Raw genomic sequence first — 56,925 nt, 5'->3', positions numbered from 1 at the left:
CGGTTTCCCTAAGCCGCTTCAGGATCTCTGATTTTGCTTCGTTAGCTTGGCTGTCTTTATTTAGGGCGTACGCTAGATTAACTGTAGCCCTAGTTATCAATGACGTGGATTTGGCTTCATTTTTTGCGGATCGCCATATTTCAATTGCCTTCTTATGTTGCTTGCTATCGCTCAGGAAAAATGATAGCCACGTAAGTACGCTAAATCTAGACTCTTCTGTGCTTGCGGACTTGGCTAGCTTTTCAAGTTCTTCGATAGCGGTGTTATCTTTCCCTTTTTCGAACTTGAAATATAAATAAATGGCTTTGTTTTCTTCTAACTTAGACTGATCTTTTTCATCAAGCGCATATGCCTTAAACGCCGCATCAGCATCTTCAATGCGACCATCTGAGAAGGCTGTGTGCATTTCAAAGAACCAATTTTGATCTTTTTCCCTATCCTGGATTTTTTCTTCTGCACCTGAAGAACCTGGCTTCTCTATCGCTTCTTCTAATGGCGCGGTTTTCTTTTCATCGCGGTCCGTTGGCACTGTCTCTATGCCAACTTTCGAATCTCCGTTTTCGTAGAAAAACGACTTAATTCTTGAAATCAGACCAGATACGGCGTCTCTATATATGTACAGCAATAACATAACCGCGATAGTAGTTGCGTTATCAGAGAGAAAGCTCGTAATTATCGTCAATATCTCGACGGCCATGGCTGGTTACTCGTTCATTGTTTTTCTTGCCTAACAGTGCAATAAATGGAATTTTTTCTGCATATCACACCCCTATATATGGAAAATTTTCCGTCTACCCTGATATTGAAGGGCAAAACACGGAAAATCAGCAGGCTTATTTTTCCGGCTTGAAAGATGCCGCATTTTCCATTTATTCCGATATTACAGGCAAAAACACGGAAACCCGCGCCAGTTTCACTCATATTATTTACCTGCGTTTCCTGCTTGCAACGCAGCACTTATCGCATACTGCATACATTTTGTCATTACGTTTTTGGGTCAATTGATTGCAAGCGTGGTTGCGGTGTAATTGTCGTCACAACTATTTCGACAGAAGTCCCCCCCCTCCGCACGTCGTTCATCCGAAATGACCATAATTTCCACCTACAAGCACTCAAACTGACAACCAGCAGATTCAGCACATATGCCGCAACTTATCGTTCTGCATACTCTTATGACTACCCCCTAATCTTTTGCGTTTTGCGCGGCGAGGTAGTTTTCGAGGTTTACATCAAGCGGCAGTGGGCTGGGTGCGGCGGTTTGGGTTATATGCTCGATTCGATCAATGCGGAAGTCGCGGTAGCCCATCCGTAACGTACACCAGGCACCAAGTGTCCATTTGCCACCCCAGTAGAAAAGTCCAAGTGGGTACACTATTCTTTCGGTGTGTGTTTCTGCAAGTGATTGGTACATAAGGAAAATATGCTGCTTTTCCTTTATGGCTTGATAGAGGATGCCCCACATGTGCCGAATGTCGTGGTGTTCCGCCACTGGTACTTGCGCCGACGGTGCACCGGGCTGCGCGTGTGTTATGGCGTGGTCGGGAACGGCAGCTTCAATTTTACAGAGCAACGAACGGGCGGCTTTCGCAAATTCATCACCTGTGCGCGTCGCCACCATGTTGACGCCAAGGATAAGTGCCTCCAGTTCTAACGGGGTGAGTTGCAGCGGCGGCAGTTCGAACCCTTCGCTCAGGCGATACCCAACGCCGGGTTCACCGTAGATGGGGATGCCGGACACGGAAAGGTCATCGATGTAACGGTAAATGGTGCGTTCGGATACACCAAGCTTTTCCGACAACATTCGGGCACTGATGGGCTGATATGCTCGAAGAATGTTGGTGAGTTGAAAAAGACGATCGGACTTTCGCATGTTGCGACCCCTTTACTGAATACGCGGAATGCGCTTTGCAAGCTGCGCTTTCTCTATCGCGCTTATCATTTCTCTGGCGGCCATTTGCTGTCGGCAGGAATGCCTTCATGCTCTAACACGCTACATTGTGGCGTAGCACTTCCCCTTCGCGGCACCGATGTGCGCACCGCGAAGGGGCGCATGATTTACCCGATCCGCTCCCAGAAGCTCATTTCGACAGAATCCATGTCGATTACTTCTAGGTATTTCAGGGTTGTTTCGTTTTCCATCCACTCGTTACAGATTGCTTTTGCAATCTCCGGAGTGCTGGCAAGCGCGACGTCAGCATACACGCCGCCATCGCCTTTGAGAAGAAAGTGCCCGAGAAGCCCTTCTTTGGTAGCAAGAAATTTTTCTTCAACCTCCCGTGCCAACGTCAGCAATTGCGCTTCGCTCACCCCTTGACGCAATTTAAACAGAGCAAACTCCAGCCCACCAAAATGTTCAATGCCGTTCAAAATCATACGGTGCCTCCTTGTGTCGAATAGGCGCACGGTACTTCATGTTCCTGACAGCATTGTGTCAGGAGGGACAGAACTTTTTGCGGCAATTCCCGAAGAAATAACTCCCAATAGTTACGGGGAGGCAGAGAGATAACACGCCGCACCTATACGGCGGTGAACACCTGACACGCTGGGCAGATATGGGTGCCGCGTTGTGCGACGACGAGCCGCACGATGGTGGTGCCACAGCGCGGGCACGCCATTCCGGTGCGGCGGAATACGCGCAGGTCGTCTTCGTTACGTCCTTGGCGGTAGGCGACAGAGTAAAAGTTCCCCGCACCGCTGCCAAGGCTGGTGCCCATGTTGGCCAGTCCGCGGCGCAGCACTACCGGTATGGCGTGCGCCAAGCGTTCAAATGCGTCGATTTCCAGTGTGTTCCCCGGTGTTGCCGGATGAATGCGTGCTTCCCACAGTGCTTCATCGGCATAGATATTACCAATGCCCGCAATCAAATTTTGATCCAGCAGGAGTGCTTTGATTGCACGGCTACGCTTGCCGTAGAGTTTTTGCAGTACAGTGCTATCAAGCGTTTCTTGAAGCGGCTCACGTCCGAGATGTCCGAGGACGTTTTCCAGCGTTTCATATACGCAGAAACGGGCGAATTTGCGCGTGTCGTGCAGTCGGAGGGTTTGACCATCGCTGAAGGTGCAGATCACGTGTTCATGTTTTTCGCGCGGAATGTGTTGTGGCACAAGATGCAAACGTCCGGTCATGCGGAGGTGGATGACGATGTGTCCTGTGGGGGCAAGGTCGGCGATCAGATATTTGGCGCGTCGCCAAAACCGCACAATCGTGCGGCCGACAAGGGCATTTTGGAGTTCATTTTCGCTGAGTGGTTCACAGGTACGCGGCCAATAGCAATTCGCAACGGTAATGGTAAGCCCGGTGAGATTGGCGCGATTGAGGTCGTCGGCGACGGTTTGTACTTCGGGGAGTTCAGGCATCGGCTACGCAATCGGAAATTCGAGGCAGCAACGGGTGCCTTCTGCCTTTATAATCGAAAACCGTCCACCAATTTGCTGGCTGAGGATATCTACCAGTACTAAACCAAATCCTTTATTGCGTGTGGCGTCAAATGCTTCCGGGAGCCCAACGCCGTTGTCACTGAGTGTGAGTGTAACTCTGTTTTCGGTTTGTGTTACGACAACCTCAACTTTGCCGGTGCGGTGTCCAACAAAAGCATATTTCATGGCGTTGGTAAGGAGTTCATTGACAATGATGCCAAGCGGAAGTAGCTGTTTTGAGTTGAGCATAAAGTTGCCAAATTGCGTGTTAACATCAAGCATTCTTTCGCCAGCAAAGAGTGCGATCACGGATTTGACTATGTTTTCCAAATAATCGCCAACATAAAGGTTGTTATAGTCATCGGCAATGAGCATTTTTTCGTACAGATTGCTCATGCTTTTAATCCGGCTGATGGCCTCGTTCAGCGCTAGGGCGACTTCGGGATTAGGAGTTGCTTCGGCTTGTAGCGAGAGGAGGGCGGCAATCGAAGCGATATTGTTTTTTATCCGGTGGTGCGTTTCGCGCAGCAGAATTTCTTTTTCCTTAACTTGTTGGCGGAGGGTTTCTTCTGATTGTTTGCGGTGTGTGATGTCGGAAAAGGTGCAGACAAATTGTCCCTGTTTGGGGCTGAATGCCGCAACTTCAAAATGTTTGCCAAGCTCACCAAAGAAATTTTCAAACCGCGTTGGTTCGCCCGTTAATGCAACTCTGCCATAGGTTTCAATCCAAAACGGTTCCGTTTCTGGGAAAATTTCCAGTACGGTGCGTCCCACAACGTGACTGACGGGCAAGCCAACCATCTTTTCGAATGCTGGGTTGACGTCCAGAAAACGAAAGTCGATGGGCGTTCCTGTCTTATCGCAAATGATTTCATGGAAAGCATATCCGTCAATCATTTCCTGGAAAAGCATGCGGTAGTTATGTTCCGCTTTGCGCTGCTCGGTGATGTCGTCAAAGGTGGCATGGACTTGATACGGGGCAGTTTCGCCAGCGTGAAAGAGGGGCGTGGCCGTAATTTGTAGCCAGATATAGTCATTCCTTTCGGGATGAAACACGCCACGAATCACCGGCCCACATTTTTTCCCTGTTTGGAGCGAAACCATTGCTGGGTGATCTTCGCCGGCCACGGGTGAGCCATCTTCGCAAATCATCTTCCATCGCGGATCGAGCGAGGATAGCCCTGCCATTTGTTCAAACGTCAATCCCAGAATCCGCTCTGCAGCAAGGTTGGCCGAAATAATCTCTCCATGTGCAGATTGATAAATAACCCCTTGCGACATCGTTTCGAAAAGACGGCGATGTTGTTCTTCACTCGCCTGCAATTTTTCTTCATGAAGTCGGCTTTCGAGTTTGGCGTTGAATAGTTTGAGCGCCATTTTGATTGATACGAGCAGAACGGTATCGCCAGAACCTTTGACAATATATCCGTAAGAGGTGATTTTTTCGGTTTTTTCAACGATGGCCTGAGCCGTGTGTGAGGAAAGAAAAACGAGTGGCAAATCGTGCTTGGCAAGAATTATCGCGGCAGCTTCGGTGCCGTCAATCCCGGAACCAAGATCAATGTCCATCAAAATAAGGTTTATGGAGGGTTCGGAATCCGCCATTTCAATGGCCTTGGCTCCGGACGTCGCGAGGAGAACCGTGTAGCCATGTTTTTCTAGAACCCTTTTCTGCACTAAGGCGATAAGCGCTTCGTCTTCCACCAACAGAATCGTGGTTGTTTGAGGTGTCACCGAATATGTCCCTTTCGCAGTCAGTTGTCGGCAGCGATCCGCCATAGCCTAAGCACAATCATGGATAGCATATACTGAAAAATCACGATAAAGTCTATCCCCGTCGCCACGCATGCCAGCGTTCTACCGCACGCAAAATCCCTTGTGGTGCATGGGATTTTTTCCAGTTACCCGCTGCAAAACGATTCGCTTCGGCGTAGGTTGGGTAGATATGAATCGTGCCGAGCACTGTATTGAGGCCGAGTTTGTGCTTCATTGCCAATACCCATTCCGCAATAATGTCCCCCGCACGTGGGCCGATTATGGTCACACCGAGGATGGTATCTTTGCCCGGCACCGTTAGCACTTTGACAAACCCTTCGGCGCAGTTGTCGGCAATGGCACGATCCAGGTCGTCAATTCCATAACGGGTCACTTCAAAGGCGATCCCCTGCGCGGTGGCCTCGGCTTCCGAAAGTCCAACCCGCGCTACTTCAGGGTCGGTAAACGTACACCACGGAATCACGCGGTAATCGGCAGCAAACTGGTGCAGCGGGCGGATCAGTGCATTGACAGCGGCGTACCACGCCTGATGCGACGCGGTATGAGTGAATTGATACGGCCCGGCAACGTCACCACAGGCCAAAATATTGGGATATTTTGTTCGCAAATAGGCATCAACCGCAAGAGTGCCGGCCGGAGTGGTTGTAATTCCCAACTCCTCCAGCCCAAATCCCTGCGTGCGCGGCTGACGTCCAAGGGCGATTAAAACGGCATCGCAAGGGATGGTGATGGCTTCGCCGTCAGCTGATTGAATAAGGAAGTGATGGATGCCATCGCCACCAGCGTGAGGGCGCACTTCCAGCGCGGTGTGGGCGGTCAACACACGAATCCCTTCACGTTCAAATATCTGCTGTATCAACGTGGCCACGTCATCGTCTTCGCGTGGTAAAAGCTGACGATTACGCTGTATAATCGTCACTTCGCTTCCCAGACGGGCAAAAGCCTGTGCCAGTTCGCAGCCAATAGGGCCGCCGCCGAGCACAATCAGCTTGGGCGGAAGCGCCGTGATACCCCAAATAGTGTCGCTGGTGTAGTGTGGCACATCGCGCAGACCGGGAATATTGGGGAGAACAGGAGCTGCGCCGCTGGCGATGATGATGTTGCGCGTCGTCACTTTTTTCCCCGCCACATCGACCGTAAACGGCGAATCAATATGGGCTTTTCCAGCAATACACTCCACCCCAAGGGCGCTATAACGTGCGACAGAATCGTGCGGTTCAATGTGCGCAATGGCCTGTTTGACGGAACGCATTACCGCCGGAAAATCGACCGCCATTTCCGGTGAAGCAATCCCGATGTCAGCGCTGTGGCGTAGCGTATGGCGCACTTTGGCGGCATGCAGCAGCGATTTGCTCGGCACGCATCCGGTGTTCAGGCAATCGCCCCCCATTTTTTCGCGCTCGACTAAAAGCACTTTGGCTTTCAGTGCCGCACCGATGTAGGCGCTCACCAATCCAGCGGCACCCGCACCGATCACCACAAGATCATAGTCAAACGTTTTGGGGTGCGGGTAAGCAGCATAGGCGCGTTTGGCCTGTACCAGAGCCGCGATACGCCGTGCGAAGAGTGGCAGAACGCCGATGAGCGCAAATGAAAGAAGCAGCGTTGGCGAAAGAATCCCCTGCAAGGAATCAAGCTGTCCAAGCTGCGTTCCCGCATTGACATACACCGCCGTCCCCGCCAGCATTCCGATTTGGCTGACCCAATAGAACGTTATTGTGCGCATCGGCGTCAGCCCCATCAGCAGGTTGATGACAAAGAAGGGAAAGATTGGCACAAGGCGCAAGGTAAACAGATACAAGGCGCCGTCGCGTTTTACCCCATCATTCAAGCGTTGTAATTGTTGACCAAACTGTTTTTGTACGGTGTCGCGAAAAAGGGTGCGCGCCAGTAAAAAAGCACAAGTTGCACCGATGGTGCTAGCGAAGGAGACCAGCAGCAGCCCAGTCGTAAAGCCAAAAAGTGCGCCCCCTGCTAACGTCAAGATTACCGCCCCCGGCAGAGAAATAGCCGTGGCAATGACATAAACAATAAAGTAAAGCGCAAGGGTTGCCACGGTATTGTCATGGTGAATTTCCGCCCATGCCTGTTGCTTGGCTTTCAGGGCTTCAAATGTCAGCAGATCGCCGAAAAAATGATACAGCCCGAACCAAAGGGTGATGAGCACCAGTGCGATGAGTAGATTGCGGTAGCGTGGTTTCATCGGGTGTCCTTATGGCCACAAAACGTCGCTGGATCGCTCTCTTTTGGCGCGGTGAGGAGTTGAATGTCGGCGTAGTATCCTGTTGCAGTCCCTCCGGTATTGTCGGCATCCGTCATAATCGCGATGGCTCCGGCGCGCGGCGGCGCTTCGCCAAAAATCGCCTGATAGTCGCGGTAGATGTTGCGGCACTCGGTGTGCCATATTCCCGCATCGCCATTGCCGCTGCGCACCGCTACCATGCGGGCGTTGTCAAAAAATGGGTTGGGAATTACCTCGCCCTGTGGAAGCCGGTTTGCCCAAATGTAGTTGATGCTTTGGGTTGCTGGTTTAAACCATTTAGGGAAGACCACATAGACACGCGCGGGATAGTCGTCGCCCGCTTTGGTGCGGGCATCGCCCAGCGGAAGCACCTGATCTATCTTCCAACGCCATTTCAGGATGGGGTACACGGCAGGGTCAAAATCAATTTCGTAGACGAGGCCGGAAGCGGCACCATTTGCTTGCGCTCGCATGATCGGTTTCCCGGCTTCGTTCAACTGCTGATAGGTTGTCGGTGCCGTCTTGCGGAAGGTTTGTTCCTGCCATTGATCGCCAAAGTCGAGTGTTTTCGCTGGCGGCGCGGACGCTACGGGGGGAGCAAGTAAGAGCAGCAGAGCAATCAAGAAAACGGCTTTGATAAATATGTGGCGCACATTCACATGAATAGCGAAACGCAATGTCACGCCAGCGCTCCCCCGCAAGAGCTTCCCGCTCCTGCTGTACAGCCAAAGCAGTGTTCGGCGGTGGCAATGTTGTGCGTTATTTCGTTCAGTGACGCGATATCAAATATCGTCGCCAGTTGATTTCCGGCGGGTAACTCCAATGCTTGGTTAAAATCGCAGTCATAGAGTGTGCCATCGTAGCCAATGGATATCTGGCTGGTGCACATCAGGTGGTGCGCAGCGGCGAGGTTAAAATTATCGCGCAATAGCTGTAAATATCCATCGAGCGCCCCTTCATGCTGGAGTAGATCGCGGTAGCGGGTGATGGGCATATTGGCAATGGTATAGAGATTATTGAACACGATGCCGTAGTGCTCGCCAAGGTGCGCTTTGTAGGCGTCTTCGAGTTTATTTTGCGCGGGTGGCAAAAATCCACCGCTGGGGTTGTAGACGAGATTCAGCCGTAGCAGCGAATCAACCGTACCGTATCCTAGGCTGTTGAGGAGTTGCAGCGCGGCGATGCTTTTGGCAAACACGCCGTCGCCACGTTGCTGGCAGACGTTCTCTTCGAGATAGCAGGGGAGGGAGGCGATGACCTCCACGTGTTGTTCCGCGAGAAACGACGCCGTATCCTCTTGCCCCGCTTCAAAAAGAACGGTGAGATTGCAGCGATTTAGCACATGTTTGCCCAGCTTTCGCGCTTCGCTTACTAAAAAGCGAAAGTTGGGGTTGATCTCAGGCGCGCCGCCGGTAATATCAAGCGTGGTAACGGTGGGGCTGGCCGCAAGCAAGGTGAGAATCCGTTCGGCAGTTTCGCGGTTCATGCTTTCGGTACGGTGTGGCCCCGCCGCGACGTGGCAGTGTCGACACGTCTGATTGCAGGTCTTGCCAAGGTTGATCTGCATGGTGGTGATGGTGGCTCGGCGCAACGCAATGATCTGTTCCGCAAGAGTTTGGTTGAATGTAAGTGGGGTAGTGGCCGTCAAGTTCGTCATATTGGTTCTCCGGAGTAATGTTCTCTTCTCAAACGTGATTCGCGGGACACACGCAAAGGTTACGCGATATTTTTACGGTAACGGATTAAAAATATGCGCGACCCTGATTTAAGGAATTTTATGGTTCTTTTTTTTCCACACTGCCGCAAACAAAGAGCGTCCGAATGCTCCGCCGAGGAGGGTAAGAAGAATCACCGGGAAAAAGTGCCAAACGATCAGTTGTGTTGGATCGTCGCTGGCTTCGGTAATGCGTAGCAGGATATAGCCACCGGAAGTAGCGGCGAGGCCGATCATTGCTCCGGCCCAGCGTGGTTTTGTGGGTGCGCCCCGACGAATTGCCACGGTCATCCAAAGTGCTGGGAGGATGGCGTACAAGAGAACGCGCGCCAGACAATCGAAATGGTGATTGCGTAGGCACTCGCTCAGGCTCAGAGCATCGGGCGCGGTGGTGGCGTAGAGAAGCGTTCCCGCAAGTAAGATAAGTGGTAACAGTGGTAGCAACCGTTTCCAACGGCTATCCACGCCATCGGGGAGCGCGAGCCATCCGGCAACCCACAGAGCGCTGGTGGTGATGGCAAGCATAATCGTCAGCTCGCCCCAGAAGAGCGTTTGTTGGAGTTTTTCGGCCAAATCAGGTCGTGCGCCATGCCAAAAAATGAGCACCAAGAAATAGAGCCCCAGCCCGCCTACCCAGTAAGTGATGGTTTTTGCGGGAGATGGAAGTGGCGGACGAGCGCCAGCAGCAGCTAATTGTGCGATCAGGTCATCGGTGCGCATGGTATTTCTCCTCTTTTATCGCCGTGTGGGCCAGTTCTTGTAAGGCTCGGTGTGCGGCGGTTTTCACTGCTGTTTCGCTCATTCCGAGTGCGCGCGCGACTTCGCGCGTGGAATGCCCTTCGAGTTTTAGCATCTGTAGAATGGTTCGTTGTTTTTCGGGTAAAGTTGCAAGAATTTTTATGAGTTGTTCGCGGTCATCAAAAAGCATTTCGTCGGAAGGGATTGCCACTGCTGCGGCTTCGTCGAGATTAACCTGTCGTCGCTCGTGCCGGTAATGGTCGCGCAGGAAGTCGGCCAACTTGTAGCTGGCGATGGCGAACATCCAGTTTTTAAACGACCGTTCAGTATTGAACGTGTGGCTGGAGCGGTGGATAGCCAGCAGGGTTTCCTGCACCAAATCTTCCCCTTCACCCTCTGGCACGCGCGTGGCAAAATAGCTGCGCAGATAAGGTGCTATTTCTGTGAGGAGTTGGTGATAGTGCGTTTGACAGCCCTGTTGTGCATGGTGCATCAGCAATGCGAAATGGTGATCGGGAAAAGGAGATGTAAACACTGTTTTTACTTTTCGATTTCGCGGATGCGTTTGTTGATGAACATGCTTGCCTTCTATTTTAGCTTTTTTTCGCCCAGATATTTTTACTGCTGCCATTCCGTAGTGGGGAATGGCTAAAATTGCAAGGAATTGCTTGCGAAGGAGAATTATTCATGCAAAATCAGGCACAAAACAGTTTGGTGTCGCGAAGCTATTTTAAAAATTCTTTTCCTGTCATCCAAATGTAAAACCAATAACGTAGCCACCACAAGGATATAAAGGAGCAAGGAATGAAAATCGAATCCATCCGCTTGAAAAATTTCAAGGCATTCCGCGACGTACACTTAAAAGATATTCCAGCTTTTCTTGTGGTTGTGGGTGCGAACGGTACAGGTAAGTCGACTCTGTTTGACATTTTCGGCTTTTTACATGACTGTCTGAAAGGAAATGTTCGCCAGGCACTCGATAAGCGTGGACGTTTTGTCGAAGTATTAAGTCGTGGCTGCAATCCGCAATCAGATACTATCCTTATCGAAATTCAGTATCGCATGGTAATAGCCAAAAAGAAACGACTCGTGACGTACTCGCTGGAAATCGGTGAGCAGAGCGGTTCCCCTGTAGTGCTGAAAGAAATATTGCGTTACAAACGCGGTCAATATGGGAGTCCTTTTCATTTCCTTAACTTTGAAAATGGTGAAGGATTTGCGATTACGAATGAAGAAGACTTCAGTAAAGCCGATGAGGAGCTTGAGCGCGAAACGCAAAAAGTTGCGCCTGAAACACTCGCAATCAAAGGGCTGGGACAATTCGAGCGCTTTAAGGCAGCGAATGCCTTTCGCCGCCTCATTGAAAATTGGCATGTGTCAGACTTTCATATTAGCGCGGCACGCGGCCGTAAAGATGCCGCAGGCGAAACGGAGCACCTCTCGCAAACTGGTGACAATTTGCCATTGGTGGCGCGCTATCTGCACGAGGAACACTCAGCTATTTTCGATCGTATTCTCGCTATCATGGCGAAACGTGTTCCCGGCATCGCGTCGGTTGAGCCGAAGCTCATGGATGATGGGTATCTCACGCTAAAGTTTCAGGATGGTTCATTTAAAACCCCTTTTCTTGATCGCTATGTGTCGGATGGTACCATCAAGATGTTTGCCTATCTTGTGCTGCTTTACGATCCCAAGCCTCACCCTCTGCTCTGTGTAGAGGAGCCGGAAAACCAGCTCTACCCACAGTTAATGTCAGAACTTGCTGAAGAGTTTCGGAGTTATGCCAACCGTGGAGGTCAGGTCTTTGTCACCACCCACTCCCCTGATTTCCTCAATGCACTAGAAATAGAAGAAGTGTGCTGGCTCGTAAAGGTGGACGGTTGCACACATATCCACCGAGCCAAAGATAACAATCAGATCGCCGCGTATATTGCCGAAGGTGATCAACTCGGGTATTTATGGAAACAAGGTTTCTTTGATGGGGTCGACCCTCTATGAAAGAGTTAGTGTTCCTGCTCGAAGAGCCCTCTGCTAAAGCCCTGCTAGAATCGCTGTTGCCGCGCTTACTGAATGCTGATGCCGGCATTAAGTTCCGTTGCATCCCCTTTGAAGGTAAGCAAGATTTGGAAAAGCAGTTGGTACGCAAAATTCGGGCGTACCAGAATAGTCAGGCTCGATTTGTCGTTCTACGCGACTTAGATAGTCACCCCGACTGCACTGCGGTCAAAGGAAGATTACTTGAACTCTGTCGTGAGACGGGTAAGGCCGATAAATGCCTTGTTCGTATTGCGTGTCGGGAATTGGAATCATTTTACCTTGCAGATTTGCACGCTGTCGAGCAGGCACTCCAGCTTCGCGGGCTGGCAAAGTGGCAGCAGACCCAAAAGTATCGCGAGCCGGATCAGCTCGGGAGTCCAAGTAGAGAGCTGAAAGCGTTGACAAAACAGCGCTATGAAAAAGTTGCCGGTTCGAGAGCTATTGGCCAGCACCTGAGAGTAGAGAACGAACGTTCACCCAGTTTTCGTAATTTGGTCGCCGCAATCCGGCGTCTGGAAGATGAACTCACTCAGGACGCTCTAAAGTGAGCCGAAAAGAGAGGTTTATTTTTCCAGCTCACGGGCGTACTGGATGCAAGTATTCGTGTCTGGCATCCAGAGTAATCGTTTCATGTCAAGGGTGTCCGCGCAGATGTGGCATTCGCCAAAGGATGGCGAGTCGATTTTGGTGTTCGTCGCGAGCACGTCAATGTCGTGCTGAAGCTGGGTGACCATGGTTGCAATACTGGCTTTGATTTGGGATCGTTCGGCATCGGTCATGTTCTTACCACCCCAATAGGCCGCTAAAAAAGTGCCATCCGAAGACAAGCACGACAACGATAACAATCCACCCTTTAATGCCGATGGCTTGGAACCACTCTTGCCACGACGTTGTTATTGCCACCCCAGTGGTTTGCTGGGGTGGCTGTTTTTGTTTTTTCTTGCGAACACTATCAAGTTGGACAATTTTTTTCATGCGAGCGACAACCTCCACAGATCATGTGGATGATTGTAGCGCAGCTTTCTCACAGACACCATCGGCTAAAGGACTTTTCCGACAACCGCACCAATTTTTTCCATTTCGCGCATCAGTTGAGCGAATTGTTCAATGTTGAGGCTTTGCGGCCCATCACACAAAGCTTTTTCGGGATTGTTGTGGACTTCAATGATCAGGCCATCGGCTCCGGCGGCAATGGCCGCACGCGACATGCTCGGCACGAGTGATGCGTAGCCGGTCGCATGGCTGGGGTCGATAATGATCGGGAGGTGTGTCCGTTGTTGCAAGACAGGGATGGCGCTCAGGTCAAGGGTGTTGCGCGTAGCCGTTTCAAATGTGCGGATGCCACGTTCGCAGAGAATGACTTGCTGATTGCCTTCCGAAAGGATGTATTCGGCGCTCATGAGGAACTCTTCGATGCTGGTCGCCATGCCGCGTTTGAGGAGTGCTGGCTTGCGTGTTTGTCCGATGAGTTTCAGCAGGGAAAAGTTTTGGACATTGCGTGCGCCGATCTGAATGATGTCGGCATACCGTTCGACAAGGTCGAGATCGCGTGGGTTCATCACTTCCGTAACGATGGGAAGTCCGGTTTCTTGAGACGCCACTTTCAGGAGTTTCAACCCTTCTTCGCCAAGGCCTTGGAAGGCGTAGGGGCTGGTGCGTGGCTTAAAGGCTCCGCCGCGCAGCGCTTTGGCTCCAGCTAGCTTTACCCCTTTGGCAGTTTCCACCATTTGTTCTTCGTTTTCCACGCTGCATGGCCCAGCAATAATGGACGCGAATCCATTGCCAAAACGGGCTTCACCGACTTGGATGACAGATGGCGTGGTGCGAGTTTCCATGCTGGCGAGTTTATAGGGTTTTTGAATGGGGACGACGTTGTCGACAGCAGGATGCTTGATCAGATCGAAAATCTGGTCACGGTTACCACTGATGCCGACGGCACCAATGATGGTGCGCTCTTCACCGATAATCAGGTGGGGGGTGAATCCAAGGGCGGTCACTTTTTCGGCTAATGCTTCGCGGTCTTGGACGGTAGCGGTGGACTTGAGGACAATAACCATGGTGTAGACTCCTTAAATGCAAAAATAAAAAACGCCGTGAAGGGTGGCTTCACGGCGTGTGGGTCGATAAACGCAAAACGCCGCGAACAAGCACGTGGCCTGTTCGCGGCGAGGGGTGGCTCGTCAGGGTGCGACAGGCAGATTACCTAAAGTAATACTGCCAAAAAAACGCGAGAGAGTGAGGTTGTTTCGTAGTTATTTTTGTACTCATCAGTTTGGTACTCCCGAAATTTCGTGTATAGTAGGCGCACCAAAAATGGCTGTCAAGCCAAAATTTAGGAGAGATCATGACACCTTCTTTGAGAAAGCCCCGCCGCATGCGCCAAGGAAATTTGATACGCGATATGGTTCGCGAAACGATAGTGACAACCGATGATCTGATTATGCCGCTTTTTGTTTGCCCAGGGACGGGTGTTCGTCAAGCGGTGGGTTCGATGCCCGGTGTGGATCGCATCAGCGTGGATGTTGCGGTGCAAGAGTGTGCCGAATTACGCGCGCTTGGCATAAAAGCGGTTATTCTTTTTGGGATCCCGGCGGAAAAAGACCCACTGGGGAAAGAGGGATACTGCGACCATGGCATTGTACAGACGGCAGTACGGGCGATCCGTGCGGCGGTCAGCGATTTAATGATTATCACCGATGTCTGCCTCTGCGAATATACGGATCACGGCCACTGTGGAGTATTGATTGATGGCGATGTCGACAACGACGCTACCGTCGATTTGCTGGTGCGCGAAGCGGTGTCGCATGCTAAAGCGGGTGCTTCGATGATTGCCCCTTCCGACATGATGGATGGGCGCATTGGCGCGATTCGTCAAGGCTTAGATCAGGCGGGTTTTTCGCATATTCCCATTATGAGTTATGCGGTGAAGTATTGCTCGGCATTTTATGGCCCGTTCCGCGATGCGGCGGATTCGGCACCACAGTCTGGTGACCGTAAAAGCTATCAAATGGATCCGGCGAATAGTCGTGAAGCGATGATCGAAGCTTCACTGGATTATGAAGAAGGCGCCGATATTCTGATGGTAAAACCAGCACTCCCTTACCTGGATATTATTGCCAAATTGCGCGCTAACTTCAGCACGCCGATTGCGGCGTACCATGTGAGCGGTGAATACGCGATGGTAAAAGCGGGCGAAAAACTTGGCTGGATCGATGGGACGCGCGTGATGATGGAATCCCTGCTGTCCATTAAGCGGGCAGGCGCCGATATCATCATCACCTATTATGCCAAAGAGTTTGCCCGTCTACAGCGGGAGGCACAAGAGGGATGAGCGAGATTTACGTTATTGGCCATAAAAATCCCGACACTGACTCACTGTGTTCCGCGTACGCGTATGCCGCGCTAAAAAATCGCCTTGATAGTGCCAATGACTATCAGGCCAAGCGGTGCGGCAATGTCGGGAAGCAAAGCCGCTTTGTCTTTGATCGTGCAGGACTTACCCCACCAGAATTTATTGCAGATGTTTTCCCACGTGTGCGCGACATTATGGCGAAAGATGTGGTGACGGTGCATGAAGATACGCCCATCTGGCAGGTGATGAAGAATATTGATGAACGCAAAATTCGCATGACACCGGTCGTCGACGATTCAGGGCGCTATCGTGGGGTCGTAAGTATTTTAGAAATGGCGAATTTCTTTATGACGAAAGAAGTTGCCCAAAAGCCTGACTATTTACTGCGCCCCGCAAACTTTCCGCAGGTCGTACAAGGGCACTTTCATCAGGAAGGCGATACGGCTGAGTTCCGGGCGAAGTTTCTGGTTGCGGCGATGCCGTTTGAACGCGTCGTAAAGCATATTGAACTGTTGTCGGATAAGCCGGTGATGATTGTCGGTAAGCGCCGCGATATCATCGAACATGCTATCAAAATCGGGATTCCCGCGATTATCCTGACGGGTATTGAAGGGGAAGACGATCTTGATATTGACTTTTCTGCGTATCGTGGTTGGGTATATGTTTCTGCGCGTGATACGGCGGAAACACTGCGTTTACTTGCGTTAAGCGTTCCGGCGAAGGCCGTAATGAACACGAGTATTCCAACGGTCAATCCCGATCAATATATGGAAGAAACGCGTGACGTGCTGTTAAAGGTTGACCATAAAGGGGTGCCGGTGGTGCGCGATGGCCATCTGGTTGGTTTGGTCACGCGTTCGAATATTATTGAACGGGCGCCGCGAAAATTGATTTTGGTCGATCATAACGAAATGACGCAGGCGGTCGATGGTGCTGAGAATAGCGAAATCTGCGAAATCGTCGACCATCACCGCCTTGGCACGATTCGGACGAAGAATCCGGTCACGTTTTATGCCAAGCCAGTCGGGAGTACGTGCACTTTGGTGTATCAGCTGTATCGCCAACATGGCGTGGCGCTTGATCAGGCGATGGCACTGTTACTTCTTTCCGGCGTATTAGCCGATACGGTTATTATGAAGTCGCCAACGACGACAACAGAGGATGTAGCTGCCATTCAAGAGCTAAGCGTGTTAGCGGGTGTTGACGCGCAGGTATATGGTCGTGAACTGTTTGCTGCAACCGACGGGCTAAAGCAGCGTGAGCCGCGCCAGGCGGTGACGGCTGATTTCAAAATGTTTACCGAGTTTGGTGTCAAATTCGGTGCTGGACAGATTGAAGTTGTTACTGTGGTCGACCTGCCAGAAGTGGCACCGGCATTGTTCGAAGCATTAGAAGCGGAACGGCTGGCGAATGGTTTGGATTGGGCTATGTTGCTCATTACTGATATTATCAGTGAGGAAAGTGTGCTGCTTACGACAGGGTACACGGCGGCGGAGAAATTACTCCGTTACCCGAGTAGAGGTGATCGACAATTCAGCCTTCCGGGTGTATTGTCGCGCAAGAAACAACTGTTGCCGGAAATTCTCCGGACGTTAGAGGAACTGAACGGGAGGTAATCCAATGCGATATGCAGTCGTGATGTTCTGTGTCTTGGTGTTTGGAGTGACGGGAGCGCTGGCTGACGGAGCGGCGCTCTATAGAAAGTGTATTGCTTGTCACGGTGCTGATGGCGGAACGCCCCCGCACGGTGGGACTCTGGCGAATATTATCCGTGGCAAGGGGGCTGCTGAAATCGCAGAAACGTTGAAGGGATATCGTGATGATCCGACGTTCGGCGGACGCCTCAAAGGGATGATGCGCCCCAATGTTCGCGGGTTAAGCGATGAGCAGATCAACACCATCGCCAACTACGTTGCAACGCTTCCGTAGTTGTTATTTTGCCATACGTGTGCGTAACTGCTGAACAACCTGATCGACTGATTGTCCGCAGGGCGCCACGGGGCTGACGGTGTCGAATACGGGCATTCCATCGGCGCCAAGCAAAAGAATCTGCCCATCCTGAAAGAGTCTATCAAACGCCGCAATGCATTGTTCTAACACCTCACGAGAGCTAAAGGCCTGTTGTTGGGTTATGTCTGCGGCGATTTTTCCCCGGCTTTGTAAAAAGGCAAATACTTCTGGCAGTACTTGAGCAGCCGTTTGGGTTGAACCTACCACCAGCACATCTTCTGACGATTCTGTTGTGGGGGTGCTGCTGGTTGCTTGTTGGTTGATCAGGGTGCCGATTCGCAGCAAAAGTTCGGTGTGATCAACGGGTTTGATGATATACGCGTCGATCCCCATATCAAGTACGCGGGAAAACATATCTTCTTCGCTATAAGCAGTCGTCAGAATAACGGGAACCTGTGCGTTTTGCTGGCGAATCTTTACGACCATATCAAGGCCGTTCATCCGTGGCATACGAGCATCGGTGATGATGATGTCTGGCGAATGGCGCGTAAAAAGATCGCACCCTTCTATCCCGTCGTTCGCGCAATAGAGCTTCCCGACATGCTTGCGCAAGAAGCGTTCCAAGCTTTCGCGGATGAGTGGTTCGTCTTCTACGTATAAAACGCGAAGTGATTTTAAACTCTGTTCAGACATGATGGTATCCCTCCGAAAGTTGGTGTATTCTAGCATGGAAACGAGGCCGTATGGCGCGTTATTTTCTTGTATCAGAGGAAAATAATACGCCCTTTTTTCCTGCCACTCAATGTAGAAATGAATAGGTGAACCGTTTGTATATTCCTGAATTGCTGGCTCCGGCGGGGAGTCTCGATAAGCTTTATTCTGCCTTTACGTATGGAGCCGATGCTGTCTATATCGGCGGCCCACAGTTTGGCCTACGTCATCGTGCGGGTAATTTCACACTTGAAGATATTGCCATTGGTTGTTCTTTTGCGCATTCTAGGCAGAAAAAAGTCTATGTCGTAATGAATATATTCCCGTGGAATGATGATTTCAATGGATTGGATGAATACCTGCGCCATCTTTGTGAGGTTGGTGCAGATGCGGTTATTGTGTCGGATCCTGTTTTGCAACGAAAGGCACACGAAGTCGGCCTTGTCACGCATATTTCGACGCAGGCCAGTTGCGTTAACAGTGCCGAAGCACAGTTTTGGGGTGCGCGCGGCGCAAGCCGTATTGTGCCAGGGCGTGAACTTTCGATAGAGGCGGCCGCTGAACTTGCCACACGCAGCGGAGTAGAAATTGAAATGTTTGTGCATGGATCGTTGTGTATGTCATTCAGTGGAAAGTGTTTAATCAGTAATTTCACGACCGGACGCGACGCCAATCGCGGCGGATGCGTGCAGAGTTGCCGCTGGGGCTATCAGGTTGTGCAGCGCGATGGTTCGCTCTCTGAATCGCTTTGTCATCCATTAAATTCGTTAGATTTAATGGGACTTCGCTTGCTTCCCATGTTTTGCAAAGCGGGCATCCATTCGCTCAAAATTGAAGGTCGAATGAAATCAAATCTCTATTTGGCGGCGGTTATTTCGAGCTACCGCCAAGCACTTGATGCGTTGGCGTGTGGTGCTCCTGTTGCGTGGGAAAAATTAGAAAAGCGTATTGCTATGGTTTCGAATCGTGGCTTTACACAAGGCTCTCTGGTAGCTCCCGCCGCGCGCGAGAGTGTCGCGTTAGAGCGTTCGGGATATCATGTTGCGGTGGAATATATCGGCGATATTGTCAGTGTGCATGATGGTCGAGGATTGCTGGTAGTGCGTAAATCAGCACGTAGTCAGCACTGCTTGTCTGCGCTGTTGCCGGATGGAACGGTGTTTCCGGTCGGCATCTTGACAACGCTTGATGGCGAACCTGTCGATCACGCTTCGCCCGGGAGCGGTGTCGTTGTAAGCGGGATGAGTCAACCGCATGTGGTGGTGTACCGTGAGCTGTGACCTAGTAGCAAAGGATATCGCACCGATTGCCGCGCGCCTATCCGTTTGTATTGAAACGCCTCATGACCTTGCGGTGGCGCTCCGTTTTGGTGTTAGATCGGTGATCGTTGCGCCGCAAGAGGTCAGCCTGTCGGGCACGCTTGCGCTCGAAACGGCGTGCCAGTTGATTGACAATGCGTGTGCCGCGCCGTTGGAGTGTCAGCTCCTGCTCGACTTTCTCCCGTTTGATAACGATTTTCCCCGTACGCTGGAAGTGGTTCAACGGTGTGTTGAGGCGGGCGTAACGTTCGTTCGGGTGCAGAATATTGGGCTTGCTCTAGAATTACGCCGACGATTTCCGCAGCTTCGTGTGCTACATGAAATAAAAAGTGGCGGTAACCACCGTGGTTATTATCGTGAAATGGAGCAAGTGGGTTTCTGCGGTGCGCTGGTATCTCGCGAATTACACTGGGAAGCCATTGGTGCACTAGCATCCTGTGTGTCAGAAGCATTTCTATTGCAGATACAACTCTTTGGCCGTGTGCAGATTTTCCATTCGGCGCGCGATCTTGTCAGTACGGTGAGCGATGATGCCAGTGTGATGTTGCAGGAAACAACCCGCCCGGACGAGCGTTTTGCATTGCATAAGGCTGGGGCAGGCACGGTTTTATATCATTCGCATATCATGGATCTTGTGCCGCATGTTCCCGCGTTATTACGCGATGAGGTGCCATTCTCTTTTTTGGTCGATCACCGTGGGGTTGCGCCATTGGAAGCGGTGCTTGGATACGTGACGGGGGCGGCGGAATGTCCGGCGATGTTATCTTGGAAACGGAGTGATTTTCAGTTTATGGTGCAGGCCTACTCTGCTACAGAAGAGGATGTTTCGGGCGACGTGATGATGGCGAATGCATCTGTCGTCGCGATTTCGCGCAACGAATATGTGATTGCCGAAGTGGCAACTGTGTTGCGCCGAGGCGAGTGTTATACGGTGAAGACGCCAGAGCAAAAGGTCTTTCGCGCCACACTTTCGGAAATACGCACGTGGTGGGGTGAGACGTTGGATCAGGCGGAGCGTGGTGAGTTTGTCCGTCTGCATTGGTTCAAAGGAGCAACGGTTGGCGCGCGACTCACAGCGACTGAAGGAGCAAGCGGATGAAATGGAGCGAACGAAAATATATTCCCGCACTGGGTGGATTATTGGCCTTAATTGTGGCGATGGGGGCGGGGCGTTTTGCGTACACGCCGCTGTTGCCGTTTATGCAAGACGGTGTTGGCTTTGACGATAGTATTGCGGGGTTGATTGCTTCGTCCAATTATGCGGGCTATCTGGCGGGTGCTCTGGTTTTTGGATATTTGCCACGTGGTTGGCGTGTTGCCGGATTTCGCTTGAGCTTAGTGCTGATGGTGTTGGTGACGGCGGCGATGGGCGTGCTGGAAAGCCTTGCGGTGTGGTATCTGCTCCGTTTTGTGGCGGGGGTGCTCAGCGCGGCTATCTTTGTGCTCGGGTCACTGCTTGTGATGGAAGCGTTGGCGCAGCGCAGTGCGATCCATCTTTCCGGCCTTATGTACAGCGGTGTTGGGGTTGGCATTGCGCTTTCGGCGGTGGGGGTTGCGCCACTGTGTGAATATTGGAGTTGGCAGGGAGCATGGATCGGGCTTGGATTGCTTTCGATCCCGCCGGTTGTGCTCGCGTGGATGTGGGTAAAAAGCGAACCAGCCCCAGTGGCACCCGCTGCTGCGCCGGTAAATACGGCGGTGGTTCAGCATACGGCGGCGACGCCCTCGTTACGTGGTGTCTTTATTCGCCTTGGTTCAGCCTACTTTCTGGAGGGGATGGGGTATGTTGTTTCAGCGACATTTCTTGTTTTAATCATACGCACGTTGCTCGACTCGCCATTAGCAGGGACGATTTCATGGCTGCTTGTTGGAGTTTCAGCGGCAATTTCGACGTCGGTTTGGCCACTGGTAGCCGCTAGGGTCGGTGAGGCGCGAGCTTTGATGCTGGCACATGGCATTCAAGCGGTTGGTATCGTCTGCCCGGTATTCTGGCCGACACTTGCGGGAGCATATGTCGGTTCGATCCTTTTTGGTGGCACGATTATGGGTATTGTGACACTGACCATGATGTACGGTCGCAAGTTGGCACCAGAAAAAGCTGGAGCGGCAGTTGGCCTTTTAACTGCACTTTTTGGCGCTGGGCAAATTATTGCGCCGGCGCTCGCGGGGTATGTGGCAAAAGTTGAAGGGAGCTTTACGCTTCCACTGGTTGCGGCGGCTATCGCTGTGGCGGTTGGAGGGCTTATACTGCTGCCGGATGCACGGAAACGGAAGGGAGCGTGAGGTGTGAAGGCTGTGCGTAGCGTTTTGCGCACATCAAGTAGGGGAAATTACACTTGAACTCTGCTTATGATACCCGCTATAAATGCCTCAAAAATACATGGAGGGATATTATGTTTACGAAGCGCGCTTTTTTTCTCATTTTTATGATCGTATTTTCAGGTGCCAGTTTTGCCAGTGACGTTCTGTACACAAAGGTGAATATTCATACGCAATTTGCTGTTGACCGAAGCGGCGAAAGAGCTTTTAAGGCGAGCTACGCTAATTATACTGACCCTGGAAGTGGCCATCATGTTTTCCCTGCCGGTACTGCTATTACAGTAAAAAGTCATTCGCGCAAGCATATTGATATCTACACTCAAGAGGAAAACTCCTATATTCAGTTTGAATATCACGAACCCCGTATGGGTATGAAAGCGCAAGAGTATCTAGCACTTATTACCAGCACTACTCCTGTCAACTACAACCATCTTTCCGCAATTGACCAGCAAGGGATTCGCGAAGGAAAAGCCTTCATTGGTATGAGTAAGGAGGGTGTCATGGCCGCATTGGGGTACCCTGCTGCACATAAAACTCCTCGATTGGAATCCAAAGCTTGGATTTACTGGACGAATCGCTTCAAAACACTCGTCTTGACATTCGATGATAATGATATCTTGATGAATATTCGCCGATAAGACAGGACTATATGAGCCCCAAAATTGCATTCGTGACTGGAGCCAGTAAAGGAATAGGGAAAGCGATTGCCCTACAACTTGCCAAAGATGGCTACGACATCTGGTTGAATTATCGTTCAGATTTACTTGCTGCGCAAGAGGTTGCGCGACACATAGAGGCGGAAGGCCGGAGTTGCACGCTACTGGCATTTGATGTTGCTGACCCCCACGCTGTGGAGGCAACTCTTGCACCTCTGATAGATCAGACCGTTCCCTTTATCCTTATAAACAACGCTGGTTTTGCCGCTGACTCTCTCATGGTGTGGATGAAACATGCCGAGTGGAATGCTGTGCTTGACGTCCATCTGGGTGGATTTTTCTCGGTCACAAAAGCTGTTTTGACCGGAATGCTCAAACAAAGAGCGGGGAGAATCATCAATATCGTTTCTACTTCCGGCGAAACCGGCGTAGCAGGGCAAGTCAATTACTCTGCCGCCAAAGCAGGTATTATTGGCGCATCGCGGTCGCTCGCTGTCGAAGTTGCCAAGCGGAACGTATTAGTGAATTGTGTCTCTCCTGGTTTTATTGAGACTGAAATGATTCAAAATCTTCCCAAGGAACGGATTTTGCCGATGATCCCTATGGGGCGAGTAGGTACACCGGAAGAAGTCGCCTACGCGGTGAGTTTCCTCTGCTCCGATCGTGCTTCGTATATAACAGGACAAGTCTTGGCGGTGAATGGCGGTACGCATGTGTGATGTAATCTATGTATAGAGTCGCCATCACGGGTGTCGGTCTTGTTTCAACGCTAGGAAGATCGTGGTCTGACGTTAGTCATGCCTTGCGCACGGGTATTTCAGGAGTGCATGTCGATGAAGAGCGTCGTCAGCGTGGCTTTCGCAGCCCACTGACGGGGATTATTCCCAGCGATATTTCTCAGGGGTTCCTGAATCGTAAGCAAAAGAAAACTATGCCTGACTTTGCCGAATGGGCATATGTAGCTGTTTATGATGCCTTAACTCAATCAGGATTATCCATGGCAGATATCGCAAATGAGCAGACGGGTCTTATTTTCGGGTGTGATTCCAGCTGTATTGCCGCTGTGGAGCAAGTGGAGCGCCTCAACGATGCACGTGATACACAGTCGATCGGTAGCGGATATGTGTTCCGTTCGATGACGTCGACTATCACAATGAATTTAAACACATTATTGGGGACAAAAGGGGCATGTTGGACACTCTCTTCGGCCTGTTCGAGCGGTGGGCATGCGGTGGGTCAAGCGGCAGATTTGATCCGGCTTGGCCGTCAGGATCGCGTTATTTGCGGTGGTGCACAGGAAGTGAATTGGCAATCGATGTGCAGTTTTGATGGATTGGGTGCCTTTTCTACGCGAGTCACCGAACCTGATAAAGCGTCTCGTCCATTTGATGCCGACCGCGATGGGCTTGTGCCAAGCGGCGGTGCGGCGGCTCTTATTCTGGAACGCTATGAAAGTGCCCTTGCTCGCGGAGCCGTCATCCTTGGTGAAGTGATTGGCTATGGTTTCAGCTCTGATGGGCTTCACATTTCTGTTCCCAGTGGTGATGGATTGAAGCGCGCGATGCACGCTGCACTTGCCGATGGCAACATGTCTGCCCAAGAGGTCGATTATGTGTGCGCCCACGCCACTTCGACACCGGCGGGTGATGAGGCGGAAGCCAATACGATTCATGAAGTGTTTGGCGAACATAAACCCTATATTTCTTCAACGAAATCATTAACGGGGCACGAGCTTTGGATGTCGGGCGCTTCCCAGGTGGTCTATTCCACCATCATGGCTAACGATCAGTTTCTGGCAGCAAATGCCAATTTTCAGACGCCGGATCATGCCAGCAAAGGTCTCAACATCCTCACCGAATCGATTGCATGTGCTCCAAAAATTATTCTCTGCAATTCAGCGGGATTTGGTGGCACCAACTCATGTCTTCTCTTGCGATACCACCATGCACTATGATGCGGTTGTTATTGGAGCAGGCATCTCCGGAATCACCGTAGCGCTCATGCTTGCAAAATATGGGCAACGGGTGGCATTGGTAGAAAAACATCATCAAATTGCCCCTATCGTCCGTGGTTTTACGCGCAAGCACCACCATTTCGACACTGGTTTTCACTATGCCGGACGGTGCCCGAATAATGATCCACTTGGCGCCCTATTGCGCTATTTTTCCATCGCGGGGAAGCTCCAGATTGAGCCCTACCATGCGGATTGTTTTGATCACGTAAAAATTCAAAACACCCCGTTCACTTTTGATTTCCCTCTGGGTATTCCCGCGATTGTCCAACGTTTGGGTGAAAGATTTCCCCATGAAACAGAGGGGATTCGCCACTATCTTGCCCAAATCCAGCGTGTCTGCGAGCAATTCAGCCTTGTTGACTATTCTATACCGCTCAACCAAAGACCGTCTCTGCAGGAGATTCTCAAGGAACATTTCAGCGACCCTTTGCTGATCAAGTTGCTCTCTGCCCATTCATTACTCTATGGCACTGAGCCTGATGAGACGAGTTTTCTCTTTCATGCCATGGTGGTGGGGCCGTATTATCAGGAAGCCTACACCTTTAAGGGAGGCGGCAAGGCACTCGTCGATCTTCTTCAGGAGAAATTAGAACAGTTGCAGGTTGATCAGTATCTGGGAAGTGAAGTCAGTACGATCGAGATAGATTCCAGCCGCCGTGTCACCGCTGTAACATTGGCAAATCAGACCACTTTGCGGACTTCTTGCGCCGTCTATTGTGGTCATCCAAAGGCGTTACTTCAGATGGTTCCACCTTCCACCTTTCGGCCAGCCTATGGTGAGCGAGTCGCTAATCTTGAGGAAACACCATCCGCCTACGCCCTCTATGGGGTAACACGCACGCCATTGGAGTGTCTGCATGCCTCTAATGTCATTGTGTTACCGGAGGAGAGAGCAGAAGTCACTGCCAGCAATAGCACCATCACCTCGGGCGTAATGTATGTAACCAAAGGGCGTGCCGCAGATACCACTGCGCCCAATGGGTTCTCTTTCTTTACACTTTTTCCTGCTTCCAAAATTGAGGAAAGTGGCAGCAAAGCAGAGATTACAGAACGGATGAAATTGCGCATGGCGCAAACGTTTCCCCAGTTTGAACAAAACCTCGTGTGGGCCGAATCAGCTTCGCCAAAAACCTTTGCGCGATATAGTTACGCCTCGCCCGGTTCGCTGTATGGCGCAAAGCATTGCATTGGGCAAACCAACCCTCATCCGCTCACGCGAGTACCGGGCTTACTACTTGCAGGGCAAAGTGTAGGTGCGCCGGGTCTGATTGGCGCAATGGCCTCGGCGGTGCATACCGCAGCACTTATAATTGGACAAAAAACCGTCTATTCGGAGTTATCATCATGCCTTTAAAGCGTGTCGTTATTACTGGCTATGGTGCCATTTCGCCCTTTGGTAATTCGGTAAAAGAGCTTATGACAGGCTTTTTCGAAGGGCGAAGCGCGATTGAAGTCGATCACAGCCTTACCCAGCTTGGCGGGTTGCGCTCTTTTGTTGTGGGAAAAGTAAAGGGAATAGATGAAAAGCAGATTCCCCGTAAAGACCGCCGTTCCATGTCCCCTATGTCTGTCTACGCACTCCTCGCCAGTCAAGAAGCGCTGCGGCATGCGAAGTTGGATATCAGCGAATGCCACGATGGACTGACCGGTGTTTCTATCGGCTCAACGGTCGGGAGCACGCAGGCCACACAAGATTTTTTTCAGGATTTTTTTACTGACCATAGTTTAGAACGGATGAAGTCGAGCCTCTTTTTTCAAATCGCTAACCATTCGTGTGCCGCGAACGTTTCACAGGCGCTCGGGCTTTCCGGTCGCCTGCTGGCTCCTTCCGCGGCCTGCGCTACCGGATGCCTTGCTATCGGTCATGGATATGAACTGATTACACTTGGCAAACAAAAGCGGATGCTCTGTGGTGGAGCGGACGAATTCCACCCACTCACTGCCGGAACATTTGATATGATCAATGCCGCTTCAACGCGATTTAACCATTCCTCGACTATGACACCACGCCCTTTCGATACTGATCGTGATGGCGTGGTTTGTTCTGAAGGCGCCGGTATTCTTTTGCTCGAAGAGCTGGAAAGTGCCCTTGGGCGGGGTGCAGATATTCTTGCAGAAGTAGTGGGGTTCGCAAATGTCTGCGACCCTGGCAGCATTGCGAATCCAGATCCTGCTTCGATTGAGTCGTGCATGCGCCTTGCATTAGAAGAAGCGCAATTACTCCCAGCGGATATCGACTACGTGAATGCACACGCGACCGCAACCGAGTGGGGGGATATTGCGGAGAGTCAGGCTATTTATTCTGTTTTCGGTAGCCAAGTATTGGTCAGTAGTTTAAAAGGTCATATAGGTCATTCTATGGCAGCAAGCGGGTCGCTTGAAAGTATTGTTTCGCTTGAAATGATGCGCAGCGGTTCTATTATCCCTACGCGTAATTTGAGTTTTCCAGATCCTCGCTGCGGAAAGCTTGCCTATGTGCAAAGGATAGAAACAAAAAGCATAAATACCATCGTCAAGAATGGCTTTGCCCTCGGCGGTGTGAATTCAACACTTATTTTTAGGAGATATGTATGACCGAGATCGAGATCATTGAAATCGTCAATGCAGCCTTAGCCAAAGAATTTGAACTCGACATGGCGCAGATGACACCAGAGCAAAGCATTTTTGATGACCTCGGGTTGGATAGTTTAGATATGGTCGATATGGTTATCGTGCTGGAGCAGGCTTTTTCGTTTAAAATACGCGATGAAGAAGAAGTCCGCCAAATACGTACTCTTGGAGATATTCACCGGTTTATTATTCAAAAAAAATCGTCTCTGAGTTAATTCTCCATGGAAACACAAGATAGTGCGCCGTATGAACAAGCACTCCCTGCGTCTCAATACCCTACGCTCTCCATGATTCTCATGACGTGTACTGTCTACCCACTTTTAGTGATGTGGACACTCTTGAGTATTGTCTGTTTCCCTGCCGCTTTTGCACTGCTGAAAGGGTGCACGCTCTGGAGTAATGCCAAAGTAATGCGACTCTGTGTATGGTTGTATGGTAAGGGGTGGATGGCAGTTGTTTCGCCGTTTGTCAGTTTTAAACGAATTTTTCCTGAGAAAAATGTTTTTGATACCCCCTCGATTATTGTGGTGAATCATCTGTCATTTTTTGACACCTACTGCATGGCAATGTTGCCGTGCAGCGACATCACCTTTGCTGTGAGATCGTGGCCCTTTAAAATGCCTTGGTATGCGTTTTTTATGCGTCTCGCCGGATACATGGATGTCGAAAGAATGTCATTTGACGAGTGTTTAACGCACGCCCGCACCGTCATTGCACATGGTGGTCATGTGCTGTTTTTCCCTGAAGGGCATCGCAGTCGCACTGGTGAGTTACAACGCTTTTATTCTGGCGCCTTTCAGCTTGCCAAAGCGGTAGATTGCCCAATTATCCCCCTGTGTCTGACCGGAACGGATACGTTATTGCCTCCCAAGCGTCACTGGTTGGCTCCGTCAACAGTGCGAATGGCGACGTTACCACCTCTACATCCAGAAGATTTTGCGAATCATCGTGACATGAAGCGTGCCGCAAAGTCTGCCATGCAGGAGATGATTATGGAGATGCGACTAGGTGAGAGCTATGTTTAACCTTCAGGAAGCCAGTGAAAGGGAATTCGCTACGCCCGCCGAAATTATGGCAACACAGCAACAACTGGTGTGCGAACACGTGCGTTATCTGCGCGAGATTTCTCCATATTACCGATCGGTACTGAGTGTGCTTTCGGATACGGCTCTCTCTCACCTTACGCTCGCGCAGTTGAGTGCATTACCACTGACGAGCAAGCAGGATATCGAAGCTAATCCCTCGGCGTTCTGGTGTTGTCCAGAGAGTGATATCATCGATATTTGTCAGACCTCAGGAACAACCGGCACACCGGTTACAATACCGTTGACGGCACACGATCTTGAGCGGCTCGCCTTTAACGAAGCCCTTACCTTTCAGCGTTTGAATATCAGCGCGAATGATCGTGTTTTAGTCGCTGTTGCTATTGAACGCTGCTTTATGGCTGGACTCGCTTACTATCTTGGCGCACAAAAAATTGGTGCCACCGCTCTCCGTGGCGGCTCGAGCAACACTGGCCACCTTGTACAGCTGGTTAAGCAGTATCGACCGGACTATATCATCGGCGTACCCTCGCTGATCGCCGAACTTGGCAAACGGTTGCTGGCAGAAAATATCAATCCAGCAAGTCTTAATATAAAAGGGTTTATCTGCATTGGCGAGCCGGTTCGCGCCAGTGACCTGTCGCTCCTCCCTTTGGCTTCGCGCCTAAGCGAACTCTGGAACGCCCCCGTCTTCGGCACCTACGCCAGCACCGAAATGGCAACCGCGTTCACCGACTGCCTTCATGGCTGTGGAGGACACATCAATACCGAGCTCATCGCCGTGGAAATTCTCAATGAACAGGGCGAGCCGCTTCCTTCTGGCGTGCCAGGAGAAGTCGTCGTGACGCCATTACAGGTTCGCGGCATGCCGCTTTTGCGCTACCAAACTGGCGACATTGCGTACATCATTGATGAACCCTGCCCCTGCGGGCGCACCTCGCCGCGCCTCAGTCCCGTGCTTGGCCGCAAATCGCAGCGGATGAAAGTCAAAGGAACCTCCGTGTACCCCTCAGCGGTTCTGGCTCTGCTGCAATCGCTCGCCGGTATCGAAAACTTCTGCCTTGAAGTGTACGAAGAGAGTCAACTCTCGGATCGACTTTGCGTCTTGTATTCCACGATGCGCGACGATCTCACCCCGCAACAGGTGGCGCAGCACCTTTCGGCAGCACTCCGCTTTACTCCGGAAGTTTGCCGCGTACCATGTGCCGAGCTAGAGCAAAAGATGCATCCACCCGGAAAAAGGAAAAAAATCACGTTTTTTGATTATCGCACTACGAAAGAGAAGGAACACCAACCATGATCACTGCACCAACCGCACTGCTGAATGGCAACACGCTGAGTATTGCCGACATTGTCGCTATTGGCATTGGCGACAAAAAAGTTACACTCTGCGAAACCGCCTTGCAAGCTTGCGTCGCCAGCCGAACCTTCCTGGAAGAAGAAATTACCGCCCGCAAAATTATCTACGGGGTGAATACCTCATTCGGCCCGATGTGCAACCAGATCATCGAAGATAACCAGATTGAAGCGCTCCAGGCCAATCTCATCCGTAGTCACGCCGCCGGACTGGGCGATCCCCTGAAGCCGTATATCGCGTTAGCGGTCGTTGCCATCCGCCTCAATACCCTTGCCAAAGGGTACAGCGGTGTGCGTCTGGAACTCCTCACCTTTATGCGCGACATGATTAACCACGGCATTGCGCCATATATTCCGGAGTGCGGCAGCGTGGGGGCATCGGGCGATCTGATCCACCTTTCACACATGGCACTCCCGATTATTGGCGAAGGGAACGTCTACTATAAGAACCAACTGCGCACGACGGCGGATGTTTTTCATGAACTCGGCATCACTCCACTTAAACTCTCGTATAAAGAGGGAATCGCGCTGATCAACGGTACCAGTGCGATGACCGCTCTGGCAGCGTTTGCCCTTTTCGGTGCCAGAAAGCTTTTCAATTTGGCCTGCGTCACCGGTGCCTTTTCGCTGGAAATATTTGGCGGCATTGACGATGCCTTTGACGCTGATCTCCACTTCGTCAAACCACACGATGGCCAGCAAGCCGTGGCCGCTGTGATCCGGAGTCTGTATACTGGTTCAGGGAACATTACGCTGCGTGAAGATGTTCACAGCCGGGTACGGGAACAGCAAAAAGACGGAGTCGTTTACGAAACCAGCATCAACGTGCAGGACGTGTATTCGGTTCGCTGCACGCCGCAGGTGCTTTCGCCCGTGGCCGAAGCGTTGGATTACGCCGAGAGAGTGATCACCATCGAAGCCAACTCTTCGAATGACAACCCGATCATCATCCCCGCCAAACGGAAAATCATTCATGGTGGCAACTTCCACGGTCAAAATATCGGTTTTGCCATGGACTCACTGGCCATTGCCATTGCAACGCTGTGTAATCTTTCGGAGCGCCGCATCAATAAATATCTTGATAAGAAAATCAATGAAGGGCTTCCCGAACACCTTATTCCGGGTACTGTCGGTTTGACAATGGGATTTATGGGGGCGCAATACTTGGCGACCTCCACGACCGCCGAAAATCGCCAACTCGCAGGCCCTGTGAGCGTCCATTCCATCTCCTGCAACGCTTCCAATCAGGATGTCGTCAGTATGGGAACCATTGCGGCGCGCAAAGCGTTTAAATCGGTAAGTAATGCCAAGCATATTCTGACACTGGAAGTGCTGGCGGTCTTGCAAGCGCTCTCGTTCCGCAATGCCGAAGGGCTGGGGCGAGGTACAGGGAAAATCTATTCTCTGCTGAACGCTGAATTTCACGTCTATGATAACACCCGTATTTTCCATGACGACCTGACACGTTTCCGCAAACTACTTTTTTCAAGCCAGCTCTTTGACTCGCTGGAGCCGTACACCAACGCCTAAAACGGCATGGAGCCACACATGAGTTTTGATTTGCCACAAGACGCCGCTGCCTTTGTGCCACACCGCAAGCCAATGTTGTTGATTGATGCCATTACCGAATGCAGCGCCACATCCGGAGCTGCCAACGCCACACTCACGGCCGACAATCTTTTTCTTGACGCGCAGGGAGCGTTGCAGGCGAGCGCGTTACTGGAAATGATGGCGCAAACCTATGCCGCGGTGCGCGGATATTTTGATACGCTACAGGGAAAATCGGTTTCCGCAGGGTATCTTGTCGGGATGCGTCAGGCGAATATTTATACCTTGCCGGTGGTGGGCGATACGCTGCGGATTGCGGTTGATATCACCGGCGCGTTTGACGGCTTTATTGTGGCAACCGGCACAGTGTCGCATTTGGAAACGATTTACGCGAGTGGAACGCTTAAACTGTGGATTCCCCGATGAGCACTCCGCTAAAAGTATACTTGCGAAAATATTTTCGCATATTTTTGATTGTCGTATCTGTCGCCACCCCTGTGGTAGCAACAGAGCCGCCCCTGTTCCAGGAATTACGCCTGCTCGCTGGTGAAATTTCGACACTGACGAGCGCCTTTACGCAGGAAAAAAAACTCTCACTGTTTGAGCATACTGTCCGCTCCTCCGGAACTATCAACTATCAACAACCCGACTGTATCCGCTGGGAACTGACCCATCCTCATGCCGTGGGATTTGCCCTTTGCGGTCAACAGGGGGTGAAATGGAATGATGACGTTACCCCTCCGGAAAACTTCCAGAGTGAAACCGACCCTATGCGGCAGATGGTAGCGCAGCAGCTCCTGATATGGTTCCGTGGCGACTATGCCCAAATACAAAAGCAATACACCATCGCCATCCGCCAGTCACACCCCGCAATATTGCACCTCACACCGCGCCGCGCGGATCCATCAAATATCACATCAATCACGGTGATTTTTGCCGAAGGGAATAGGTCACTCGCCGAGATGACCCTCCTTGATGCCGATGGCGATTCCACGCGCGTGGTGTATCATGACACCGTTCTCAACAGCGCATTGCAGCAGGGTATCTTTCGGCAGAGAGAAGTGGAATAGCATGACATTCTTTGGCGCACTCTATGCGTATTTTGAATACCGCAAAAGGTTCCTTGCGTTGCTTTTCCTGTTGGGGGTGAGTATGGCGGGATATGCTGCGCTGCAGATTCAACCCCAAACCAATGCTTCGGCTTTGGTGCCCCGCTCCGAGGCGCTCGACGCGACCAACTTTGCCCTGTTGGCCGAATCACCGTTGGCACGCAAGATTTTCATTTCACTGCATGCCAGTGAACGCCAGCTTCTGTTTCAGGCCGCCGATCACGTGACACAAACACTGGCGTCTTCCCATTTGACCGTCGCGATGCAAGGTGGCGAATCGCTCTTTACGGCTACGCTACTGCCGTATGTGCGCAATAATCTCCCCAACCTGCTCCGCTCATCCGCGTTGTCTGCGTGGGGGGCGTCTCTGGACGAAGCCACGGTTGCCGCCACCCTGCAGCAACAGTACCAAGCGCTGCTTGGCCCCGCCGCGCACAGCATGAAATCAACTGTGCGTGTCGATCCCCTTAGCTTGCACGAAATCATCCTCAAAAGCATGACTTCGCTCAACGTGTTGCCCAATACTGACATAGTGGAAGGCAGACTGCTCAGCCACGACGGGCAACATCTTTTACTGATTGTCAGCAGTGATGTTGCCATTACCGACGCCGAGCGCGGTAGTGACGTACTGACAACGCTCGAACGTGCTCTTGACGCTCTGCCGCACGGGGTTTCGGCGACGGTTGTCAGCCCCTACCACCATACCAGAGCCAACGCCAGCGCCATTCAACATGACCTAAAGTTCACCTTTACCCTCTCGCTGTTGGCGATGGGGGTTATTTTCTTTGTCGTCATCCGGCAAAAGCAAGCCCTGTTCACACTCCTGACGCCACTCGTCGCGCTACTCGCAGGCGTCGCGGCTCTTGCACTGTTGGTACCAACACCATCCGCCATCGCGCTCGGATTTGGTGCCGTCTTGATCGGGATTGCGATTGACAGCGCGCTGCACGTCTACTTTGCCCTGCGTAACAACGCTGATATTCCGCCAAGACAGGTTATCAACGCTGTTTCCCGCCCTGTACTCTTTGGTTCCGCCACAACACTGGCCGCATTTGCGGTGCTCTTCTTTTCGTCATTGCCGGGACAGCAACAACTCGCGTTACTTGCCGTGGTTGGTATTCTATGCGGCACGCTTTTTTCGCTCGTCATTCTCCCGCATCTCATCACGCCACCGTCAACGACACCCACTCCCGTCTTACCCGCGCAAAGTGCATCCACCGGCAAGAGGCGCACGCTCTTGTTTACCGTATGGATTCTCAGTATGCTGCTGCTCGTACCGGGCGTGTTACGCGTGAATATTGATGGCTCACTACAAGCACTCAATTATGCCGATGCCGATATTCAGCAGGCGGAAGCCGATTTCCGCACGGTCTGGGGTAACACCCGTGACCGCGCGATGATCTTGACCGATGAAACGACTTCGCTCGATACGGCACTCTCCCTGAGTGAGCAGTTCGTGCTAGCCGTACCGGAATTACCGCTGATGACACTGAGCTCACTCCTCCCGTCGACTTTGCTTCAGCAAGAAAATCGTCAGGCATGGGTAATGTTCTGGCAGGGGAGTAAAGGGCAAGAAATTCTGGGATGGCTGCAACGCCACGCCCGCGAAGTCGGCTTTTCGGCTAACGCCTTCGCCCCTTTTGTGCAAACGACCCAAGCGCTACCGCCAGTCATAGACGTGCAGCAGAGCGCCACCCATGAGCTTGCAGAGCTGGCAGCCCCGTTTTTGCTGCCAAGCGACGGTGATTGGCGCGTGTTGACCTTCGCTCCCGATACCGCACAGCTCCGTGCTACCTTTATTGAGTTGAGCGAAACACTCCCTCAACTGACGTTTCTGTCGCAAGCGCAGCTTGCCGAGCAAGTGGGCGAGGCCATTCAGTCTGACTTTATCCGATTCTTTGCTTCTGCCCTCGTCATGATCGCTGTGATGCTGTTGCTCCTGTTTCGCCGAGTATCCAAAGCGCTCTACGCCCTTCTCCCTGCCCTCAGCGGAACGGTGTGCATGTTCGGCATCATGGGATACGTCGGCATGGCCTGTAACGCGATGAATATCGTAGCCGCCGCGCTAGTTTTAGGGCTCGCCGTGGACTATGGCATCTACATGGTTTGCCAGGTGAGTGAAGGATATGCTTTTTCGGTCTCAAAAGCGGTTCTGGCTTCAGGATTCACGACCCTTGCGGGATTGGGAGCACTCGCGTTGGCCGAACATCCGGCACTGAACTCCATCGGGATCACCGTCTTGCTCGGTGTCAGTAGCGCGCTGGTGGTTGCGCTCGTGTTTATCCCCCGCGTCTATCAGGGACGGACGGAGCAATGAACCATGCACCACGAAAGACGAGGATCGAGATATATCTGTCATTTCGAACGAGCGCAGCGAGGAGAAATCTGTTCCAAATATCACGAGGTACTCAAGTATGATTCGCAACACAATACGGCAATGCGCCCAGTCACTTCCGGAACAAAACGAGGATTGGATTACGCAGCCATACCGCTTTCCCGTTTCTTTTGTTGGCTTTCAGGGACACTTCCCGGATAACCCCGTGCTCCCCGCCGTTATCCAGATTGAAACCCTGCTGGCGCTGGCCGAAGCGTGGTGCGATACCACGCTGCAACTGCAAAAAATTACGCAGGCCAAATTCAGCGCGATGATCACGCCGGACACCGAGGTACAGGCCAAAATTCAAATCACCGAAAAAGAGAGTGCGCTCACCATGAAAGGACAAATAATTTCGACACAAGGGGTTGCTGCATCTGTGACCTGTGATCTCGCCAAGGTCGACGTATGAAACACCCTTACTTCCCGATAAATCCCGATGATCCCCAGCCACTCCGCGCCACGGTGGAGCGCACCGTCCGTTTTGAAGAAGTCGACCCACTCGGAATCGTGTGGCATGGTCGTTATATCAGTTATTTTGAAGATGCCCGTGTTGCGCTTGGGGAAAAGTATGGCATCGGCTATATGGATTTTTACCACAGCGGCATCGTCGCCCCGATTCGCAAGGTACATATCGACTACCACCGTCCGCTCCAATTTCAGGATACCTGTACGATCGAAGCGATTTTACACTGGTCGGATGCCGCCCGTCTGAACTATGAGTTTATTATTCGCAACGCGCAGCAGGAAGTCGCCACCACTGGCTACACCGTGCAGATGTTTATGGACAATAATCACACCGTGCAACTCACACTCCCCCCATTTTTCGCTGCGTTTCGGGAGTGGTGGCGTCTAGGAGCATTGCAATGAGCCACCAAGTCGCCGTCGTTGCCATGGCGGCGCATACCGCGCTGGGCAATCTTGACACCACCTGGCAGGAGTTGTGTGCCGGAAAATCCGCCATTGCCCCTTTACCGCGGTTTGACACCACGAATTACCTCACCAATCTGGCGGCACTCCTACCGCAAAGCAGCGACGTATCGCCGTCGCACAGCATCACTCTGTTGGAGCACCTTGCCACCGATCTTGGTGTGGTTCCCTCCAATACCATATTGTTCGGGGCAACGACTAAATGGGGTATTGACCAGCTCGAACGCGCTGGCCGCCAACTGCCGTATGATGCTAACGCTCTCTACAGCGCAACCCTCATTGAGCAAATGCGTCGACTCTGGCCGAGCAAAGGGGCAGGGCAGGTTTTTGCCGCCGCCTGCGCCTCGTCAACGTTGGCACTGGCACGCGCCAGCGCGACCATCGCTGCTGGGCGTACTTCCAGTGTGCTCGTCTGCGGCGTCGATATGTGCAGTGAATTTGTCTTTTCCGGCTTTTCCGCGTTGCAAGGATTGGCGCCTGAAGCGTGTCGCCCCTTTTGTCAGCAGCGACGCGGTCTGACCCTGGGTGAAGGGGCAGCCGCTTTACTGTTAATGGACGCTGAGCGTGCTTGCGCCGAAGGTCGACCGACCCTCGCCACCATTGCCGGATGGGGTGTCGCCGCTGACGCCCACCACATTACCGCACCAGCCCGTGATGGGTGTGGCTTGCAGCTTGCGTGTCGCAAGGCCTTGGCCAAAGCGGCGTGCGACGTTTCTGATATAGACGCGATTCATGCACACGGCACTGGCACGGTGTATAACGACGCCATGGAAATAACGGCCTTCCATCACCTTTTCCCCGAATCTCTACCACCAATTTTTGGCGTGAAGGGAGCGATTGGCCATACCTTGGGAGCAGCGGGCGCGATAGAAACCGCGCTCAGCATTCAGTGTTTGCGTAACAATTCCTTGCCGCCAACGGTTGGCGTAGAGTCGCCTATGACAGAAGCAGCCAATGCGATCACGCGCCAAACGACTCCGTTTACCGGAACAACCATCCTCAAAACTAACTCCGGGTTTGGGGGAATTAACGCCGCGCTTCTTTTCAAAAAGTCGGAGGTGGCGCATGTACGCTGATATCTACGGTATTGGTTGGCTCAGCGCGGCTGGCCTTGGTTGGGGAGAGCGTGGCAAAATACCAGACTTCTCGCAGCTCGAGCTTCCCGCTCTGCGACGCAAAGATATTTTTCACGAACCAGATCTCCGTTTTGGACGTCTCGACCTGTTCTCCAAAATCGGCCTCAGTGCCATCACGCTGGCTCTGCGCGATGCTGAAATGGAAGCATGGGAGCAGAAGCGCGACATTGGCCTGATCGCTGCGACGCGCAGCGGAAGCCTCAGTGCCGATCGCGAGTACTTCCAGACCGTGCTGGCTCCAGATGAACCCGCCAGTCCACAACTTTTCGCGTATACGCTTTCAACCTGTTTTCTTGGCGAAGCAAGTATCCGCTTTGGCTTGACCGGGCCAGCCGCCACCATCGCATCGCCAGAGAGTGATCCCCTGCCGTGGCTCTCTCAGGCCATCGAAATGCTAGCAGACGGCGAAGCTGCGGCCATGCTTGCGGGATGGTGCGATCTCCCCGACCACTTTTCACCGTACACTGCCGCTGGCGCACTATTTTGCCTACTCGCTAGGCCGGGAGCCATTCCGGCACCACCGCGTGTCCGCGTGCAGTTAGGGCTAAACGGCACCATAACCATTGCCAATCAAACTATTACCACACGGGAACAACTGGTGCGGGCGTGTCGCCACACCATCGCTCCTGCACGAGGAGAGCAACCATGAAGATGCATTTAATTTACCCAAAATGGCCAAAGCTTGATCAACAGACCGAATTTCACCTGCCACCGCACGGCCCAGTCGTGTTTGCGGCTACGGTTCCTGCATCGGTCGAGCTGAAGTTTACCGATGAGAATTTACAAACCATTGATTTTGCGACCAAACCTGATTTAGTCGGAATATCGACGATGCTTACCTGCCAACTGCCGCGCGCATTTGAAATCGCACGGGAATTTCGCGAGCGGGGCGTTCCGGTTATCTTTGGCGGAATCGCCACTATGCTCCATGCCGATGAAGTGGCGCTGCATGCCGACGCTATTTTTCTGGGCGAAGCGGAAGGGCGTTTTGAGCACGTGCTGCGTGACCTCGAAATGGGACAACTGAAGAAGCGTTACGATTACATGAATCAGCACCCCGCTACGGAATTGATCGGCACGGCGCGGCGCGAAATTCTCGACCGCAACCTGTACAACTATCGTGGTGTGCAGATGCTTGATCTGGTACACGCTTCACGCGGCTGTAAATTCAACTGTTTTCCGTGCTGTACCGGCTTTCTTGGTGGACAGCAGTTCCGCCCGCGCCCCATCGAAAAAGTCATTGCCGAAATGGAAGCCATTCCGAATAATCGTCTTTTTGTTGTCGACAATTCATTGGCACAAGATAAAGTCTGGCTTAAAGAGCTGTTCAGCGCCATGATTCCGCTGAAAAAGAAGTGGGTTTCGCACCCTATTCTGGACGATGACGAAATCCTCTCGCTTGCCGCACAGGCGGGTTGTTGGTACGTCTATCAGGCAGTTTTCGACACTTCCGACGTTATTCGCCGCCGTGTGCAACGCCTCAAAGATCACGGCATCGGCGTGGAAGGGACGATTATTCTGGGAACGGACGAACAGGACGAAGCCTACATCAAACGGCTCGTCGATTTTCTGCTGGAAATTGAACTCGACATTGCCGAATTTACGATTCTCACCCCGTTCCCGCAGTCGCCGATTCGTCACCAGATGGAGCGTGAGGGGCGCATCCTCAGCAATAACTGGCTCCATTACAGTGCCGATAAAGTCGTCTTTCAACCAAAACAAATGACACCGGATAAACTTCAAGAACTCTTTTATTATGCGTGGGATACCTTCTACGCAGGCAGCGGGCATCAGTTAAAGATGGGCGATCTGTTTCAGCGGGTCATTAAACGTGAAATTGAAGACGGCACCTTCCGCCGCTATGAGCCACGTAAACAACGTGCTTTCAAAAAAAACGAGCAACCTGCTTGAGTCGCATCCTCCTGATTTCCAGTAATCTCGATACCGTCCCCTATCCCGTCTATCCGCTTGGCATGGCGATGATAGCCGGTGCGCTCCATGCACAGGGGCATGACGTGCAGCAATGGGATGCGCTGGCCGATGGCAAACATGGAACTCTCAAACTGGCCGATGCTATCACCACGTTTCAGCCGGAATATATTGGCATTTCTCTGCGCAATATTGATGACGAAGATTCGCTTTCCGATGGTTCGCGCTGGGCACTTGACGCCGTGAAGGCACTGATACAAACGATCAGAACGTACAGCAGCGCGCCGGTGATTCTTGGCGGCGCGGGATTTACCGTGATGCCAGAGCGCATTCTGGCGTATGTTGGAGCCAATTATGGGATTCGTGGCGAAGGCGATGCCGCCTTTCCGGCGCTGATTGCCCGTTTGACGGATAAGCAACCGTGTCCACCGCTGTCCAGCTCGCCGCAGCCATTACAGGGATCGCAGTACGCTCGCCCTTTACGGGTCAAACGCTTAGTCGATTTTTACATGGCCGAGTCCGGCATGCTGAACTTGCAAACCAAACGCGGCTGCCCCCACCATTGCACCTATTGCAGTTATCCAGTGCTGGAAGGGCGCTCCTTCCGCCATTACGACTTTGAAAGCGTGGTTGATGAAATTGCGTTTACAAAGCGCGAATATGGCGTCGGTACGTATTTTTTTACCGACTCGGTTTTCAATGACTCCGAAGAGGCGTACCTGCATTTTGCGGAACAGTTGATCGAACGGGAATGCACTATCCGCTGGGCGGCTTTTTTCCGACCACAAGCCCTTTCGCGCTCGACGTTTGCTCTCCTGAAACGAGCGGGTCTCTACGCGGTGGAATTTGGCACCGATGCTACTTCCGACGCCACACTGCGCGGCCTGGCGAAAGGCTTTACCATCGACGATGTCCAAAACGCGAATGATAACTGCCGCGCCGAAGGTCTGCCGTGCGCCCACTATGTAATTTTTGGTGGCCCCGGCGAAACCGACACCACCGTCATTGAAGGGCTTGAAAATATCAGCGCGCTGGAGCAATCGGTAGTTTTTGCCTTCTGTGGCATTCGTATTCTGCCGCACACCCCGATCCGGCAACGAGCGATTCAGGAAGGGATAATTACCGACGCCACCGACTTGCTTCGCCCCCACTATTATTTCTCGCCAGAGGTTGATCAGGCGGCAATGCATCAGCGGATTCAAGACGCTTTTCAAGGGATGCGTACCCGTATTTATCCTCCATCGGCAGGTCAGGAAAAATTGGCGGTTATGCGGCGCTTTGGTTTTACCGGCCTTTTGTGGGATCAACTCTTAACAATGCGGAGGCAAGCATGAAACTGGCGTATGATCGCATTCTACTGGTTCATCCTCTCGGTTATAACCCGCAAGCTGCCGGGCGCGATATCTCGCGTATGGCGAACCTGATGCCACCACTCGGACTGGCGAGTATTGCCGCATGGCTCGAAAAACGTGGCCTCCATGCCGACCTGCTCGATTGCTACGCCACACCCGACACGGCAGAAACGTTGCTGCGCGAGCAGTTGCTGAGTACCCGTCCAGCATGGATTGGCTTTAGCTGCACAACTTCAAGCTTTCTTGATGGGGTACGGCTGTCACAACTCGTCAAAAGCATTCTCCCCGGCATTCGTTCGGTTTTTGGCGGGCCGCATATTTCTGCCCTCAAAACGGAAGTGCTCGAGCGTTTCCCCGACGTTGACTACGCGATTGTTGGCGAAGGGGAAGAGGCGATTGAAGATCTGATGCTCCGTGGTTTGGAAGAGCCGGCGACGGTGGGAGGATTGGTGTGGCGTGACGGCGAAGAAATCCGTTTCAATGGATACCGCAAAAGCGTTCTCGAGCTTGATGCAATGCCATTTCCCGCCTACGAAAAGCTTCACGGCTACCCGCATTTGTATAAACTACCAATTTTTAATTATCCCAAAGCACCCAACAGCAGTTGCATCTCCAGCCGTGGGTGCCCATATAGCTGCAGTTATTGTGACCGATCCGTGTTTGGTCGCTCCTTTCGCTACAACTCTGCCACCTACTTGTACGAGCACCTAGCCTATTTGCGCCGCCGCTTCGGCATTCGCCATATCAACTTTTATGATGACCAGTTCACTTTTCACCGTCAGCGAGTCGAAGAATTCTGCCAGCTGCTGCTGCAAAAACCGCTTGGAATGACCTTTAACTGCGCCGTCCGTGCGGAGCATGTTGATCCACCGCTGCTGAAATTGATGAAAGCGGCGGGATGCTGGATGGTGAGCCTTGGTATCGAAACCGGCGATCCCGAACTTCTCGCAAGGCATCGCCAGAACGCCGATCTTGACATGCTGGCAACGAAAATCCGTCACATGAAAGGGGCGGGAATCCGTGTGAAAGGGCTATTGATGATGGGACTTCCGGGCGAAAGCCGTGCCAGCATCCAGCGCAGCATGGACTATGTCCGCTCGCTTCCCATCGACGATTTTAACCTTTCCAAATTCACGCCGTTTCCGGGGTCGCCGATCTATCAAGATATACAGAATCAGGGAATCTTTCACGAGGATTGGGCAAAAATGGACTGCATGCACTTTCTTTTTATCCCCCACGGGATGGAAAAAGAGGAGCTGGAAGCGCTGTTTACCGAATACTATAAACGGCATTATACTCGCCCAAGCGTCCTTTTGGATTATGTGACGATGCTCTGGCGCTCCCCTGATAGTTGGCGTCGTTTTCTGCTGAATTTCAAGGATTTTGCCCAGTTTGCCCGGAGTAACCGGCGGCTGGCAGAAATGGAAGAGTGAGATGTCAGACACATCATCCGCATCATCCACGGCCAAGACCACGCTTGTGGTGGTGCCGCTCTATAACCACGGCGACACCATCCGCTCCGTCGTCACCGAAGTTTTGACGTATCACCCGCATGTCATGGTGGTGGATGACGGCAGCACCGACGGCGGTGCGGAAACGATTACCGATCTCCCCATCACGTTGCTACGACACGCCGAAAATCAAGGGAAAGGGGTCGCGATTCAAACCGCCGCGCAGGCCGCGCTTGAGCAGGGGATGTCGCACATCATCACTATCGACGCCGATGGCCAGCACAGCGCCGCCGATTTGCCCGCTTTTTTTGCTGCCATTGCACAGAGTCCGGAAGATATTATCGTTGGTCATCGTGATTTCGACTCCCCTAATGTGCCCGAATCTTCGAAATTTGGCCGCAGCTTTTCAAACTTCTGGCTCCGCCTCCAGACCGGAAAAGCCCTTACGGATACGCAAAGTGGTTTCCGTGCGTATCCTTTGATACTTTTTGAACACCTCCGCTTTCAGCAAAGCCGGTATGCTTTTGAAATCGAAGTGCTGGTCAAGTCAGCGTGGGCGGGGATTAGGCTGCGCAGCATACCAATAGCGGTCTACTATCCGCCAGCTCAAGAGCGGGTATCGCACTTCGATAAATTTTGGGATAATGCTCGGCTCACCGTTTTAAATACTGGCTTGACCATGCGCTCGGTTCTCCCTTGGCCGCACCGGAAAATCACTTACTGCCAAAAACGTCAACAAAAAGTAAGCGTGTTGCGTCCGCTTCAGTCAATCCGGCAGTTATTGACCGAAAACCACTCGCCGCGCGAACTGGCCATTGCGGGAGGGATGGGAATTGTGCTGGGAACGTTGCCCTTAATTGCGATGCACACCATTGCTATCCTTATGATATCCAATTACCTACGACTCAATAAAGTCATTGCGGTTAGCACGAGCCAGTTGTGTATGCCACCGCTGGTGCCAGCGATTTGCATTGAAATTGGCTATTATTTGCGCCATGGCCATTTTTTAACAGAATTTACCATCGAAACATTGGGATATCAGGCACATTACCGCCTGTGGGAATGGTTTATCGGCTCATTGATTTTTGCCCCTGTTTTTGCGGTCATAATTGGTGGGAGCATTTATTTGAGCGCCCACATGATTCAACAAGGAATTGCTCATGGCCGCCAAAAATAACACTTGGAGCAGCCGGAGCTTTGCGCGCCACTGGCAACATCAGATCTTCTACCTTTTTATTAAAATCGGTGGGCAACCATTGGCTTACGCTTTGCTTTACGTGGTGAGCTGGTACTACGTGCTTTTCAGCCGCACTATTCGCCAGCGCACCTATCCCTATCTGCACCGTCGCCTTGGGCGGAAACCACGTATCAGGGAGAGTTTTGCGCTCTGTCACAGCTTTGGCAAAACACTGGTCGATCGCGCCATCATCGGCATTCTTGGTGGCGAAACGTTTCAAGCAACCCTTCATGGTCGCGAAGAACTGCTGGCACTACTGCAAGAAGAAAAGGGGCTTTTGCTGATGACAGCGCATGTCGGTTGCTGGCAAGGCGCGATGTCGGCGCTGGAGAGCCTTGGCAAACCGGTCAACCTGCTCATGCAAAAGGAAGCTGGCGATGTTGACCGCCACTACTTCGAGCATCAGGGGAAGGCCTGCCCGTACACGATTATTGATCCGCGCGGCTTTCTGGGGGGAACCTTGGAAATTTTACAAGCACTGAAACGGGGTGAAGTCGTGAGTGTGATGGGCGATAGAATGCTGGGCAATGACCGTAACAGCATGGAAGTGAAGTTTCTTGGCGAGACCATCCTCCTCCCCTTCAGCGCCTATAAACTCGCATCCGCCAGTCAGGCACCGATCGCCGTTTTGCTTAGCGCAAAAACTGAAGCACGGCAGTATGAGTTAACGCTGTACGGCGTCATCCGTGTGGCTCCTGATTTACCGAACCGCCCACAGAATTTCATCGAACATGGGAAGCAGTTTGCCGCATTTTTAGAGGACTATTGCGATACGTACCCGTACCAGTTTTATAATTTCTACGACCTGTGGCGGAAGTGATTTGAGAATTGCTGGCTCGTTTTAGTTTTTCTTGACTCTTACACTGCGCAATCGTATACAACATGCGAACAGCGTTTGAAGATGACCGCGCGGAGAGGCGGTATTTTTTGTTTATTGATGAGAAAGATAACAAAAGGAGTATTTGTCGTGAGTAACTCAGAGTTCAACTTCAAGTACACACCGGGCAGAGATTCAGTGCTTTACAATTTTGAGGTTGGTAGAACTTGGGTTTCAGGTGATCGTGGTGGTAAAGGATTTGTTGGTAGTGCCATGACAGATTATTCCACTGAGATGAAAGAGGCTGCAAAAAAGGCGCTTCATATTACCCCACCGAAAAACTTACGCTGAGCTAAGCAGAGTGGATCAAGTCGATAAAAATGATTTCATAAAATATCTACTAACTTTCGGCGAGTATGCAGAGTATGAGTTATCTAGCTATTTGATTCACGGTCGACACTTTGATGGAATAACAGCATTTTTGCACCAGTTTTTCCTTCTGATAAGCAAAGACGAAAAGTACAATATAGGTTCATTGCGCCAACAAATACCTGCTATGAAAAAATATCTGGGTGGCAGAATTCTGAATGTTGACTTGGGCATCCATCATGCTCGCGAGAGCATCAACACTTCTACCCCTTCGAACAATAAATACTTAGACTTAATGAGCGATACTGAAGCTCAGGCTCTAGTAAATGACAATAGCATGCTCTTTTTGTTTCATTTATTTTTTCGAGCGTATGACTACCTAGAAAGATCCGTTGGCAAACATAATCCGATTGAAACACCGGTTGTGGAGTTTTATAATTTTATATCCCACATGCTCACCGCCTATTTGAGAAAAAGCACTAAAGAGACTAATATCCGAGCTGCCAAAGCTCATCTCTATCGGGGAGCATTGGACTGCTATAAACTGTTTATTAACGCACACAAAGAAGAACTAAAATCACAAACTGGATATTGTTCCGAGCTACGGGGGCTACGCCAAGAAGAATGCCTTGGAATAGGCAATAGGAAAAGTGAAAAGGAAATGGGTGATCTAATCACAGCATACCATGGACTTATCGTCAAAATGCCAAAATATAATAGTGAACATAAAAAGCAATAGGCTTTACAACTAAACGTAGCGTTGGCAGTACATTGCTCGAACTTGACCAATAAGTTTCAAACGCAAAGTAAGCAGAAATTTCAGCTTATCATCTGTATTCAATTATCACAATAATTAGAAAGAAAAGTGGACGTTCCAGACACCTCACTTACAACGCTATCTCTTTGAACAATTCTGGATGACGATCTAAAAGCTTAAAAAGTTTAATTAACGCTAATGGAGGTCGGGTTTTGCCTGTTTCGTACCGTGAAAAAGCATTGACGCCTCCGCCAAAAATCTCAGCGGCTTCTTTCTGACCTAAAGAAAGTTTTTTGCGCACCGTTACAATAAAACTAGGGTCAACGATGGCGGCGTTTACCTGCTTATGAAAAGTTTGCATTTCACCCATTACGCGGTCTGACTCCACTGCATCAAGCAAATATTCACCACATGCGGGGCAGAAATCACCGGTTACGGCAGGAATTACGGTTTGTTCGCCTTTATAAGTATAGGGAACATCACGGGTATCGCTAATAAGTTGACTCTGATTACAGCTTGGACATTTCATGGCTATAGCTCCTTAAACGAAATAATGAGTACATCTTCAACTACTGTCAACTTAAGGTAAATATCGCCAGCAAAAGTTTTTGGCCGATAAACATCCTGCCAGACTGTATGATCAGAGTAGCTGGTCATACTTTTATAAAAATCTGTCATCTTTAAAGAGGCAATGACACTAAGCATTGCTTCAAAATCAAGTCCAAGTTCGACTGCTCCCATACGGGCGCTATGCGTTGTTCGAACTTTGCGCGCAGTAATTAACGATTTCACCTTGGTTAAGCAATAGTGTGGGCTTTGTTTTTCCATGTCACCATGTTAACCTACTTGGTTATTATAGCAAGAGGTTTTTTTATGGCAATTGGTAGCATCCATGATATATCCTGCCAAATTCAGTATCAATTTTACAATCCGCGTAGTTTATGGCAATATTGGCGCAATTCACGTCAAAGGCACCAACCCATGAAGATTCTCCTGATTAACCCTCCAAATTGTGGCCGTTCGATCCCCGAAGAGCGTTATGGCATCACTTCACTCAAACAGATATTTCGTGGCGAACCGCTTGCTCTCGAAGTTTTGGCGGGAAACCTTGATGATCACGATGTGCGCATTCTCGATTTAAAAGCAGAGCCAGAAAGTTTTGACACCACACTGATAGACTTCCAACCACAGGTCGTTGGGTTCACCGCTGTCACCTGCGAGGCCAATACGGTACTGACTCTCGCGCAGCACGTACGCCAGTACGGAGTGTCAACCGTTGTCGTTGGTGGCATTCACGCCAGCATCAATCCGGAATTTTTCAATCATCAGGCGATTGATTACGTTGCCATCGGCCTTGGTAAAGCAAGCTTTCGCGAGTTAATTGATGCTCTAGAGCGGGTCGAAGCGCCGCAAACGATTCCCGGTGTCGCACGCACTACACCGGGCAGTCCGCTCCAGTGGACGTCCCGCCAATACACCACTCACGATCTCGTTCCCGAAAAAGCACCGCGTTATGATCTTACAGCACACTACCGTTCCCATTACTTTTTGCCCAAACTGGGTGTTTCGCTCGGTTTTGTTGCGTCAGCGTATGGCTGCCCCTTTCAGTGCAGTTTTTGCTGTATTGCGGGACAGGCGGGCGGCAAGTATTTGACACAATCGATAGCCAATGTTGTGCGGGATATTGCGCTACTTCCGGCTGATATCCCCGTCATCCGGCTCGTTGATGCGAACACCTTTGGCAACGTGGCTCATGCGCGCCAGCTTTGCCATGCCCTGCGTGAAAATGGCATTCAAAAAGGGTTTTTGGCCGATGTTCGCGCCGATACGGTCGTCAACTATCCTGACCTGATGCGGGAATGGAAGGAGGTGGGGCTGCGCTCCGTCGTTATTGGTTTTGAAGAGATTGACGATAACGCCCTTTCCGGTTGGGATAAAGCGAGTAATGCCGCTATCAATACGCAGGCCATTGATATGTTGCACGAAATCGGCATCACCATTGTTGGCGATTTTATCCTTTCTCCGGAATATTCCGATGCGCACTTCGACCGACTGGAGCAGTATTTGGCACAACATCCTGTCGATTTGCCCATCTTCACTGTTTTGACCCCGTTACCTGGAACACCGCTTCACGCTCAGATGCGCCATCAAATTACCGAACCGAACCTCGATTATTACACGCTGACCAATGCCGTTGTGCCAACACGATTACCGGAACACCATTTTTACCAGCGTTACGCGCAATTACTGTCGACAGGCCACCAGCACGCAAAAATATAAGCAAGGGATTCTTTATGCACATCAAACCTGTTTACATTACCGATCTGGCAATTTTTCTCCCCGGCACCGCCATAGAAAATGGCTCGATAGAAACCGTTTTGGGCATGGCGGGTGCGACCCCCTCGCGTTCGCGGCGGATTATTCTGCGCAACAATAAAATTTTGCGCCGACATTACGCTATCGACCCAACAACTGGCATGGCTACGCATACGAATGCAGAGCTGAGTGCCGCTGCGGTGCGCGCGCTGCGTCCGTACCCTGACTTTACACCTGACGATATTAACGTGCTCTGCTGCGGCACCTCTTCGCCTGATCAACTCATGCCGGGGCATGCCTCTATGGTGCATGGCGAGTTGGGGAGCCAGCCGTGCGAAGTGGTGTCGACGGCGGGGATTTGCGTGTCGGGGATGATGGCGTTGAAATACGGCTGGATGAGCGTCGCTACTGGTCAAAGCAGCAATGCCGTAGTCGTTGGTTCGGAATTGGCATCCAGCTATTTGCGGGGTGATTTTTGCCGCCCCGATGACCCCGAAAAAGTCAATCAGTTGGAAAAATCGCCTGAATTAGCCTTTGAAGCAGACTTCCTCCGCTGGATGCTTTCCGATGGCGCTGGTGCCGCCTACTTGAGTGCTCAGCGTCCGCCAGAAGGTCTGACATTGCGTATCGACTGGATTGATCAGCTTTCATTTGCAGGACACATGGAAACCTGTATGTATGCAGGAGCAATGAAAGGAAGCGATGGTAAACTGCGCGGCTGGCGTAGCTACCCGACACTTCATGCAGCCTGCCGTGCCGGTGCGTTTCCCATCAAACAAGATGTCAAACTGCTGAATCAGGAAGTTATTACCACCGCAGTGGAGCGAACCTTGCAGCCGTTAATTGCCAAACATCACCTTGCGGCAGAAACCGTTGACTGGTTTTTGCCGCATTATTCGTCGGAGTATTTCCGTCAAGAGCTGGCCGACCACATGGACGCTATCGGTTTTGCCGTACCACAGGAGAAGTGGTTCACCAATTTGCGCGAAAAAGGAAACACCGGCTCGGCCTCGATCTACATTATTTTGGAAGAGTTATTTCACTCCGGCAAGCTGACAAAAGGGGAAAAAATCCTCTGCTTTATCCCCGAAAGCGGGAGATTCTCCATGTGCTATATGCAACTTACCGTAGCGTAGATTGGCAAGAATTGGTATTGTGTCGCAAATTTCGAAGGAGGGATTATGAAGAAAGGGTTTCTTGTTTCTGTCAGTGCTTTTTGCTTGCTTGGCAGTACCACAACATTCGCGCTTGATGCCGTCGAACAGCGCTATGTCGATCAGTTGACTCAGGGGGGAGCCGCTTCAATCCGTAGTGCTGCCGAAAGCATTTACAAAACCGGAATGCGCAACGAGGAGGTACTTGATGTGGCCGCCGAAGTGCTGGTGCAGCGCTATCAAATTGCCGCAGGGCGCAGCGAAACCGACGCGGTAGCTTGGCTGTGTAAGGCGATTGGCAATTCCGGCAATGGACGCTACACGGAACTTTTGAGTCAAGTGGCCAATGGCGATGTCGAACGCAACATCAAAAGTCATTGCGGCAAAGCAGCAAAGAATATGCCGCAAGCTACGGGCAAAAAATTTGTCGCGGGGAGCGTGAATCTCGAAAAGTATCGCAAAGGGAACAATGAGACCGCGAAGCCAAAACCGCAAAAAGCTCCGGCAAATAGCGACTCAAAAGGGGCATCATTTTCCGATATTCGCGTTGGCATGAGCATGGATGAGGTAAACGCCCTTATCGGACAGCCATCGTCAACCTTTGCTCATCAAACAGGAAAAGCGTTTATTCCATTTAATTTTAAAGGCGGAGATACCGTGCGACAAGTGGCACTGTACACCGGAAAAGGGCGCATCGTCTTTTCACAAGAGAACGCGTACACATCGGTATGGCGTGTGCTTGAAGTGACCGAAAACCCGAATGAAACCGGGTATCCATAGGAGTGATTTTTGTTCTTTCTTTTGGCACCAAAAGAAAGCGCTCTGCCACCCTCAGCGGTAATAATAAACACGAACTCTTGTCATTTCGAGCGAAGCGAGAGATCTCAGGTCTCTTACTCCGTTCGAGATGACGGGTGAAAACAGCAACGCTTCACGGCAACTTTGAAGTTAGCTGCAAGAACCAAAGAAAAGTTCCCTCGCGCTTTATTCCCCTCTTTTGAAGGGGTGTCGCGTAGCGACAGGGTGGTGCTGAGAGCAGGCCGCGCACTGCAGGGGCAAAAGCTTACCGAGGGAAAGCGTACCTTCTGTTCGTCATGTGTCAGCATAATCGCACAGAACAGATTTTCAGATCATGCCGTCAATCATTGAAGTCGTTGATGATTTGGTAAGTAATATTAAAGTTTGTTGCTTCAAGTATTTTAACTCGGAGTCCCTTAAAGCCAACGATGCTAGGCTCATAATATATCATCTTGATTTTAATTGCCTCGACCTTTAATTTATGAAAGTCAATAAAGATAAATTAAGCAAGATTCTTATTATAGGTTCGGGGGCTGGATGAAGCGGAAACTCCAAGGGAAGTATGTGACCATATCGACTGTTGGCGAGAAAGCGCAGGCTTTTGTGCCGGCACCGCTGCCACCATGTCCGCCTATAAACTGGACACCTGAGCTACGCAACAAGTTCGATCAAGCGTTGCTATCGCTTGGGCGCTTGGATAGTGTTTCAGCATTGTTGCCAGATACTTCGCTCTTTATTTACATGTACGTTCGCAAAGAAGCGGTGCTTTCTTCGATGATAGAAGGGACACAGTCGTCGCTATCAGACTTGTTGCTTTTTGAGTTAGATCAGGAACCGGGTGTTCCGCTCGACGATGTGCGCGAGGTCAGCAACTATGTTGCTGCTCTTGAGCACGGTCTGGGATTACTGGAAAAAGGATTACCGCTTTCGCTCCGGCTGCTCCGCGAGATTCACGGTGTACTTTTAGCGAAAGGGCGCGGGAGCGGTCTGACACCGGGTGAGTTTCGGCGCAGTCAAAACTGGATCGGTGGCACACGGCCTGGCAATGCCGCCTTTGTTCCGCCTCCAGCGCATGAAGTGCTGGAGTGTATGGGCAAGCTGGAGCTTTTTCTGCATGATCAGCCGGAACCGACGCCTGTGCTGCTTAAAGCGGCGCTTGCCCATGTGCAGTTCGAGACGATTCACCCATTTCTGGATGGCAATGGCCGTCTGGGGCGTTTGCTTATAACGCTTTTGCTGTGCGAGCAGAAGGTGTTGCGGGAGCCGATGCTGTATCTCAGCCTTTATTTCAAAGCGCACCGTCAATACTACTATGAGTTGCTCAATAATGTACGTTTGGTGGGCGACTGGGAGGCGTGGCTTGATTTCTTTGCCGAGGCGGTTATTGTCACCGCCACTCAGGCGGTCGAAACGGCGCAGCAGCTTCTCGACCTGTCAAGTCAAGATCGTGAGAAAGTCAAGGGGCTTGGACGGGCAACGCCATCGACTTTGTGTGTGTACCAAGCACTCATCGAGCACCCTATTGCCACTTCAGTTTCGTTGGTGAAAAAGACTGGCCTCACGCCAGCGACCGTCAATAAGGCGCTAAGCCATTTGGGGCATCTTGGCATTGTGAAGGAATTAACGGCTCAAAAACGCAACCGTGTATTCAGCTATGCCGACTATATCAAGATCATGAGCCGTGGCACGGAACTGCCAAGTCAATGATCAGACTCTCAGGCAGAAAATAACGAAAACATATTCTATTCGGGTCGATTTGATCGTATGTATTCCGCCAGCACATGCAGTGAACGGAGGGCGTCGCGTGCCTCTTCTTGCGTGATACGCACTCCATAATCGCGTTGCACGCTGACAAGCACTTCGACGGCGTCGAGTGAATCAAGGCCAAATATTGATTCGGGTCCGATCAGTGGTTTGTCGTAGTTTATCGTGGCTGGCGGTTCGAAGACGTGGCACATTTCGATAATCTTTGCCGCTAGTTCTTGTTCCAGTGCAAAATCGGTCATTATTTTTTCCTTTCAAAAGCGTGATTTTTTATTTTCGTTGTGCTGAATGCAACCACGACAAGCCAAGTGCAATCACAAAAAATGCCAGCAGCGATATGCCATTCAGCGCAATGTCGCTCCACGATCCCCCACGCACGAATAGGTGCATAAATCCATCGAGTCCCCACGCAAGGGGAGAAAACTGGCTGAGTGTCTGCATGGCTTCCGGCATCATAAAGGTTGGCACCATAATGCCTCCGAGGGCAGCGGCGATGACAATAGTGACCGATCCCACAGTCGAAACCTGTTCATACGTGGTGGCAAACGTACCAAGTAGAATGCCAAAGCCAGTCGCGGCTAAGGCGGCACAAGCCACCAGTGCTACAATGGCTGCTTTATTTCCGGTGATTTCCAATGCTGGGGTTCCCAGCAGAGGTAAAAGCAACGTGCCGACCAAAAGAATGATGCCAAACTGCAAAAGACAAACCGCAAAATACGCTGCGATTTTACCACTCAACAACCACAATGGCGAAAGCGCAAAGGTGCGGAGCCGTTGGAGTGTGCCGTTTTGGCGTTCATTCAAAAGTGTTCCTGCGAGTGGCAACGCGCTGAAAAACATGCCGAAGAGCGCCCACGCGGGGACGTTATGCTGCACGGCGGTGGGTGGGATGTTTTTTGCCGCAACACTGGAGGTGTGTTCGACAACGCGGAGGGTTGGCTGCGGGTTAAGCGTTGCGGGGAGCATCTGCAAGTTCTGCTGTTGCCATAACTGCGCCAGTGCATCCCAGCGGTATTCCGTTTCCACAGCAAACGTAGCAAGTCGCAGCGCATTGACGATCGACGAACGGAGTGCTCCCTGTACGGTAGGGTCGAAATAGAGTTCCACGCTCAGCGGTACGGCAACTTCCTGCGCTGACACATTGCCATCAAAAAGCGCCCTAGCACTAAGGCGTGCCTGATCCCGCAGCTTGGCGCTGATTCCAGCAGGAATGACCACTCCCAACGGATATTGGCCAGTCGCAACGTGTTGCCGCAACGTTGCGACGTCGTTTTGCAAAGGAGCAACCAGCTCCAATCCAGCATTTTGCAATTCCTGCCGGATGCGGCTGCCAAGAGTGTTTTCTTGAAGATCAAGGTCTTGATCGAGATACGCAATTTTCAGACCCTCACTCCCGCTGCTTTCAAGGATGTTGTTTTGCACGAGAGCCACAATGATTACCAAAACCGTTGGCATCACAAACAGGGTGAGTAGACCCGCACGATCACGGCGCAGCAGCAGAAACTCTTTGTAAAACGTCGCCCAGAATGGTGCCACTATGCCTCCCGTAATCCACGACCGGTTCGTTGTAGGAAAACGTCTTCAAGACTTGTAGCACCGTTGTGCTCACGGATGAGCGCTTCGGGTGAGCCGCACGCAATGCTTTTACCGTGATCCATAATCATTACCCGCTGACAGAGTTGTTGCGCTTCTTCCATGTAATGCGTGGTGTACAAAATAGTTGTCCCTTGCTCTCCGAGCTTTGCCAGCGAGTGCAGAATAAGGGCGCGCGATTGTGGGTCGACCCCGACGGTTGGTTCATCAAGAATCAAAATCGCTGGCTGATGCAGCAAACTTACGGCAATATTCGCCCGTCGCTTCATGCCGCCAGAGCAATTCCGGACAAGGCGATGCTGTGGCTCTTCTAAACCAACGGCCTGAAGCGCGGCAGCAATACGCTGCGGCAGTGATTTGGTCGGCACACCAGCGAGGGTGCCAAAGTAATGCATATTTTCCAGAATGGTAAGGTTTGGATAAAGGGCGATATCCTGCGGCACGTAGCCAATGTGCGGTCGAATGAGCGGTGCATCGCGCCTGGCATCATACCCAGCGACTTCCACCACGCCGTGTTGCGGGAGGCGAAGGGTGCACAGCAGCGAGAGCAACGTTGTTTTACCGGCACCGTTTGGCCCAAGAATGCCGAAAATTTCGCCCGCAGCAATTTCAAAATTTAGGCCGTTTAGGACGGGTAATGGGGTGTTGGGATAACGGAATGCGACCTCTGAAACACGCACCGTACCACGGCGAGCCGCACTCATAGCGTGAGTCTTCGCAGTGCGGTAAAGAGGACTTGTTCACGATCCGCGCATTCACGGAGCAAATCACCGAGTTCATGCCAAGTTGCCCCTGCTTCTGCACGCCCTTTGCAGAGTTTTGTCCCCAGTACGGCTAGGTCGCGCCAGCGGTCACCAATCAGCGTGAGGTCATCGGATAAGCGCTCCAAGTCAGTCCGTTCAAGAATAGAAGCGGATTCGCATAAGAATGCCGCGTAGATAAAACGGAAGCCCCCGCCACCAGTGCCGATCTCTTCTTGCATGCGGATGAGATGGCCGAGATGACGGCGGGCGCTCTTTTCGCCCAGTCGCTCAGGCCATTTTTCCAGTCGGTACGCCAAGAAGCGGATCCCGCGCGTTCCAGCAATTGGCAGAAAAGGGCGTGTCATGCGGTTAGCGACTTCGCGAATCCCCTCACGAATGGCACTGGGGAGGTTAATCGTTTGCGGATAGGAGGGAATCCAGTACATCCTTCCTTTTGGTGCCAACGCGCCACGGGCAAAGCGCGCCCGTTCCAAATCGTGCCGATGGCAGATCACGGGTTGATCCAACACTGGGTCGCTAATCAGGTAGTCGTCGCCTTGCCGCCCATACACCACCAGATTGTGAGCATTAAAATGGAAACGCAGCGCCGGAGGAAAATATGGAAGCCAGTAGACGCCGGTTTGCAGTCCCACGGGTATTCCCTGTTCCAGTAAAGTATCTAAAGCCTGTGATGCTTTTTCTGGGGTGCGAAAATGTTGTGACTGCACCGACATTCCAAGGCGTTTGGCAGCTTGGCGCAGAATGCCGCCCGGCTCTTTGCGAAAGGTAACGAGCGGCAGATGGTCGATGCGGATAAACGGAAGGTAGGCAAAAAACAGTCCACCGCCAATGCCAAAAGCCATCGCCTCCGAAATAGGAAAGCCACCATAAGCAAAGAGATTGGCGCTCACGCCACTTTCGCAATGAGCCGCATGCCGATGAACGAAAGGAATTTCGGTTACGGGTTTATTCATGGTGCCGACCGGTACTGGGTGTTGGTTTGTGTGGGAGTTGTTCCAGCGCTTCAGGTGTCATGCGAAAAAGGGCAGCATAGCGTCCCTTTATTTGAGCATTTAAGGACTTCCAGACGTTAGGGCGCAAATGCCAGCGAACGCGCCAGCGGGAAAATCCGCTGTAGCTGGCAAGGAGCGCAACATCCATTTGGTTGCACGCCATGTGATAAGCAAGGACGCTGCTTTTTTGCTGCTGTACTGCCTGAAGTGCGGCTTCGATGCGTTCTGCAACGGCTTCCCACGCTTGGGCATTGGCAAAGTTCGCGGGATCCCAGCCTGCCGAGGGGACAAGGACGTATTCCCCTTGAGCGTTTAAGGCATACATAATTTCCCGCCATTGCCCAAAAAGGGCATCGTGCTGGGGTACTTCAGATTCGATCATGAAAGGGAAAACTCCTCCGAAAAATTCAAACATTATCACCGCATGTTTTTCGCAACTATGATATGGTTTCTGCCGTTTGAGAGCAACCGGTAATGAGCGTACACAGACAGTTGGCACTTAGAAATCACGATATTTGTTGAGAGTAAAAGGAGTAAGCATGAGCATCAAAGAAAAAATCAAAGAAGTCCTTATTCGTGACTTAAACCTCGAAGATTTTACTCCGGAAGATATTCAGGACGATATGCCCCTTTTCGGTGAAGGCTTAGGGCTTGATTCTTTAGATGCGGTCGAGCTCGTCGTCTTGGTACAGAAACATTTTGGGGTAGAAATCAAGGATATGGAAGAAGGTCGCCCGGCGCTGCAATCAGTCGCAAGCTTAGCCGCCTTTATTGAGTCAAAGCAGGCGCAATGAAAGAGCCCTCTCGCGTTGTTATTACGGCCATGGGGTGTATCTGTTCTTTGGGTAATACCATGGCGCAGTGCGCCGAAACGCTATTTGGTGATCGCATCCTTCCCGCTCCACCAAGCCTTTTTCGTACGGAGCACTTGACGCCGTATCCAGTTTTTGAAGTTGATTTTACACCACCGCAAGGCGACTACTATTTGCGTACGGCGGCGCTGGCATTGCACAGCGCCACGGAAGCGGTTATGAGTAGCGGCTGGGCTTTGGACGACCTCAAAGGTTTGCGCGTCGGCGTATGTATTGGCACAACAGTTGGCAGTGCCATGAACAGCGAAGAGTTCTATCAGCAACTCTTGGAAAGCGGCCATCCTTCTATGTCTGCGATTGATCGGTTTCTGCGGAGCAACCCCGCACAGGTGGTGGCACGCGAGTTGGGGCTGAGTGGCCCTTGTCAAACCATTGTCAATGCGTGTTCTTCCGGAGCAGATGCTATCGGCGTGGGAGCAAGCTGGCTCCGTTCAGGCTTATGCGATGTGGTGCTGGCGGGTGGTGCGGATGAGTTGAGTCGCGTCACCTATAATGGTTTTATTTCCTTGATGATAACCGCTGATTTGCCGGTAATGCCGTTTGATGCGAATCGCAAAGGGCTGAATTTGGGCGAAGGAGCGGCTATGGTGATGCTGGAATCCGAGTCGCTGGCTCGGCGGCGTGGTGCCACGCTGCATGGCTTTCTGGCAGGATATGGCTCAGCGTGCGATGCGCATCACCTGACAGCGCCGCATCCAGAAGGGCGTGGGCTAAAACAAGCGCTTGCGGTAGCCCTACAACAGGCCTCATTAAACGCTTCGCAAATTTCTTTTGTCAATGCTCACGGTACGGGCACTCCAGATAATGATCGTGTGGAAACGCGTGTCCTTGCCGAACAACTTCCAGATGTGCCATTTTTTTCCACGAAAGGGATGACGGGACACACGTTGGGCGCCGCGGGAGCTATTGAAGCCGCACTCACCATTGCTTGCCTCAATCGTGGTGCAATCCCTGCGAGCTGTGGCTGGAGCGACCCTGATCCGACATTTCCGTGTCATCCGATTGCGCAGCCAAGGGAAATTTCCGGCGAGTATGCCCTCTCGCAATCGCTGGCCTTTGGTGGCAATAATACGGTCGTTATTTTTCGTAAAGGAGAAGCGTGATGGGGTGCGCGATACAAGGCATTGGAATCGCTGGTGGCTTTGGATGCGGGTTAGACGCGCTGGAAACGGCTCTGCAAAAAAGGGAGCCCGTAGCGCAAACCGTTATGGCTTATGGGCGCGATATTCCGGCTGCTTTGGTGAGCCTTGAGCCGCTGGAAAAATTTTTCCCGCGCCGGAGCTTGCGACGAGTCGATCATTTTTCGCAACTCGCTCTACTCGGTGCGAGTCTGGCACTGGAAGATGCAGGCACCATGGTTCCTTCTGATAGAAGCCGTATTGGCCTAATTATCGCCAGTGGCTATGGCCCAATGGGCACCACGTTCGCCTTTCTTGATTCCTATCTTAAAGGTGGCGATAAATTCACTTCGCCCACGCATTTTTCCTACTCAGTACACAATGCGGCGGCAGCAAATATTAGCATCCTGCACCAGATTCACGGCCCAAACCTCAGTGTCAGCCAGTTTGAAATGAGCTTTGCGGTTGCTTTGCGTACGGCACAAGAGTGGCTTGCGCAAGGCGTTGTTGACGCCGTGTTAGTCGGCAGTGTTGATGAGTTCTGTCCCGAGCTGGGCTACTGCTGGCAACGGTATTTTGATCTTGGTGACCCATGCTCAAAGCTGCCAACGTATACCTATCCCGGTGAAGGGACGGCTTTTTATCTCCTGACAAACGGTGAGAGTGCTCAGCATGGGTTTGTAAAAGAAGTGCGGTTCGGGAAAGCGCCGCTGACGGAAGAACTTTCATGCGTTCCACTGATTGTCGGGCGCGATGGGCATGCGTGGTGCGAACGGATGTGTTACGATATAAAAGCCGATTTAATAGCGTCTTACACTCATTGTTATGGGAGTTTTCCGACTGCTCAGGCGTTTGATATGACGGCAGCGCTCGTAAGTCTTAGCCGTAGATACTTTTATCCATCGGCCTTGCTAGGCGAATTAGCGGGTAATGGTGGAGATACAATAGAAGGTGTTGACAAGATTCATTGTTTGAAGTTTGATGCGCAAAAGCAGGGGGCATTGATAACGGTGAATCGCTAGGGCTTGCTGTGCGAGCGCTTCCTTGCTGTCGGCCAATATTTTTATGTATTGCGAGGAATGTAACACTCATGAGCCAGACTCCACCGCATATTTTCGCCCTTCACCACTGGCATCCACGCAATAAGGTACTGGCTGCGTTTTGTCTGGCGTTCACCTTTTCCTTTGTTACGAATATACTACTGCTTCCCGCTCTTCTTGGATTCGCGGCACTCTGTGCTTGGATGGCAGAGGTCACTGTAAAAACCCTTTTGCAGCGTTTAAAGCTCCCTT

Annotated in this window: 61 protein-coding genes (2 of these 61 running past the window's edge); 40 read left to right on the top strand and 21 right to left on the bottom strand. The window is 51.6% G+C overall.

Going from position 1 to position 56,925, the window contains the following annotated elements:
• Positions 1–697: the beginning of a tetratricopeptide repeat protein gene (locus tag P304_RS13885; protein ID WP_152514480.1), read on the bottom strand. It extends 896 nt beyond the left edge of the window; the window shows 697 of its 1,593 coding nt (coding positions 1–697); it begins with the start codon at positions 695–697; its stop codon lies off the left edge, out of view.
• 26 nt (positions 698–723) lie between these two features.
• Here P304_RS13885 and P304_RS17010 point away from each other — a divergent pair, with 26 nt between their 5' ends.
• Positions 724–1,005 carry a hypothetical protein gene (locus tag P304_RS17010; RefSeq protein WP_160165007.1) on the top strand — a complete coding sequence of 94 codons (282 nt, stop codon included), beginning with the start codon at positions 724–726 and terminating at the stop codon, positions 1,003–1,005.
• Positions 1,006–1,183: 178 nt separating this feature from the next.
• Here the strand turns inward: P304_RS17010 and P304_RS0103880 are convergent, their stop codons facing one another.
• From P304_RS0103880 to P304_RS13880, 9 genes are all read right to left on the bottom strand, one after another.
• Entirely contained in the window at positions 1,184–1,870 is a 687-nt protein-coding gene (locus tag P304_RS0103880) for a helix-turn-helix transcriptional regulator (protein ID WP_027389475.1), read from the bottom strand.
• Positions 1,871–2,055: 185 nt separating this feature from the next.
• On the bottom strand, positions 2,056–2,373 hold the full coding sequence (locus P304_RS0103875; RefSeq protein ID WP_027389474.1) for a hypothetical protein: 318 nt from the start codon (positions 2,371–2,373) through the stop codon (positions 2,056–2,058).
• Positions 2,374–2,516: 143 nt separating this feature from the next.
• The gene (mutM, locus tag P304_RS0103870; RefSeq protein WP_027389473.1) at positions 2,517–3,356 is read right to left on the bottom strand and encodes a bifunctional DNA-formamidopyrimidine glycosylase/DNA-(apurinic or apyrimidinic site) lyase; all 840 of its coding nucleotides are present in this window, start codon (positions 3,354–3,356) and stop codon (positions 2,517–2,519) included.
• A 3-nt stretch (positions 3,357–3,359) separates the two neighbouring features.
• The gene (locus P304_RS0103865) at positions 3,360–5,150 is read right to left on the bottom strand and encodes a PAS domain S-box protein (RefSeq protein ID WP_027389472.1); all 1,791 of its coding nucleotides are present in this window, start codon (positions 5,148–5,150) and stop codon (positions 3,360–3,362) included.
• 94 nt (positions 5,151–5,244) lie between these two features.
• Entirely contained in the window at positions 5,245–7,395 is a 2,151-nt protein-coding gene (locus P304_RS0103860; RefSeq protein WP_027389471.1) for an FAD-dependent oxidoreductase, read from the bottom strand.
• Positions 7,392–8,117, bottom strand: a complete 726-nt coding sequence (locus P304_RS0103855; protein WP_236613297.1) for a DUF3047 domain-containing protein — start codon at positions 8,115–8,117, stop codon at positions 7,392–7,394. Before P304_RS0103855 ends, P304_RS0103860 begins: the two co-directional genes overlap by 4 nt.
• Complete coding sequence (arsS, locus tag P304_RS0103850; RefSeq protein WP_027389469.1) at positions 8,114–9,091, bottom strand: arsenosugar biosynthesis radical SAM (seleno)protein ArsS; 978 nt, start codon at positions 9,089–9,091, stop codon at positions 8,114–8,116. The genes P304_RS0103855 and arsS overlap by 4 nt, the downstream gene beginning before the upstream one ends.
• Before the next feature lie 108 nt (positions 9,092–9,199).
• Positions 9,200–9,868 (bottom strand): NrsF family protein, encoded by a 669-nt coding sequence (locus P304_RS0103845; RefSeq protein WP_027389468.1) that lies wholly within the window; start codon positions 9,866–9,868, stop codon positions 9,200–9,202.
• Positions 9,855–10,421 carry a sigma-70 family RNA polymerase sigma factor gene (locus P304_RS13880; protein ID WP_160165006.1) on the bottom strand — a complete coding sequence of 189 codons (567 nt, stop codon included), beginning with the start codon at positions 10,419–10,421 and terminating at the stop codon, positions 9,855–9,857. The genes P304_RS0103845 and P304_RS13880 overlap by 14 nt, the downstream gene beginning before the upstream one ends.
• A 269-nt stretch (positions 10,422–10,690) precedes the next feature.
• On the opposite strand from P304_RS13880, the gene P304_RS0103835 reads away from it, so the two are divergent.
• A complete protein-coding gene (locus tag P304_RS0103835; protein WP_027389467.1) occupies positions 10,691–11,884 on the top strand; it encodes an AAA family ATPase in 1,194 nt (397 codons plus the stop codon).
• Positions 11,881–12,471 carry a DUF4276 family protein gene (locus tag P304_RS0103830; RefSeq protein WP_027389466.1) on the top strand — a complete coding sequence of 197 codons (591 nt, stop codon included), beginning with the start codon at positions 11,881–11,883 and terminating at the stop codon, positions 12,469–12,471. Before P304_RS0103835 ends, P304_RS0103830 begins: the two co-directional genes overlap by 4 nt.
• Positions 12,472–12,486: 15 nt before the next feature.
• Here P304_RS0103830 and P304_RS0103825 read toward each other — a convergent pair whose 3' ends face one another.
• The 3 genes from P304_RS0103825 to aroF all read right to left on the bottom strand — a co-directional run bounded on the left by P304_RS0103825 (position 12,487) and on the right by aroF (position 13,980).
• Complete coding sequence (locus P304_RS0103825) at positions 12,487–12,702, bottom strand: hypothetical protein (protein WP_027389465.1); 216 nt, start codon at positions 12,700–12,702, stop codon at positions 12,487–12,489.
• Between the two features lie 4 nt (positions 12,703–12,706).
• Positions 12,707–12,898 carry a hypothetical protein gene (locus P304_RS0103820; RefSeq protein WP_027389464.1) on the bottom strand — a complete coding sequence of 64 codons (192 nt, stop codon included), beginning with the start codon at positions 12,896–12,898 and terminating at the stop codon, positions 12,707–12,709.
• A 65-nt stretch (positions 12,899–12,963) separates the two neighbouring features.
• Positions 12,964–13,980 (bottom strand): 3-deoxy-7-phosphoheptulonate synthase, encoded by a 1,017-nt coding sequence (gene aroF, locus P304_RS0103815; RefSeq protein ID WP_027389463.1) that lies wholly within the window; start codon positions 13,978–13,980, stop codon positions 12,964–12,966.
• A gap of 287 nt (positions 13,981–14,267) precedes the next feature.
• Here aroF and hemB point away from each other — a divergent pair, with 287 nt between their 5' ends.
• From hemB to P304_RS0103800, 3 genes are read left to right on the top strand one after another with little or no spacing between them, the layout of a single operon-like run.
• Entirely contained in the window at positions 14,268–15,254 is a 987-nt protein-coding gene (gene hemB / locus P304_RS0103810; RefSeq protein WP_034763935.1) for a porphobilinogen synthase, read from the top strand.
• Positions 15,251–16,891: a putative manganese-dependent inorganic diphosphatase gene (locus P304_RS0103805; protein ID WP_027389461.1), complete on the top strand. Its 1,641-nt coding sequence runs from the start codon at positions 15,251–15,253 to the stop codon at positions 16,889–16,891. Before hemB ends, P304_RS0103805 begins: the two co-directional genes overlap by 4 nt.
• 4 nt (positions 16,892–16,895) lie before the next feature.
• Entirely contained in the window at positions 16,896–17,204 is a 309-nt protein-coding gene (locus tag P304_RS0103800) for a c-type cytochrome (protein ID WP_027389460.1), read from the top strand.
• 3 nt (positions 17,205–17,207) lie between these two features.
• On the opposite strand, the gene P304_RS15965 is transcribed toward P304_RS0103800, so the two are convergent.
• Complete coding sequence (locus P304_RS15965) at positions 17,208–17,918, bottom strand: response regulator transcription factor (protein WP_051321380.1); 711 nt, start codon at positions 17,916–17,918, stop codon at positions 17,208–17,210.
• A 125-nt stretch (positions 17,919–18,043) separates the two neighbouring features.
• Here P304_RS15965 and P304_RS13870 point away from each other — a divergent pair, with 125 nt between their 5' ends.
• The 26 genes from P304_RS13870 to P304_RS0103665 all read left to right on the top strand — a co-directional run bounded on the left by P304_RS13870 (position 18,044) and on the right by P304_RS0103665 (position 44,244).
• Entirely contained in the window at positions 18,044–19,216 is a 1,173-nt protein-coding gene (locus P304_RS13870) for a peptidase U32 family protein (RefSeq protein ID WP_152514479.1), read from the top strand.
• Positions 19,206–20,354, top strand: a complete 1,149-nt coding sequence (locus P304_RS0103785) for a U32 family peptidase (protein ID WP_027389459.1) — start codon at positions 19,206–19,208, stop codon at positions 20,352–20,354. Before P304_RS13870 ends, P304_RS0103785 begins: the two co-directional genes overlap by 11 nt.
• Positions 20,351–21,538 (top strand): YbfB/YjiJ family MFS transporter, encoded by a 1,188-nt coding sequence (locus tag P304_RS0103780; protein WP_027389458.1) that lies wholly within the window; start codon positions 20,351–20,353, stop codon positions 21,536–21,538. The genes P304_RS0103785 and P304_RS0103780 overlap by 4 nt, the downstream gene beginning before the upstream one ends.
• A gap of 110 nt (positions 21,539–21,648) precedes the next feature.
• Complete coding sequence (locus P304_RS0103775; RefSeq protein WP_034763931.1) at positions 21,649–22,212, top strand: hypothetical protein; 564 nt, start codon at positions 21,649–21,651, stop codon at positions 22,210–22,212.
• A gap of 11 nt (positions 22,213–22,223) precedes the next feature.
• A complete protein-coding gene (gene fabG, locus P304_RS0103770) occupies positions 22,224–22,949 on the top strand; it encodes a 3-oxoacyl-ACP reductase FabG (protein ID WP_027389456.1) in 726 nt (241 codons plus the stop codon).
• Positions 22,950–22,957: 8 nt separating this feature from the next.
• Positions 22,958–24,184 (top strand): beta-ketoacyl-[acyl-carrier-protein] synthase family protein, encoded by a 1,227-nt coding sequence (locus P304_RS0103765; RefSeq protein ID WP_027389455.1) that lies wholly within the window; start codon positions 22,958–22,960, stop codon positions 24,182–24,184.
• Complete coding sequence (locus tag P304_RS0103760; RefSeq protein WP_236613296.1) at positions 24,138–25,598, top strand: phytoene desaturase family protein; 1,461 nt, start codon at positions 24,138–24,140, stop codon at positions 25,596–25,598. Before P304_RS0103765 ends, P304_RS0103760 begins: the two co-directional genes overlap by 47 nt.
• The gene (locus P304_RS0103755; RefSeq protein WP_027389453.1) at positions 25,589–26,818 is read left to right on the top strand and encodes a beta-ketoacyl-[acyl-carrier-protein] synthase family protein; all 1,230 of its coding nucleotides are present in this window, start codon (positions 25,589–25,591) and stop codon (positions 26,816–26,818) included. Before P304_RS0103760 ends, P304_RS0103755 begins: the two co-directional genes overlap by 10 nt.
• Positions 26,815–27,069 (top strand): acyl carrier protein, encoded by a 255-nt coding sequence (locus P304_RS0103750; RefSeq protein WP_027389452.1) that lies wholly within the window; start codon positions 26,815–26,817, stop codon positions 27,067–27,069. Before P304_RS0103755 ends, P304_RS0103750 begins: the two co-directional genes overlap by 4 nt.
• Positions 27,070–27,075: 6 nt before the next feature.
• Complete coding sequence (locus tag P304_RS0103745; protein WP_084417517.1) at positions 27,076–27,879, top strand: lysophospholipid acyltransferase family protein; 804 nt, start codon at positions 27,076–27,078, stop codon at positions 27,877–27,879.
• Positions 27,872–29,197: a phenylacetate--CoA ligase family protein gene (locus tag P304_RS0103740; RefSeq protein WP_027389450.1), complete on the top strand. Its 1,326-nt coding sequence runs from the start codon at positions 27,872–27,874 to the stop codon at positions 29,195–29,197. The genes P304_RS0103745 and P304_RS0103740 overlap by 8 nt, the downstream gene beginning before the upstream one ends.
• A complete protein-coding gene (locus P304_RS0103735) occupies positions 29,194–30,783 on the top strand; it encodes an HAL/PAL/TAL family ammonia-lyase (RefSeq protein ID WP_027389449.1) in 1,590 nt (529 codons plus the stop codon). The genes P304_RS0103740 and P304_RS0103735 overlap by 4 nt, the downstream gene beginning before the upstream one ends.
• Positions 30,784–30,801: 18 nt before the next feature.
• Complete coding sequence (locus tag P304_RS13865; protein ID WP_084417516.1) at positions 30,802–31,227, top strand: hotdog family protein; 426 nt, start codon at positions 30,802–30,804, stop codon at positions 31,225–31,227.
• 44 nt (positions 31,228–31,271) lie between these two features.
• A complete protein-coding gene (locus P304_RS0103725) occupies positions 31,272–31,871 on the top strand; it encodes an outer membrane lipoprotein carrier protein LolA (RefSeq protein WP_160165005.1) in 600 nt (199 codons plus the stop codon).
• Between the two features lies 1 nt (position 31,872).
• Complete coding sequence (locus P304_RS0103720) at positions 31,873–34,227, top strand: MMPL family transporter (RefSeq protein ID WP_027389447.1); 2,355 nt, start codon at positions 31,873–31,875, stop codon at positions 34,225–34,227.
• Between the two features lie 97 nt (positions 34,228–34,324).
• Positions 34,325–34,696 (top strand): ApeI family dehydratase, encoded by a 372-nt coding sequence (locus P304_RS13860; protein ID WP_034763926.1) that lies wholly within the window; start codon positions 34,325–34,327, stop codon positions 34,694–34,696.
• Positions 34,693–35,154, top strand: a complete 462-nt coding sequence (locus P304_RS0103710) for an acyl-CoA thioesterase (RefSeq protein ID WP_027389446.1) — start codon at positions 34,693–34,695, stop codon at positions 35,152–35,154. The genes P304_RS13860 and P304_RS0103710 overlap by 4 nt, the downstream gene beginning before the upstream one ends.
• Positions 35,151–36,290 (top strand): beta-ketoacyl synthase N-terminal-like domain-containing protein, encoded by a 1,140-nt coding sequence (locus P304_RS0103705; protein ID WP_034763921.1) that lies wholly within the window; start codon positions 35,151–35,153, stop codon positions 36,288–36,290. Before P304_RS0103710 ends, P304_RS0103705 begins: the two co-directional genes overlap by 4 nt.
• Positions 36,280–36,999 (top strand): beta-ketoacyl synthase N-terminal-like domain-containing protein, encoded by a 720-nt coding sequence (locus P304_RS13855; RefSeq protein WP_051321377.1) that lies wholly within the window; start codon positions 36,280–36,282, stop codon positions 36,997–36,999. Before P304_RS0103705 ends, P304_RS13855 begins: the two co-directional genes overlap by 11 nt.
• A complete protein-coding gene (locus tag P304_RS0103695) occupies positions 36,996–38,261 on the top strand; it encodes a B12-binding domain-containing radical SAM protein (RefSeq protein WP_027389444.1) in 1,266 nt (421 codons plus the stop codon). The genes P304_RS13855 and P304_RS0103695 overlap by 4 nt, the downstream gene beginning before the upstream one ends.
• Positions 38,258–39,613, top strand: coding sequence for a lipid biosynthesis B12-binding/radical SAM protein (locus P304_RS0103690; protein WP_027389443.1), 1,356 nt, complete (start codon positions 38,258–38,260; stop codon positions 39,611–39,613). The genes P304_RS0103695 and P304_RS0103690 overlap by 4 nt, the downstream gene beginning before the upstream one ends.
• Positions 39,610–41,064: a B12-binding domain-containing radical SAM protein gene (locus P304_RS0103685; RefSeq protein WP_027389442.1), complete on the top strand. Its 1,455-nt coding sequence runs from the start codon at positions 39,610–39,612 to the stop codon at positions 41,062–41,064. Before P304_RS0103690 ends, P304_RS0103685 begins: the two co-directional genes overlap by 4 nt.
• Before the next feature lies 1 nt (position 41,065).
• Positions 41,066–42,259, top strand: coding sequence for a DUF2062 domain-containing protein (locus P304_RS0103680; RefSeq protein ID WP_051321376.1), 1,194 nt, complete (start codon positions 41,066–41,068; stop codon positions 42,257–42,259).
• Positions 42,243–43,139, top strand: coding sequence for a lysophospholipid acyltransferase family protein (locus P304_RS0103675; RefSeq protein ID WP_034763918.1), 897 nt, complete (start codon positions 42,243–42,245; stop codon positions 43,137–43,139). Before P304_RS0103680 ends, P304_RS0103675 begins: the two co-directional genes overlap by 17 nt.
• Before the next feature lie 147 nt (positions 43,140–43,286).
• Positions 43,287–43,487, top strand: a complete 201-nt coding sequence (locus P304_RS0103670) for a hypothetical protein (RefSeq protein ID WP_027389439.1) — start codon at positions 43,287–43,289, stop codon at positions 43,485–43,487.
• A 10-nt stretch (positions 43,488–43,497) separates the two neighbouring features.
• Positions 43,498–44,244 (top strand): hypothetical protein, encoded by a 747-nt coding sequence (locus P304_RS0103665; protein WP_027389438.1) that lies wholly within the window; start codon positions 43,498–43,500, stop codon positions 44,242–44,244.
• A 148-nt stretch (positions 44,245–44,392) separates the two neighbouring features.
• Here the strand turns inward: P304_RS0103665 and P304_RS0103660 are convergent, their stop codons facing one another.
• Both P304_RS0103660 and P304_RS0103655 read right to left on the bottom strand, forming a co-directional pair.
• Positions 44,393–44,791 carry a type II toxin-antitoxin system MqsA family antitoxin gene (locus P304_RS0103660; protein WP_027389437.1) on the bottom strand — a complete coding sequence of 133 codons (399 nt, stop codon included), beginning with the start codon at positions 44,789–44,791 and terminating at the stop codon, positions 44,393–44,395.
• A gap of 2 nt (positions 44,792–44,793) precedes the next feature.
• On the bottom strand, positions 44,794–45,090 hold the full coding sequence (locus tag P304_RS0103655) for a type II toxin-antitoxin system MqsR family toxin (RefSeq protein WP_027389436.1): 297 nt from the start codon (positions 45,088–45,090) through the stop codon (positions 44,794–44,796).
• 153 nt (positions 45,091–45,243) lie between these two features.
• Between P304_RS0103655 and P304_RS0103645 the strand changes: the two genes are divergently transcribed.
• The 4 genes from P304_RS0103645 (at position 45,244) to P304_RS0103630 (ending at position 50,237) form a co-directional block, all read left to right on the top strand.
• Complete coding sequence (locus tag P304_RS0103645) at positions 45,244–46,542, top strand: B12-binding domain-containing radical SAM protein (RefSeq protein ID WP_027389435.1); 1,299 nt, start codon at positions 45,244–45,246, stop codon at positions 46,540–46,542.
• A 14-nt stretch (positions 46,543–46,556) separates the two neighbouring features.
• A complete protein-coding gene (locus tag P304_RS0103640) occupies positions 46,557–47,714 on the top strand; it encodes a beta-ketoacyl-ACP synthase III (RefSeq protein WP_034763914.1) in 1,158 nt (385 codons plus the stop codon).
• A 45-nt stretch (positions 47,715–47,759) separates the two neighbouring features.
• Complete coding sequence (locus P304_RS15960; RefSeq protein WP_051321375.1) at positions 47,760–48,512, top strand: hypothetical protein; 753 nt, start codon at positions 47,760–47,762, stop codon at positions 48,510–48,512.
• Positions 48,513–49,067: 555 nt separating this feature from the next.
• Positions 49,068–50,237, top strand: a complete 1,170-nt coding sequence (locus tag P304_RS0103630) for a Fic family protein (protein ID WP_027389433.1) — start codon at positions 49,068–49,070, stop codon at positions 50,235–50,237.
• Between the two features lie 35 nt (positions 50,238–50,272).
• Here the strand turns inward: P304_RS0103630 and P304_RS0103625 are convergent, their stop codons facing one another.
• From P304_RS0103625 to P304_RS0103605, 5 genes are read right to left on the bottom strand one after another with little or no spacing between them, the layout of a single operon-like run.
• Positions 50,273–50,536, bottom strand: coding sequence for a phosphopantetheine-binding protein (locus P304_RS0103625; RefSeq protein WP_027389432.1), 264 nt, complete (start codon positions 50,534–50,536; stop codon positions 50,273–50,275).
• A gap of 28 nt (positions 50,537–50,564) precedes the next feature.
• On the bottom strand, positions 50,565–51,830 hold the full coding sequence (locus tag P304_RS0103620) for an ABC transporter permease (RefSeq protein WP_034763912.1): 1,266 nt from the start codon (positions 51,828–51,830) through the stop codon (positions 50,565–50,567).
• Positions 51,830–52,591, bottom strand: coding sequence for an ABC transporter ATP-binding protein (locus tag P304_RS13845; protein WP_034763910.1), 762 nt, complete (start codon positions 52,589–52,591; stop codon positions 51,830–51,832). The genes P304_RS0103620 and P304_RS13845 overlap by 1 nt, the downstream gene beginning before the upstream one ends.
• The gene (gene darH, locus P304_RS0103610; protein WP_027389430.1) at positions 52,588–53,604 is read right to left on the bottom strand and encodes a BtrH-related acyltransferase DarH; all 1,017 of its coding nucleotides are present in this window, start codon (positions 53,602–53,604) and stop codon (positions 52,588–52,590) included. Before darH ends, P304_RS13845 begins: the two co-directional genes overlap by 4 nt.
• A complete protein-coding gene (locus tag P304_RS0103605; RefSeq protein WP_027389429.1) occupies positions 53,597–54,025 on the bottom strand; it encodes a DarG family dialkylresorcinol biosynthesis protein in 429 nt (142 codons plus the stop codon). The genes darH and P304_RS0103605 overlap by 8 nt, the downstream gene beginning before the upstream one ends.
• Positions 54,026–54,182: 157 nt before the next feature.
• Between P304_RS0103605 and P304_RS0103600 the strand changes: the two genes are divergently transcribed.
• The 4 genes from P304_RS0103600 to cbiQ form a co-directional block, all read left to right on the top strand.
• Positions 54,183–54,437: a phosphopantetheine-binding protein gene (locus P304_RS0103600; RefSeq protein ID WP_027389428.1), complete on the top strand. Its 255-nt coding sequence runs from the start codon at positions 54,183–54,185 to the stop codon at positions 54,435–54,437.
• On the top strand, positions 54,434–55,618 hold the full coding sequence (locus tag P304_RS0103595) for a beta-ketoacyl-[acyl-carrier-protein] synthase family protein (RefSeq protein WP_027389427.1): 1,185 nt from the start codon (positions 54,434–54,436) through the stop codon (positions 55,616–55,618). Before P304_RS0103600 ends, P304_RS0103595 begins: the two co-directional genes overlap by 4 nt.
• A complete protein-coding gene (locus tag P304_RS13840; protein WP_051321374.1) occupies positions 55,618–56,655 on the top strand; it encodes a beta-ketoacyl synthase N-terminal-like domain-containing protein in 1,038 nt (345 codons plus the stop codon). The genes P304_RS0103595 and P304_RS13840 overlap by 1 nt, the downstream gene beginning before the upstream one ends.
• Before the next feature lie 68 nt (positions 56,656–56,723).
• On the top strand, positions 56,724–56,925 hold the 5' portion of the coding sequence (gene cbiQ / locus P304_RS13835) for a cobalt ECF transporter T component CbiQ (RefSeq protein ID WP_051321373.1). The gene runs 557 nt beyond the window's last position; only the first 202 of its 759 coding nucleotides appear in the window; the start codon lies at positions 56,724–56,726; its stop codon lies beyond the right edge, outside the window.

The organism is Chrysiogenes arsenatis DSM 11915, from assembly GCF_000469585.1.
Classification (GTDB): Bacteria; Chrysiogenota; Chrysiogenetes; order Chrysiogenales; family Chrysiogenaceae; genus Chrysiogenes; species Chrysiogenes arsenatis.
Note: the sequence above shows the minus strand (reverse complement) of the source record. Positions and strands in the feature narration are given on the sequence as shown.

Coding starts and splice junctions, on each gene's coding strand:
- P304_RS0103880 (WP_027389475.1), bottom strand. CDS start 1,870: ATGCGAAAGTCCGATCGTCTTTTTCAACTCACCAACATTCTTCGAGCA.
- P304_RS0103875 (WP_027389474.1), bottom strand. CDS start 2,373: ATGATTTTGAACGGCATTGAACATTTTGGTGGGCTGGAGTTTGCTCTG.
- mutM (WP_027389473.1), bottom strand. CDS start 3,356: ATGCCTGAACTCCCCGAAGTACAAACCGTCGCCGACGACCTCAATCGC.
- P304_RS0103860 (WP_027389471.1), bottom strand. CDS start 7,395: ATGAAACCACGCTACCGCAATCTACTCATCGCACTGGTGCTCATCACC.
- arsS (WP_027389469.1), bottom strand. CDS start 9,091: ATGACGAACTTGACGGCCACTACCCCACTTACATTCAACCAAACTCTT.
- P304_RS0103845 (WP_027389468.1), bottom strand. CDS start 9,868: ATGCGCACCGATGACCTGATCGCACAATTAGCTGCTGCTGGCGCTCGT.
- P304_RS0103835 (WP_027389467.1), top strand. CDS start 10,691: ATGAAAATCGAATCCATCCGCTTGAAAAATTTCAAGGCATTCCGCGAC.
- P304_RS0103830 (WP_027389466.1), top strand. CDS start 11,881: ATGAAAGAGTTAGTGTTCCTGCTCGAAGAGCCCTCTGCTAAAGCCCTG.
- P304_RS0103825 (WP_027389465.1), bottom strand. CDS start 12,702: ATGACCGATGCCGAACGATCCCAAATCAAAGCCAGTATTGCAACCATG.
- P304_RS0103820 (WP_027389464.1), bottom strand. CDS start 12,898: ATGAAAAAAATTGTCCAACTTGATAGTGTTCGCAAGAAAAAACAAAAA.
- aroF (WP_027389463.1), bottom strand. CDS start 13,980: ATGGTTATTGTCCTCAAGTCCACCGCTACCGTCCAAGACCGCGAAGCA.
- hemB (WP_034763935.1), top strand. CDS start 14,268: ATGACACCTTCTTTGAGAAAGCCCCGCCGCATGCGCCAAGGAAATTTG.
- P304_RS0103805 (WP_027389461.1), top strand. CDS start 15,251: ATGAGCGAGATTTACGTTATTGGCCATAAAAATCCCGACACTGACTCA.
- P304_RS0103800 (WP_027389460.1), top strand. CDS start 16,896: ATGCGATATGCAGTCGTGATGTTCTGTGTCTTGGTGTTTGGAGTGACG.
- P304_RS15965 (WP_051321380.1), bottom strand. CDS start 17,918: ATGTCTGAACAGAGTTTAAAATCACTTCGCGTTTTATACGTAGAAGAC.
- P304_RS0103780 (WP_027389458.1), top strand. CDS start 20,351: ATGAAATGGAGCGAACGAAAATATATTCCCGCACTGGGTGGATTATTG.
- P304_RS0103775 (WP_034763931.1), top strand. CDS start 21,649: ATGTTTACGAAGCGCGCTTTTTTTCTCATTTTTATGATCGTATTTTCA.
- fabG (WP_027389456.1), top strand. CDS start 22,224: ATGAGCCCCAAAATTGCATTCGTGACTGGAGCCAGTAAAGGAATAGGG.
- P304_RS0103765 (WP_027389455.1), top strand. CDS start 22,958: ATGTATAGAGTCGCCATCACGGGTGTCGGTCTTGTTTCAACGCTAGGA.
- P304_RS0103755 (WP_027389453.1), top strand. CDS start 25,589: ATGCCTTTAAAGCGTGTCGTTATTACTGGCTATGGTGCCATTTCGCCC.
- P304_RS0103750 (WP_027389452.1), top strand. CDS start 26,815: ATGACCGAGATCGAGATCATTGAAATCGTCAATGCAGCCTTAGCCAAA.
- P304_RS0103745 (WP_084417517.1), top strand. CDS start 27,076: ATGGAAACACAAGATAGTGCGCCGTATGAACAAGCACTCCCTGCGTCT.
- P304_RS0103740 (WP_027389450.1), top strand. CDS start 27,872: ATGTTTAACCTTCAGGAAGCCAGTGAAAGGGAATTCGCTACGCCCGCC.
- P304_RS0103735 (WP_027389449.1), top strand. CDS start 29,194: ATGATCACTGCACCAACCGCACTGCTGAATGGCAACACGCTGAGTATT.
- P304_RS13865 (WP_084417516.1), top strand. CDS start 30,802: ATGAGTTTTGATTTGCCACAAGACGCCGCTGCCTTTGTGCCACACCGC.
- P304_RS0103720 (WP_027389447.1), top strand. CDS start 31,873: ATGACATTCTTTGGCGCACTCTATGCGTATTTTGAATACCGCAAAAGG.
- P304_RS13860 (WP_034763926.1), top strand. CDS start 34,325: ATGATTCGCAACACAATACGGCAATGCGCCCAGTCACTTCCGGAACAA.
- P304_RS0103710 (WP_027389446.1), top strand. CDS start 34,693: ATGAAACACCCTTACTTCCCGATAAATCCCGATGATCCCCAGCCACTC.
- P304_RS0103705 (WP_034763921.1), top strand. CDS start 35,151: ATGAGCCACCAAGTCGCCGTCGTTGCCATGGCGGCGCATACCGCGCTG.
- P304_RS13855 (WP_051321377.1), top strand. CDS start 36,280: ATGTACGCTGATATCTACGGTATTGGTTGGCTCAGCGCGGCTGGCCTT.
- P304_RS0103695 (WP_027389444.1), top strand. CDS start 36,996: ATGAAGATGCATTTAATTTACCCAAAATGGCCAAAGCTTGATCAACAG.
- P304_RS0103685 (WP_027389442.1), top strand. CDS start 39,610: ATGAAACTGGCGTATGATCGCATTCTACTGGTTCATCCTCTCGGTTAT.
- P304_RS0103680 (WP_051321376.1), top strand. CDS start 41,066: ATGTCAGACACATCATCCGCATCATCCACGGCCAAGACCACGCTTGTG.
- P304_RS0103675 (WP_034763918.1), top strand. CDS start 42,243: ATGGCCGCCAAAAATAACACTTGGAGCAGCCGGAGCTTTGCGCGCCAC.
- P304_RS0103660 (WP_027389437.1), bottom strand. CDS start 44,791: ATGAAATGTCCAAGCTGTAATCAGAGTCAACTTATTAGCGATACCCGT.
- P304_RS0103655 (WP_027389436.1), bottom strand. CDS start 45,090: ATGGAAAAACAAAGCCCACACTATTGCTTAACCAAGGTGAAATCGTTA.
- P304_RS0103645 (WP_027389435.1), top strand. CDS start 45,244: ATGAAGATTCTCCTGATTAACCCTCCAAATTGTGGCCGTTCGATCCCC.
- P304_RS0103640 (WP_034763914.1), top strand. CDS start 46,557: ATGCACATCAAACCTGTTTACATTACCGATCTGGCAATTTTTCTCCCC.
- P304_RS15960 (WP_051321375.1), top strand. CDS start 47,760: ATGAAGAAAGGGTTTCTTGTTTCTGTCAGTGCTTTTTGCTTGCTTGGC.
- P304_RS0103630 (WP_027389433.1), top strand. CDS start 49,068: ATGAAGCGGAAACTCCAAGGGAAGTATGTGACCATATCGACTGTTGGC.
- P304_RS0103625 (WP_027389432.1), bottom strand. CDS start 50,536: ATGACCGATTTTGCACTGGAACAAGAACTAGCGGCAAAGATTATCGAA.
- P304_RS13845 (WP_034763910.1), bottom strand. CDS start 52,591: ATGAGTGCGGCTCGCCGTGGTACGGTGCGTGTTTCAGAGGTCGCATTC.
- darH (WP_027389430.1), bottom strand. CDS start 53,604: ATGAATAAACCCGTAACCGAAATTCCTTTCGTTCATCGGCATGCGGCT.
- P304_RS0103605 (WP_027389429.1), bottom strand. CDS start 54,025: ATGATCGAATCTGAAGTACCCCAGCACGATGCCCTTTTTGGGCAATGG.
- P304_RS0103600 (WP_027389428.1), top strand. CDS start 54,183: ATGAGCATCAAAGAAAAAATCAAAGAAGTCCTTATTCGTGACTTAAAC.
- P304_RS0103595 (WP_027389427.1), top strand. CDS start 54,434: ATGAAAGAGCCCTCTCGCGTTGTTATTACGGCCATGGGGTGTATCTGT.
- P304_RS13840 (WP_051321374.1), top strand. CDS start 55,618: ATGGGGTGCGCGATACAAGGCATTGGAATCGCTGGTGGCTTTGGATGC.